Annotated in this window: 55 protein-coding genes (1 of these 55 running past the window's edge); 15 read left to right on the top strand and 40 right to left on the bottom strand. The window is 65.5% G+C overall.

What is annotated here, in order from left to right:
* Positions 1-625, top strand: the 3' portion of a protein-coding gene (locus RH857_RS06930; RefSeq protein WP_310537244.1) for an ATP-grasp domain-containing protein. The gene continues 302 nt to the left of window position 1, outside the view; the window shows 625 of its 927 coding nt (coding positions 303-927); its start codon lies beyond the left edge, outside the window; its stop codon occupies positions 623-625.
* A 41-nt stretch (positions 626-666) separates the two neighbouring features.
* On the opposite strand, the gene RH857_RS06925 is transcribed toward RH857_RS06930, so the two are convergent.
* The 5 genes from RH857_RS06925 to RH857_RS06905 all read right to left on the bottom strand — a co-directional run bounded on the left by RH857_RS06925 (position 667) and on the right by RH857_RS06905 (position 4,991).
* The gene (locus RH857_RS06925) at positions 667-1,557 is read right to left on the bottom strand and encodes a DNA-methyltransferase (protein WP_310537243.1); all 891 of its coding nucleotides are present in this window, start codon (positions 1,555-1,557) and stop codon (positions 667-669) included.
* On the bottom strand, positions 1,529-3,118 hold the full coding sequence (locus tag RH857_RS06920; RefSeq protein WP_310537242.1) for a DEAD/DEAH box helicase: 1,590 nt from the start codon (positions 3,116-3,118) through the stop codon (positions 1,529-1,531). The genes RH857_RS06925 and RH857_RS06920 overlap by 29 nt, the downstream gene beginning before the upstream one ends.
* Before the next feature lie 8 nt (positions 3,119-3,126).
* Positions 3,127-3,363, bottom strand: coding sequence for a DUF3107 domain-containing protein (locus tag RH857_RS06915; protein ID WP_310537241.1), 237 nt, complete (start codon positions 3,361-3,363; stop codon positions 3,127-3,129).
* An 82-nt stretch (positions 3,364-3,445) separates the two neighbouring features.
* Positions 3,446-4,087 (bottom strand): TetR/AcrR family transcriptional regulator, encoded by a 642-nt coding sequence (locus RH857_RS06910; protein WP_310537240.1) that lies wholly within the window; start codon positions 4,085-4,087, stop codon positions 3,446-3,448.
* 43 nt (positions 4,088-4,130) lie between these two features.
* Complete coding sequence (locus tag RH857_RS06905) at positions 4,131-4,991, bottom strand: PHP domain-containing protein (RefSeq protein WP_310537239.1); 861 nt, start codon at positions 4,989-4,991, stop codon at positions 4,131-4,133.
* A 39-nt stretch (positions 4,992-5,030) separates the two neighbouring features.
* On the opposite strand from RH857_RS06905, the gene RH857_RS06900 reads away from it, so the two are divergent.
* A complete protein-coding gene (locus RH857_RS06900) occupies positions 5,031-6,599 on the top strand; it encodes an aminopeptidase P family protein (protein ID WP_310537238.1) in 1,569 nt (522 codons plus the stop codon).
* A 127-nt stretch (positions 6,600-6,726) separates the two neighbouring features.
* Here RH857_RS06900 and RH857_RS06895 read toward each other — a convergent pair whose 3' ends face one another.
* The gene (locus RH857_RS06895; RefSeq protein WP_310537237.1) at positions 6,727-7,608 is read right to left on the bottom strand and encodes a YflT domain-containing protein; all 882 of its coding nucleotides are present in this window, start codon (positions 7,606-7,608) and stop codon (positions 6,727-6,729) included.
* Between the two features lie 42 nt (positions 7,609-7,650).
* Between RH857_RS06895 and RH857_RS06890 the strand changes: the two genes are divergently transcribed.
* Entirely contained in the window at positions 7,651-8,775 is a 1,125-nt protein-coding gene (locus RH857_RS06890) for an Mrp/NBP35 family ATP-binding protein (protein WP_310537236.1), read from the top strand.
* 25 nt (positions 8,776-8,800) lie between these two features.
* On the opposite strand, the gene RH857_RS06885 is transcribed toward RH857_RS06890, so the two are convergent.
* Positions 8,801-9,307 (bottom strand): twin-arginine translocase TatA/TatE family subunit, encoded by a 507-nt coding sequence (locus RH857_RS06885; protein WP_310537235.1) that lies wholly within the window; start codon positions 9,305-9,307, stop codon positions 8,801-8,803.
* An 84-nt stretch (positions 9,308-9,391) separates the two neighbouring features.
* Positions 9,392-10,234: a hypothetical protein gene (locus RH857_RS06880; protein ID WP_310537234.1), complete on the bottom strand. Its 843-nt coding sequence runs from the start codon at positions 10,232-10,234 to the stop codon at positions 9,392-9,394.
* Positions 10,235-10,368: 134 nt separating this feature from the next.
* On the opposite strand from RH857_RS06880, the gene RH857_RS06875 reads away from it, so the two are divergent.
* Positions 10,369-11,016, top strand: coding sequence for an O-methyltransferase (locus tag RH857_RS06875; protein WP_310537233.1), 648 nt, complete (start codon positions 10,369-10,371; stop codon positions 11,014-11,016).
* Positions 11,017-11,041: 25 nt separating this feature from the next.
* On the opposite strand, the gene RH857_RS06870 is transcribed toward RH857_RS06875, so the two are convergent.
* The 4 genes from RH857_RS06870 to RH857_RS06855 form a co-directional block, all read right to left on the bottom strand.
* A complete protein-coding gene (locus RH857_RS06870) occupies positions 11,042-11,212 on the bottom strand; it encodes a DUF3117 domain-containing protein (RefSeq protein WP_310537232.1) in 171 nt (56 codons plus the stop codon).
* A gap of 99 nt (positions 11,213-11,311) precedes the next feature.
* On the bottom strand, positions 11,312-11,623 hold the full coding sequence (locus tag RH857_RS06865; protein WP_310537231.1) for a DivIVA domain-containing protein: 312 nt from the start codon (positions 11,621-11,623) through the stop codon (positions 11,312-11,314).
* A 38-nt stretch (positions 11,624-11,661) separates the two neighbouring features.
* On the bottom strand, positions 11,662-12,576 hold the full coding sequence (locus RH857_RS06860) for an undecaprenyl-diphosphate phosphatase (protein WP_310537230.1): 915 nt from the start codon (positions 12,574-12,576) through the stop codon (positions 11,662-11,664).
* A gap of 73 nt (positions 12,577-12,649) precedes the next feature.
* Complete coding sequence (locus tag RH857_RS06855; RefSeq protein WP_310537229.1) at positions 12,650-13,435, bottom strand: SIR2 family NAD-dependent protein deacylase; 786 nt, start codon at positions 13,433-13,435, stop codon at positions 12,650-12,652.
* A gap of 95 nt (positions 13,436-13,530) precedes the next feature.
* Here RH857_RS06855 and RH857_RS06850 point away from each other — a divergent pair, with 95 nt between their 5' ends.
* Together RH857_RS06850 and RH857_RS06845 are read left to right on the top strand one after the other, a co-directional pair.
* Complete coding sequence (locus tag RH857_RS06850; protein ID WP_310537228.1) at positions 13,531-13,896, top strand: DUF4870 domain-containing protein; 366 nt, start codon at positions 13,531-13,533, stop codon at positions 13,894-13,896.
* 5 nt (positions 13,897-13,901) lie between these two features.
* Entirely contained in the window at positions 13,902-14,294 is a 393-nt protein-coding gene (locus RH857_RS06845; protein WP_310537227.1) for a hypothetical protein, read from the top strand.
* 129 nt (positions 14,295-14,423) lie between these two features.
* Here RH857_RS06845 and RH857_RS06840 read toward each other — a convergent pair whose 3' ends face one another.
* From RH857_RS06840 to RH857_RS06805, 8 genes are all read right to left on the bottom strand, one after another.
* Positions 14,424-15,296, bottom strand: a complete 873-nt coding sequence (locus tag RH857_RS06840; protein ID WP_310537226.1) for an ABC transporter permease — start codon at positions 15,294-15,296, stop codon at positions 14,424-14,426.
* Positions 15,293-16,333: an ATP-binding cassette domain-containing protein gene (locus RH857_RS06835; protein WP_310537225.1), complete on the bottom strand. Its 1,041-nt coding sequence runs from the start codon at positions 16,331-16,333 to the stop codon at positions 15,293-15,295. The genes RH857_RS06840 and RH857_RS06835 overlap by 4 nt, the downstream gene beginning before the upstream one ends.
* A 213-nt stretch (positions 16,334-16,546) precedes the next feature.
* A complete protein-coding gene (locus RH857_RS06830) occupies positions 16,547-18,754 on the bottom strand; it encodes a prolyl oligopeptidase family serine peptidase (RefSeq protein WP_310537224.1) in 2,208 nt (735 codons plus the stop codon).
* An 86-nt stretch (positions 18,755-18,840) separates the two neighbouring features.
* Positions 18,841-19,248 (bottom strand): hypothetical protein, encoded by a 408-nt coding sequence (locus RH857_RS06825; RefSeq protein WP_310537223.1) that lies wholly within the window; start codon positions 19,246-19,248, stop codon positions 18,841-18,843.
* Between the two features lie 303 nt (positions 19,249-19,551).
* Positions 19,552-22,230 carry a phosphoenolpyruvate carboxylase gene (locus RH857_RS06820; RefSeq protein ID WP_310537222.1) on the bottom strand — a complete coding sequence of 893 codons (2,679 nt, stop codon included), beginning with the start codon at positions 22,228-22,230 and terminating at the stop codon, positions 19,552-19,554.
* Between the two features lie 135 nt (positions 22,231-22,365).
* Positions 22,366-23,640 carry a hypothetical protein gene (locus RH857_RS06815; protein WP_310537221.1) on the bottom strand — a complete coding sequence of 425 codons (1,275 nt, stop codon included), beginning with the start codon at positions 23,638-23,640 and terminating at the stop codon, positions 22,366-22,368.
* Positions 23,641-23,863: 223 nt separating this feature from the next.
* Positions 23,864-25,915: a DNA primase gene (gene dnaG / locus RH857_RS06810; RefSeq protein WP_310537220.1), complete on the bottom strand. Its 2,052-nt coding sequence runs from the start codon at positions 25,913-25,915 to the stop codon at positions 23,864-23,866.
* 123 nt (positions 25,916-26,038) lie between these two features.
* Positions 26,039-27,625 (bottom strand): amidohydrolase family protein, encoded by a 1,587-nt coding sequence (locus tag RH857_RS06805; protein WP_310537219.1) that lies wholly within the window; start codon positions 27,623-27,625, stop codon positions 26,039-26,041.
* An 81-nt stretch (positions 27,626-27,706) separates the two neighbouring features.
* Between RH857_RS06805 and RH857_RS06800 the strand changes: the two genes are divergently transcribed.
* Entirely contained in the window at positions 27,707-28,222 is a 516-nt protein-coding gene (locus RH857_RS06800; protein WP_310537218.1) for a MarR family winged helix-turn-helix transcriptional regulator, read from the top strand.
* An 11-nt stretch (positions 28,223-28,233) separates the two neighbouring features.
* Positions 28,234-28,719, top strand: coding sequence for an aminoacyl-tRNA deacylase (locus RH857_RS06795; protein WP_310537217.1), 486 nt, complete (start codon positions 28,234-28,236; stop codon positions 28,717-28,719).
* Positions 28,720-28,728: 9 nt separating this feature from the next.
* Here the strand turns inward: RH857_RS06795 and RH857_RS06790 are convergent, their stop codons facing one another.
* The 9 genes from RH857_RS06790 to RH857_RS06750 form a co-directional block, all read right to left on the bottom strand.
* Positions 28,729-29,163, bottom strand: a complete 435-nt coding sequence (locus RH857_RS06790; protein WP_310537216.1) for a cupin domain-containing protein — start codon at positions 29,161-29,163, stop codon at positions 28,729-28,731.
* On the bottom strand, positions 29,160-30,482 hold the full coding sequence (locus tag RH857_RS06785; protein ID WP_374761131.1) for a deoxyguanosinetriphosphate triphosphohydrolase: 1,323 nt from the start codon (positions 30,480-30,482) through the stop codon (positions 29,160-29,162). Before RH857_RS06785 ends, RH857_RS06790 begins: the two co-directional genes overlap by 4 nt.
* A gap of 39 nt (positions 30,483-30,521) precedes the next feature.
* Positions 30,522-31,721, bottom strand: a complete 1,200-nt coding sequence (dusB, locus tag RH857_RS06780; protein WP_310537258.1) for a tRNA dihydrouridine synthase DusB — start codon at positions 31,719-31,721, stop codon at positions 30,522-30,524.
* 17 nt (positions 31,722-31,738) lie between these two features.
* Complete coding sequence (locus RH857_RS06775) at positions 31,739-32,725, bottom strand: GNAT family N-acetyltransferase (RefSeq protein WP_310537215.1); 987 nt, start codon at positions 32,723-32,725, stop codon at positions 31,739-31,741.
* A 101-nt stretch (positions 32,726-32,826) separates the two neighbouring features.
* Positions 32,827-34,860 (bottom strand): hypothetical protein, encoded by a 2,034-nt coding sequence (locus tag RH857_RS06770; RefSeq protein WP_310537214.1) that lies wholly within the window; start codon positions 34,858-34,860, stop codon positions 32,827-32,829.
* Positions 34,861-35,192: 332 nt separating this feature from the next.
* Entirely contained in the window at positions 35,193-36,569 is a 1,377-nt protein-coding gene (locus RH857_RS06765) for a glycine--tRNA ligase (RefSeq protein ID WP_310537213.1), read from the bottom strand.
* Positions 36,570-36,618: 49 nt separating this feature from the next.
* Complete coding sequence (locus RH857_RS06760) at positions 36,619-37,611, bottom strand: DMT family transporter (protein ID WP_310537212.1); 993 nt, start codon at positions 37,609-37,611, stop codon at positions 36,619-36,621.
* 46 nt (positions 37,612-37,657) lie between these two features.
* Positions 37,658-38,884, bottom strand: a complete 1,227-nt coding sequence (locus RH857_RS06755) for an MFS transporter (protein WP_310537211.1) — start codon at positions 38,882-38,884, stop codon at positions 37,658-37,660.
* A 62-nt stretch (positions 38,885-38,946) separates the two neighbouring features.
* Positions 38,947-39,423 carry an amidohydrolase family protein gene (locus tag RH857_RS06750; RefSeq protein WP_344039910.1) on the bottom strand — a complete coding sequence of 159 codons (477 nt, stop codon included), beginning with the start codon at positions 39,421-39,423 and terminating at the stop codon, positions 38,947-38,949.
* Between the two features lie 109 nt (positions 39,424-39,532).
* Between RH857_RS06750 and RH857_RS06745 the strand changes: the two genes are divergently transcribed.
* The 4 genes from RH857_RS06745 to RH857_RS06730 all read left to right on the top strand — a co-directional run bounded on the left by RH857_RS06745 (position 39,533) and on the right by RH857_RS06730 (position 44,165).
* Entirely contained in the window at positions 39,533-39,778 is a 246-nt protein-coding gene (locus RH857_RS06745) for an RNA-binding S4 domain-containing protein (RefSeq protein ID WP_310537209.1), read from the top strand.
* A gap of 75 nt (positions 39,779-39,853) precedes the next feature.
* Positions 39,854-40,960 (top strand): glycosyltransferase, encoded by a 1,107-nt coding sequence (locus tag RH857_RS06740; RefSeq protein ID WP_310537208.1) that lies wholly within the window; start codon positions 39,854-39,856, stop codon positions 40,958-40,960.
* On the top strand, positions 40,957-42,042 hold the full coding sequence (locus RH857_RS06735; RefSeq protein WP_310537207.1) for a glycosyltransferase: 1,086 nt from the start codon (positions 40,957-40,959) through the stop codon (positions 42,040-42,042). Before RH857_RS06740 ends, RH857_RS06735 begins: the two co-directional genes overlap by 4 nt.
* On the top strand, positions 42,039-44,165 hold the full coding sequence (locus tag RH857_RS06730) for a glycosyltransferase (RefSeq protein WP_310537206.1): 2,127 nt from the start codon (positions 42,039-42,041) through the stop codon (positions 44,163-44,165). The genes RH857_RS06735 and RH857_RS06730 overlap by 4 nt, the downstream gene beginning before the upstream one ends.
* 102 nt (positions 44,166-44,267) lie before the next feature.
* Here RH857_RS06730 and RH857_RS06725 read toward each other — a convergent pair whose 3' ends face one another.
* Entirely contained in the window at positions 44,268-44,927 is a 660-nt protein-coding gene (locus RH857_RS06725; protein ID WP_310537205.1) for an alpha/beta hydrolase, read from the bottom strand.
* 265 nt (positions 44,928-45,192) lie between these two features.
* On the opposite strand from RH857_RS06725, the gene RH857_RS06720 reads away from it, so the two are divergent.
* On the top strand, positions 45,193-46,020 hold the full coding sequence (locus RH857_RS06720; RefSeq protein WP_310537257.1) for an SGNH/GDSL hydrolase family protein: 828 nt from the start codon (positions 45,193-45,195) through the stop codon (positions 46,018-46,020).
* Positions 46,021-46,039: 19 nt separating this feature from the next.
* Here the strand turns inward: RH857_RS06720 and RH857_RS06715 are convergent, their stop codons facing one another.
* The 8 genes from RH857_RS06715 to RH857_RS06680 form a co-directional block, all read right to left on the bottom strand.
* Entirely contained in the window at positions 46,040-46,360 is a 321-nt protein-coding gene (locus tag RH857_RS06715; protein ID WP_310537256.1) for a TIGR00366 family protein, read from the bottom strand.
* A 44-nt stretch (positions 46,361-46,404) separates the two neighbouring features.
* Positions 46,405-46,836: a hypothetical protein gene (locus RH857_RS06710; RefSeq protein ID WP_310537204.1), complete on the bottom strand. Its 432-nt coding sequence runs from the start codon at positions 46,834-46,836 to the stop codon at positions 46,405-46,407.
* Between the two features lie 97 nt (positions 46,837-46,933).
* Complete coding sequence (locus RH857_RS06705) at positions 46,934-47,509, bottom strand: nucleoside 2-deoxyribosyltransferase (RefSeq protein ID WP_310537203.1); 576 nt, start codon at positions 47,507-47,509, stop codon at positions 46,934-46,936.
* Positions 47,510-47,541: 32 nt separating this feature from the next.
* Positions 47,542-48,504, bottom strand: a complete 963-nt coding sequence (locus RH857_RS06700; protein WP_310537202.1) for a nucleoside hydrolase — start codon at positions 48,502-48,504, stop codon at positions 47,542-47,544.
* Between the two features lie 62 nt (positions 48,505-48,566).
* Positions 48,567-49,964 carry an amidohydrolase family protein gene (locus tag RH857_RS06695; RefSeq protein WP_310537201.1) on the bottom strand — a complete coding sequence of 466 codons (1,398 nt, stop codon included), beginning with the start codon at positions 49,962-49,964 and terminating at the stop codon, positions 48,567-48,569.
* Positions 49,965-50,046: 82 nt separating this feature from the next.
* Complete coding sequence (locus tag RH857_RS06690) at positions 50,047-51,606, bottom strand: ABC transporter permease (protein ID WP_310537200.1); 1,560 nt, start codon at positions 51,604-51,606, stop codon at positions 50,047-50,049.
* The gene (locus tag RH857_RS06685) at positions 51,603-52,394 is read right to left on the bottom strand and encodes an ABC transporter ATP-binding protein (RefSeq protein WP_310537199.1); all 792 of its coding nucleotides are present in this window, start codon (positions 52,392-52,394) and stop codon (positions 51,603-51,605) included. Before RH857_RS06685 ends, RH857_RS06690 begins: the two co-directional genes overlap by 4 nt.
* Positions 52,387-53,496, bottom strand: a complete 1,110-nt coding sequence (locus tag RH857_RS06680; RefSeq protein WP_310537198.1) for an ABC transporter substrate-binding protein — start codon at positions 53,494-53,496, stop codon at positions 52,387-52,389. Before RH857_RS06680 ends, RH857_RS06685 begins: the two co-directional genes overlap by 8 nt.
* Positions 53,497-53,741: 245 nt before the next feature.
* Here RH857_RS06680 and RH857_RS06675 point away from each other — a divergent pair, with 245 nt between their 5' ends.
* A complete protein-coding gene (locus tag RH857_RS06675) occupies positions 53,742-54,779 on the top strand; it encodes a LacI family DNA-binding transcriptional regulator (protein ID WP_310537197.1) in 1,038 nt (345 codons plus the stop codon).
* Positions 54,776-55,672, top strand: a complete 897-nt coding sequence (locus tag RH857_RS06670) for a PfkB family carbohydrate kinase (protein ID WP_310537196.1) — start codon at positions 54,776-54,778, stop codon at positions 55,670-55,672. Before RH857_RS06675 ends, RH857_RS06670 begins: the two co-directional genes overlap by 4 nt.
* A 304-nt stretch (positions 55,673-55,976) precedes the next feature.
* Here the strand turns inward: RH857_RS06670 and RH857_RS06665 are convergent, their stop codons facing one another.
* The gene (locus RH857_RS06665) at positions 55,977-57,128 is read right to left on the bottom strand and encodes a LacI family DNA-binding transcriptional regulator (RefSeq protein WP_310537195.1); all 1,152 of its coding nucleotides are present in this window, start codon (positions 57,126-57,128) and stop codon (positions 55,977-55,979) included.
* Between the two features lie 149 nt (positions 57,129-57,277).
* Positions 57,278-57,671, bottom strand: a 394-nt coding sequence (locus RH857_RS06660) for an integrase core domain-containing protein (RefSeq protein ID WP_310537194.1), incomplete at its 5' end; no start/stop codon positions are given.

Below are 57,671 nucleotides of genomic sequence, written 5' to 3'. Positions count from 1 at the left end.
CATCACCAAGCACAACCAGGGCGGCAAGGGGCTGGGGGTCAGGCGCTTCGAGTCCCATGCAGAGCTGGAGTCCGTAGCTGCTAAGTTCGCTCCGGGCGGGGAGAACGAGCCCGTTGACGGCATCACCCTGATCCAGAACTACGTCCAGCCCGCTGAGCCCTTCATTACCCGCGCAGAGTTCATCGGCGGTCGCTTCCACTACGCCGTGAAGGTCGACGTCTCCGGTGGCTCCTTCGAACTCTGCCCCGCCGTGGTCTGTGAGATTCCGCAGCCCGGACTGGCAGGCTCCGCATGCTCCGTACCGGACGCCAGCGACCAGAGCAACGACGACCGCTCCGCCGCGTTGCCCGCTGCCGAGCAGTTCAGTCGCCGCACTGACATCACTGCGGAGACTCCGCTGATCCGTCAGCTGGAGGCGTTCCTGGCCGAATATCGCATCGAGATCGCCGGCGTCGAGTTCATCGAAACCGTCACCGGGGAGCAGGTCGTCTACGACATCAACACCAACACCAATTACAACCCCGCGGTAGAGACCGCCGAAGCCGCGGCCGGTCGCGTGCCGGCTGCTCGACGTCTGGCCCAGCATCTGAAGCATGTGCTGGAGAGAGACCACGCCGTGCGCTGAGCCGGCTGACCTGGACCTCCGATCAGCGTGCAGCGGGCCGCTCAGGCGGAGGCGTAGCGCACCTCGGCATGAGTTCCCAGGCGCTGGGCCATGACCTCCATCGCATGGGCTGACGAGTCTATGCAGACGAAGCGGCGCCCCGTCTCGGCCGCCGCAGCCCCAAGCGTCCCCGAACCCGCGAAGAAGTCCAGCACCCAGTCACCCTCCTGAGAGGAGGCCTGGATCATGCGGCGCACCAGCCCCACCGGCTTCTGGGTCGGGTAGCCGGTCTTTTCCTTGCCCGTGGGTGAGACGATGGTGTGCCACCAGACATCCGTCGGCAGCTTGCCGCGCGCGGCTTTCTCCGGCGTCACCAGGGAAGGCGCCATATAGGGCTCGCGATCCACAGCCTCTGAGTTGAAGTAGTAGCGGCTGGGGTGTTTGACGTAGACGAGAATGTTCTGGTGCTTAGTGGGCCAGCGCTTTTTGGTGCGCGCCCCGTAGTCGTAGGACCAGATGATCTCGTTGAGGAAGTTCTCCCGGCCAAAGACGGCGTCGCACATCACCTTCGCGTAGTGCACCTCGCGGTAGTCCAGGTGCAGGTAAAGCGTGCCGGTGGGTGTCAGCAACCGCCACGCCTCTGCCAGCCGAGGCTGCAGGAACTCCCAGTAGTCGGTGAAGTCGTCGTCGTAGTGACTCAGCAGCTGCCGGACGGTGTCATAGCTGCGTCCGGCGAAGCCGAGCCGCTCCCCCAGCCCGTCATCACGACGCGTGGAGGTGAACTTCACCGACTGCTGGGCGCGGCCGGTGTTGAACGGCGGATCCAGGTAGATGACCTGGAAAGTCCCCTCCGGAAGGGCACTGATGAGCTCCAGGTTCTCGCCCTGGAGCACCAGGTTAGGCCCTTCCGGGGAGAACGGCGTCTCAGGAGTCGGATCCGCCGGTGTTCTCACCGGTGGAGACCTTCTTGCGACGACGACGCCGGCGCTTGGCGGCACCGTTCCCTTCGCCCTGCGGGGCGTTGGTGCCGTTGGAGGACGCACGAGGGGCTTCCCCAGAGTCCTCGGAGCGTCGGCGGCTGCGTCCGCGTCCTCCGGACTCTTGACGCCCACCGCGGCCGGAGGAGCGGCGAGAGTCGCCGCGGCCGCTGCGGCCACCATTCTCCCGCTTCTTCTCTCCCGGACCGCCGAGGTCCTCGAGCACCTCGTCATCCAGCCCGGCCTTGGAACGCTTGTGACGCGGCAGGCGTCCCTTTGTTCCGGCGGGGATGTTGAGGTCTTCGAACAGGTGCGGGCTGGAGGAGTAGGTCTCCACCGGCTCCGGGATGTTCAACCCCAGGGCTTTGTTGATGAGGCTCCAACGAGGCATGTCCTCCCAGTCCACGAAGGTCACAGCAGTGCCCTTCTTGCCCGCACGGCCCGTGCGGCCGATGCGGTGCTGGTAGGTGGCTTCATCCTCGGGGCAGGTGAGGTTGATGACGTGGGTGACGTCGGTGACGTCAATGCCTCGGGCGGCCACATCGGTGGCCACCAGGACGTCGACCTTGTCATTGCGGAACGCACGCAGGGCCTGTTCGCGCGCACCCTGACCGAGGTCTCCGTGGATGGCACCGGCAGCGAAGCCTCGTGAGACCAGCTCCGCAGAGAGCTTGTCCGCCTGACGCTTGGTGCGGGTAAAGATGATGGTGCGTCCGCGCCCCTCCGCCTGGAGGATGCGGGCGATCATCTCGTCCTTATCCAGGGAGTGCGCCCGGTAGACGACCTGGCGGATGTCCTTCTTCGTCACGCCTTCGTCCAGGGGGTCCGCCGCAGAGATATGCGTGGGCTTGGTCATGTACCGACGGGCCATGGCGATGACCGGACCGGGCATGGTCGCGGAGAAGAGCATGGTCTGGCGCACTGCGGGCACGGCGGCCAGCAGAGTCTCCACGTCGGGCAGGAAGCCCAGGTCCAGCATCTCGTCGGCCTCGTCGAGGACCACAATGCGGATGTTCTTCAGATTCAGATGCTTCTGTCGGTGCAGATCGATCAGGCGGCCTGGGGTGCCCACCACGATCTCCACGCCGCGCTGCAGCTCCTCGATCTGGGGCTCGTAGGCACGGCCACCGTAGATGGTGGCGATGCGGGCGCCGAGCTTGGCGCCGGCGGTCTTCAGATCCTGCGCCACCTGCACAGCCAGTTCGCGCGTGGGAGCCACAATGAGGGCCTGGGGCGCGCCCGGGGCAGGGAGGGAGGCGTGGGCCTCGTCGTCAACAGTGATGACCCGCTGCAGAGCGGGGATGCCGAAGCCGAGGGTTTTGCCGGTGCCGGTCTTGGCCTGGCCGATGATGTCGTGACCGCTCAACGCGATCGGCAGAGTCTCAGCCTGGATGGGGAAGGGTGTAGTGATGCCCTTCTCGGCGAGCGCCTCGACGATCTCGCTGCGGACGGCGAAGTCGGCAAAGGTCAGAGACGGCGTCTCTGCGGCGGGCTGCTCGCCCTCGGAAGTCGGGACCTCGGGGGATAGTTCAGTCATACGTTCTTTCAGTCAGCGACCGCGGCGGCGAATCCCACAGTCTTTTTGGTGTCGGTGCCGATCTCCACGTAGCCGATGGAGCTCACCGGAACCACGATCTTCTTTTCGCGCTTGTCGGTGAGGGTCAGCAGGGGCTTGGAGCTCTCAACGGCTTCGGCGACGGCCTGCTCGATCTCCTCGGGCTTAGCGTCCGTGTCGATAACGATCTCGCGGGCGACGTTCTGGACTCCGATGCGTACTTCCATGCCACTCCTTGGATTCGACAGTGCCGGCCTTTGTGCGGCAGGCACCGCAAGATTCAGGTATTCCTTCTCCCGAGTGTAGCCGCTACTCCCCGGCTAGCTGCTCGGATTCCTTGGGGAAGCCGGAGATTCCTCTCCAGGCCAAACGCGCCGTCAGGTTCGAGGACACATCCAGCGCGGGCCGCTCGGAGAGCCGGCTCCAGTGCCTGGCTGCTGAGGTTGCCATGCCGATGAGTCCGTGCCCGAGCATGGTGGCTTCAGCCATCGGCTGTCCGGTGTCATCGGCGATCACCTCCGCGATTGCCCCTGCCATTGCATCATGGAAGCGATCCAGGCGGTCAGCGACCTCTTCGTCGTTGTCCATACCGGAGGTGAAGATCAGTCGGTAGGCCTCGTCCTCGCGGGCAATGAACTCGTAGAACGCGGTGATGGTGGCCTGGACGCGTTCCTTGTTCTCGGTACTGCACGCCAGGGCTGCGGTCAGCTCGGACTGCAGGTGCCGCAGGTGGCTTTCCAGCAGGTCCAGGAACAGCTCGTGCTTGCCCGGAAAGTGCTGGTAGAGGACGGGCTTGGAGACCTGCGCCACCTCGGCGATGTCGTCCATCGAGGCGGCGTGATAGCCCTTGGCCACGAAGATTTTCAGGGCGCAGTCCAACAGCTGGGTGCGCCGCTGCTCGCGCGGAAGCCTTTTGGCCCGCACACCTGCAGGGACGTCGATGTCGGTCATACGTGCTGAGTCTAATTCAGCCTTGCTCTCTTGCGCCTTCTTTTCAGGCGGCGCGGAACTCTCCATAGGCAGGGCTTCCGGTGGCCCGCTCCAGAATGTGGGCGACCGTCGCCGCGTCGGTGGTGTTCTCACCGATGGGGTTGGGCTTGCCGTCTCCGTGGTAGTCGGAGGAGCCAGTGGTGAGGAGATCGTGGCGGCGGGCCAGGTCCAGCAGAAGCTCGCGGCCCTGGTCGGGGTTGTCCCGGTGCCAGACCTCGACGCCGGCCAGCCCTGCTTCAATCATCTCCTCCAACTGGTCCACGCTGACGGTCCGTCCCCGGGATGAAGCCATTCCGTGGGCCAGCACAGGGATGCCGCCGGCCTCCAGGACGAGCCGGATAGCCGCCGTCGGACTGATGTTGTCCTGGGGAACGTAGTACCGGGAGCGGGAGTGGAGGTACTTCTGGAACGCCTCGCTCCGGGTGCCCACAACCCCTGCGGCCACCAGCGCGTCCGCCAGATGTGGCCGGCCGATGGTCGCGTCTGGTCCCACGTGCTCGACCACAGAGTCCCAGGTGATGGGGAAATCCTCAGCCAGCAGCGCGCAGATGCGCTTGGCCCGCTCCACTCGGCCCTCGCGGGCCTCGGCGATGGCCGCGACCAGACCTGCGTGCTCGGGGTCATGAAGGTAGCTGAGCATATGCACGCTGATGCCGTTGGAAGTCTTAGTGGTGATCTCCATGCCGGGCAGCAGTAGCAGGCCGTGCTGCTGGGCCGCCGCAATCGCCTCGTCCCAGCCGGCGGTGGTGTCGTGGTCGGTCAGCGCAATGCCCTCCAGTCCCGCGCGGGCTGCTGCGGCCACCACATCGGCCGGAGGCTGGGTGCCGTCAGAGACCAGGGAGTGGGTGTGAAGGTCAAAGCTCATAAACATAGCCTATGTGAGGGTCATGACAAGATATCTGGCATGAGCGACTCGCAGACTTCTCAGGACCAGTCCGGCACCCCTGCCCAGGGCGGGGAACAGGATCTCGGTGATCGGGTGAACAACCGCTCCCACCGCCCCACCTCCCAGGCCTTCAAGACCTTCATGGCCTCACACTGGGCCCCCGCGGAGGAGGTCAGGCACTCCCGCGAGGAGGTTGCGGACTACGCGGCGCGGCGTCGTCGTGCGGTCTCGGAGGCCTTCGCAGGCGAGCGCCTGGTGATCCCGGCCGGCCCGCTCAAGGTCCGCTCCAATGACACGGACTACCGATTCCGTCCGCATTCTGCCTTCGCCCACCTGTCGGGGCTGGGCGTGGACCACGAACCCGATGCCGTCCTGGTGATGGAGCCCGTGGAGGAGGGCGAGGGAGATGACGGCGGCCATCACGAGGCCACCTTGTACTTCAAGCCCATGGCCGGGCGGGACAGCGAGGAGTTTTATGCGGATGCACGTCACGGCGAGTTCTGGATCGGGCCGCGCCCTGGCCTCCAGGAGTTCCAGCAGCGCCTGGGCCTGCGCACGCAGCACCTGAATGAGCTGGAGATTGCGGTCACCAAGAACGCCGGTGCCGTGGAGCTCGGCGGCACGCGCATTCGTCTGCTGCGCGAGGTGGACCTGAACGTGGACGCGCTGGTGGACACCTCCCGCATCAACACGGGCGTGGACCTGGAGGTCTCCGACCGGTTCGATGCGGAGCTCAGTGAGGTGCTCTCCGAGCTGCGGCTGGTCAAGGATGACTGGGAGATTGAGCAGATGCGCCACTCTGTGGCCGCCACCGCGCGCGGCTTCGAGGATGTGGTGCGCGCCCTGCCCTCCGCCGTCGGCCATCAGCGCGGTGAGCGCATTGTCGAGGGTGCCTTCTTCGCCCGCGCCCGTCTGGAGGGCAATGACCTGGGTTATGACACCATCGCCGCCTCGGGCAACAACGCCACCGTGCTGCACTGGATCCGGAACACTGGAGCGATCGATCCGGACGAACTGCTTCTGCTGGACGCCGGCGTGGAGGCTGATTCGCTGTACACGGCGGACATCACCCGCACGATTCCGGTCAGCGGTGAGTTCAGCCCGGTGCAGCGCCGGGTCTACGAGGCGGTGCTCGCCGCCGCAGACGCCGCCTTCGCCGTGGTCGCACCCGGCGTCCGGTTCCGCCAGATCCATGAGGCCGCCGTGGCGGTGCTTGCCGAGCACCTGAAGGACTGGGGACTGCTGCCAGTCTCCCTGGAGGAGGCGCTCTCCGAGGAGGGCCAGCACCACCGCCGCTGGATGCCCCACGGCACCAGCCACCACCTGGGCCTGGACGTCCATGACTGCGCTCAGGCCAAGCGCGAGCTCTACCTCGACGGAGTGCTGGAGCCGGGCATGGTCTTCACCATTGAACCGGGCCTGTACTTCAAGAAGGAGGACCTCGCGGTGCCCGAGGAATACCGCGGGATCGGCGTGCGGATTGAGGACGACGTGCTGGTCACCTCAGAGGGCGCCGAGAACCTCTCTGCAAGCCTGCCGCGCACGGCAGACGACGTCGAGGCCTGGATCCGCAAGCTCCAGGGCTGAAGGACGCGGCGCACCTGCGGCTGAAGCCCCGGTGCGCTTCTCAGCGCCCGGCAGCGTTTCATAGAAGGCGCCGCACGCCGCCTACATGAAACATTGCCGGGCTCGCAACGCACGGCCCGCAGTTGTTTCACCGCGCCTCGTTGGGGCGGTCAGCGTCCTCGCCGGAGGAGTCCTCAGCAGCAGGCTGCGTCTCATCAGCCGCCTGCGCATCATCTGCGGCCTCGGACGCACCCTGACCTGGGGTGAGGCTGGCGCTCGCGGTTCCTTGCCCGGCGGTCTTGGCTTCGGCGTCCTCGCGGGGGACGGACTCGGCCTGCGGCTCTTCAGGACGAGGCTCCTCCCGGCGCACTCCGAACCGCGGCCGCCCATCGGGAAGATCGTCGTATCCGCGTGGTGCCGAGGGCGCCCCCGCGCCGCCCGCTGCTCCTTGCCCGCCGGAGGAGACGTCGTCGTGCGCACTCCGGGAGGCGCCCGCAGATGGTCCGCCGCCCAGGGAGACGGACCGCCCGGTCGGGTCGTTCCAGGCGTTGAGGCTGGTCACACCGGCTTCCGCCACCAGCTTGCGAGCACGTCCGGCCACGGAGAAGTCGCACACCACGTCATAGGTGGTGGCCACCATCTGGGTGGAGGAAGAGAAGTCGCGTTTGCCGCGGCGGATCGCGTAGGAGATGACGCCGATGATCATCCAGATCGCCATGCCCAGCAGCACCGACATCAGCAGGTTCGCCAGCGGCGCCTCGGGCGCGAAGAGGAACAGCAGCAGACCGATGAAGAAGCCGAACATCGCACCCTGCGCCGCGCCGGCCCCCGCAACGCGCGGATAGGAGAGCCGCGAGCGGATGTACTCCACGGAGCGCAGATCGTTGCCGACGATGCTGATGGTCTTGATGTTGAAACCCTCAGCCTGGGCCAGGTGGTCCACCACCTTCTGCGCCTCGTCGTAGGTGCGGTAGCGTCCCAGCAGCTCACCGCGAGGAAGACCGCCGGAGTTCATCGTCTGGACTGTCATACACCCCATTCTTGCACTGCGGCCTCGCCGTAGACTGTATGGGTGTCTGAGACCGTCATCGACCGCATCCGTACCCAGCTGAACCAGGTCATGGACCCTGAGCTTCGGCTTCCGATCACCCAGATTGGGATGGTCGGGGACATCACCGTCGACGACGCCGGGGACGCCTCGGTGCAGATCAAGCTCACTGTCGAGGCCTGTCCCATGCGCAGCCGCATCCTCGACGACGTCACTGCCGCTACCGTCCGGGCCGAGGGTGTGCGCACCGCACAGGTGAGCTTGGACGTGATGAGCCCCGAGGAGCGGGCTGTCCTGAAGGAGCAGCTCACCGGGGGCGAGTCCGGCCGGGTCAACCGGTTCGCCTCCCCCGACTCGCTGACTCGCGTCTACGCCGTAGCCTCGGGCAAGGGCGGAGTCGGCAAATCCACCGTCACCGTGAACCTCGCCTGTGCCCTGGCCGAGCTGGGACTGAAGGTCGGGGTGATCGACGCCGACGTGCACGGGTTCTCCATCCCCGGCCTGCTGGGCATCACGGCCAAACCTACGCGACTGGATGAGATGATCCTGCCCCCGGTCGCCTACCGCGTGAAGACGATTTCCATCGGTATGTTCGTCGACGGCAACCAGGCCGTGGCCTGGCGGGGCCCCATGCTTCACCGCGCAGTGGAGCAGTTCCTCACCGACGTACATTTCGGTGACCTGGACGTGCTGCTCCTGGATCTGCCGCCGGGCACCGGAGATATTGCGATCTCCGTTGCCCAGCTGCTGCCTGGCTCCGAGCTGTTGGTGGTCACTACCCCGCAGGCGGCGGCGGCGAACGTTGCTGAGCGTGCGGGGGCGTTGAGCACTCAGACGGATCAGAAGGTTGCCGGAGTCATCGAGAACATGGGGCCGCTGCGGCTGCCTGACGGTACAGTCATGGACCTCTTCGGCTCCGGGGGCGGCCAGATCGTTGCGGACCGGCTCAGCGCCTCCCTGGAGACGGACGTTCCGCTGCTGGGCTCTGTGCCGCTGGATCCGACCCTGCGCCAGGCAGGCGACGACGGCGCACCGGTGGTCCTCTCCTCCCCCGACTCCCCGGCCGGGAGCGCGCTGCGGCAGGTCGCGGCAGCGCTGGCCTCACGTGGCCGGGGACTAAGTGGAAAGTCCCTGCCCCTGTCGTTCTGAGACAGCCGGGATCCCGGGGGCCCTGCTAGGTCGCGTCGACGTCGAAGGGAGCCGGAGCGTCCTCCAACGGATCTCTGTCCTCAGGCCGTGAGTCCGCAGCAGCCGCGGGTGAGCTCTGCCCCGAGGCGGCGGAGCCGGCCATGCCCGCTGCCAGCGCCCCGCCCTTAGCCCCGGAAGCCCTCGAACGCGAGGTCGCGCTCCGTGCGCTGCCGCTTCCGAAGAGCGCACGAGGGTCCATGGTGGATTCCACCTCTTTGGCGGTGGAGCGCACGGTCTCATAGTCTTCGGCGAGGGCCTCGCGAATGATGCGCCGGGGGTCGTACTGGCGCGGGTCGTACTTCTGCCAGTCGACGGCGTCGAAGTCCGTGCCGGTCTCTTCTTTGAACCGGACCTTGGCGTCCTCGGCCATGCCGCGTGCTTTGCGGACCCACTGCCCCAGCGTGTTGGCGTACTGTGGCAGCCTCTCGGGCCCCAGGATGACCAGGGCGAGCACGATCAGGATGATCAGCTCATAGACATTGATACCGGGCACGGCACTACCTTAGCGGCAAGATCAGCAGACGAATCGCCGAACGCGGCGGAGGCTGTACGGTTATGGCCCCGGCGCGGCGGAAGATCAAGGGATCCAGCCGAAGAGTTCCTCCAGCCCGCGGCCCACACGTTCACTGGCGGAGGGCGCCAGGGGCTGGGTCTGCACGCGGGAGCGGTCGGTCAGCATGACCCAGCTCATGATCTGGGAGGCCGCCGCCGTGGGCATATCGGAGCTGATGACGTACTGAGCCCTGTCAGTCTCCATTGCCGCGGTCCAGCTGTCATCGGACTCCGAGATGTAGAGGGTGCATTCGTCTCCCGTGGAGAGCTGCAGACGCTCCGCGGAGAAGTCCGCAGGGTCCAGGACCTTCAGCACCTTCTCCTCGATCGGGTCCAGGGTCCGGCCCTCTTCCTCAGCGCGGGTCTCAGCGACCCACATGGTGTAGTTGTCATCGACCAGCTGCAGCTGAATAGTGCGCACACCTTCGATGACCCCCGTCTCGAGCTTCTCGGGCTCATAGCCGCGATCAGCCAGATGGGGCAGGGACCAGCCCCACGTCTTGAGCAGGCTCAGCTTCTCCACGGGCAACTCGTGAATGGGCACGCTGGCTCGGGATCCAGGAAGGATCCCGGAGTGGGGGTCGAGCTCGCTGAGCTCACCCTCGGAGCTGGCCGCCACGGCGTCGCCCGCTCCGCTGCCGGCAGCGGTGACCGGCTCAGAACGGGGTTCAGGAGGAAGCAGCGACTGCACCGATGCCGTCTGCGGCATCGCACGCCCTCCGACGATCCATGCTGCGGCGAGCACCACGCACACCACCAGGGTCAGACTGGAGAAAAAGATGCCAATGATCCAGCCAGCTGAAAGCCGGCTGGATACTGCGGGACTTGCTGTAGCGGAACCGCGACTGCTGCTGCGGATAGAGGGCATCGCCGAAATTCTGCCTCGTTTTACTGAAAAAAAGCTTAAATTTAGCTGTGAATCGATCGGGTCATCAATCGATCGGGTCATCACGGTCTGCTGCCACAGCATAGGATGATCGACACGCACACGAGAGGACCTACATGGCCGGGACACCGCCCTCACAGGCCGCAAAGCACAGCAGCTGGACCTACGCAGAGCAGCACGCTGAGGAGGATGCGGCAATCGCTCAGGCACGACTGCGCGCCGACGATCTCGGAGTGGAGTCCGTCAGTCCGGGGACGGGCGCTGCCCTCAGCGCCCTGGCTGCGGGCACAGGGGCCAGGGCCATCGTGGAGATCGGCACGGGCGCCGGCGTCTCTGGCGTGTTTCTGCTCCGCGGAGCCCCTGAGGCGGTGCTCACGAGCCTGGATCCGATGCCCGACCATCTGGCGGCCGCCCGCCAGAGCTTCCGGGAGTCAGGCATCCCTTCGTCCCACACGCGACTGATCAGCGGGTACGCGCAGCAGGTGCTCCCCCGACTGACCCGGGGCGGCTATGACCTGGTGTTCGTGGACGCCGAGCCGGAAGAGGCAGAGTTCTACGCCGAGGAGGGCATACGGCTGCTGCGCCGTGGCGGCACGCTGGTGATCAATGATGCGCTCGACCGCGACCGTGTGCCCAAGCCGGCCGTGCGAGAGGCCCGAACACAGGCGATGCGCGCTGTGGAACGGCGCCTGAAGAACGACGACGACCTCACGACGGCTCTGCTGCCCACGGGCACGGGCCTGCTGCTGGCAGTGAAGAGATAGCGGGCCTGGGGCCCGCCGGAAGGGTCTACTCGCCGACGGCCTTGATCAGGCATTGCTTGAGCGCCTCGGCCTCTTCGTTGTTGATCTCGAGCACCAGACGACCGCCCCCGTCGATCGGGACTCGCATAATAAGGCTGCGTCCTTCCTGGGTGACCTCCATCGGACCGTCGCCAGTACGCGGTTTCATTGCAGCCATCGAGTGATTCCCTTCGTATTCCTACTACGGATCGTCAGCAGCCGGCGGGACATCCGCCGGAACTGATCACTTTCTATTATCGCGTACCTGAGGGGAATGTCACCCCGAGATGCTTTCTTGGCTCTTTCCATCAGCCTCTGACCGGGCATGACGCAGCTGCTCGGTCAACGCGTCGAGCAGTTTGTCGACCTGGTCCATCCGGTAGCCGCGCACCGCGGAGTCGAACTGGACCGTCTCGAGGTCCTCGGCGCTTAGACCCTGGTCTGCGGCGCGCGAGAGGAGGAGGTCGACGTCGTCCCCGCCTGCCTCAGGGGATTCCTCCCGCGGAGCGGGCTCCCCCTTCCAGGGGCCGGCCAGCGCCAGAATGACCAACCCGATGATCGCCAGGGCCAGGAGGTAGAGCCACATCATGTCTCCACCCTACTGCCTGGGATCCGCGGATCGGCGGATCAGCTGGGGACGTCGGTCTGACCCTCCTCCACCGGCAGCTGGTCTACCGGAGGCGGTTCGGAGAGATCCGGCTGGGCGATGAGGATGAAGGCGCCAAAGAGCACCACGTAGACGGCAAAGATCCGGAAGCGCGCGCGGTAGAGCAGCGTCAGCACCGCCCACAGCGCGAGGGCACCCACCACGGCAGAGACGATGAACGCCGTCCAGTAGGCGTCGGCACCGATGGAGAACCCCCCTTCGTGGCTCAGCAGGCTCAGCGACTGCACACCAGTGGCCGCGACGATGGTGGGGATCGCCACGAAGAAGCTGTACTGGGCCGCGATCTTGCGGTGCATGCCCAGTGCCAGCGCGGCGGCGATGGTGATGCCGGAGCGGGAGATGCCCGGGAAGAGCGCGGCGGCCTGGGCGAGGCCGATCACCACCGCGACCATGAGCGTCATCTGTCCAGCACCGCGCCAGGTGTTGCGCACCGAGTCGGACCACCACAGGATCGCGCCGGTGATGAAGAGGAAGATCGCGACCACCCAGGGGATGGCGAAGGCGTCTGTGCCGAACTCGCGCACCACAAGCCCCAGGACCCCGGTGATGCCCACAGTGACTACGCCCAGCAGCATGAGCTTGAGATGAATGAGATGCCGCAGCGTCCTGCGCCGCCAGAACAGTCTGATCTCGACCACCGTGCCGCGGATCAGTCGCATGAGCGGCTGGAACATCACCACGACGACGGAGACCATAGTGCCCAGGTGCACCACCAGATTGAACAAGATCATCTCCGGGGAGTCCGGCGAGGGAATCATCGACCCCCGGTCGGCCAACCAGTGCTCCGCGATCACCAGATGGGAGGACGAGCTGACGGGGAGGAACATGAACAGCCCCTGGATCACTCCGAGGAGCAGGGCTTCCCACGGGGTCACAAGGAACCTTTCGACGGCGGCCGGGCCGAGGGTGCATCACGGGCTAGGATTCAGGGCTCAGCGGCCACGAACCTCACCGCTTCAGAGAATCCACCATCGGCGGCAGCAGCTGCCCGGAGGGTCCGCGCAGGCAGTAGTCCATGACCTCACTGATCTCGGTCTCCTCAGGGTTGACTTCGATCAGCGGCGTACCGCGCTCCAGCGCCAGCAGCGGCAAGGAGGCGGCCGGCTGCACAATACCGGATGTGCCGGCCACCAGCACGACGTCGGCGTGGCGGATCGCCTCAGCGGTCGCCTCAAACGCGTCCATGGGGAGCATCTCGCCGAACCAGACGACACCGGGCCGGATCAGACCTCCGCACGCGGAGCAGCTCGGGGGATCCTCGGGACTGGGAGGGGATTCGAAGCCGTCGTACTGAGGCGCCGGCAACTCGACGGCGCTACCGCACCCCAGGCAGCGGTGGGAAAAGATGCTTCCGTGCAGGTGGGCGAGCACTTCGGCACCTGCCCTCTCGTGCAGATCGTCGACGTTCTGGGTGGCGATCGTCAGCGTGCCCCCGCTCTCGGTCAGGTGCTTCTGCCAGCGCGCTAGGGCGGCGTGCCCGGGGTTGGGTTCGACCTGCTGAATGAGGGACTGACGCCAGCGGTACCAGGTCCAGACCAGCGCGGGGTCGCTCTCAAAGGCGTCCACGGTAGCCAGGTCCTGGGCGGAGAACCTCTCCCAGAGCCCCTTCTGCACTTCGCGGAACGTCGGCACCCCGGACTCAGCTGAGATGCCTGCGCCGGTGAGCACCGCCACGCGGCGGGCGACGCGCAGCAGAGAGACGACGTCGTCGGGAATCTCGTGATGGACCTGCATGGCACCTACCGTACAGATCCGGGGCTGGATAAGCTCGTGATCAGCAACCACGGATCACGCTTCAACCAAGATCTCCCCTCACCGAGAGGATTCCCATGACTCATCCCCCGCAGAACCCCGGATACCCGAATCCGCCTCTGAGCCCTGGCGAGGAGCAGGGCTGGGGTGTGGGTATCCACCTGGGCGGGCTGGTGCTCTCCTGGGTGGTTCCGCTGGTGCTGTGGCTAGTGTTCCGCGAACGCTCGCGGTTCATCGATGATCACGGCAAGGAGGCGGTGAACTGGCAGATCACGCTGTTCATCCTCTACGTCATCGGTGGATTGACCACGCTGATCCTCATCGGCTTTGTGATCCTGGCCTTCGCCGTCATCGTCAACCTCATTTTCAGCATCCTGGCCACCGTCGCCGCCTATCAGCGACGGCCTTACCGGTACCCGCTGAGCATCCGGTTCGTGAAGTAGCCGGCGTGGGCACCCTGCCCCCGATCGCACAGCTCCTGCCTCGCGCTGGGGCTCTCGCCGCTCTGACCGTGGGAGGACTGCTGCTCGCCGGCTGTGGCGGTGATTCTGCCGAGGACCCGTCCACAGCTGACCCGCATGCTGAAGAGCTGCCCGCCGGCGCGGTGGAGATCGACACCACCGTGGTGGGCGGCGAGTCCCCCACCTTGTGCGTGGGGCCCATCATGGAGTCCGCGCCCCCGCAGTGCAGCGGCCCGCGCATCACCAACTGGGACTGGGCAGAGCTGCCAGAGGGGTCCTATGTGGACCACGCTGATGCACCGTGGGGCGAGTTCTCCGTCTCCGGAACCCACGACCCCGACTCGGGCACCTTTGTTCTCGAGTCGGTCGAGCCGCGCTGAAGTCGCAGACGCCTTACTGAGCGAATGACCGCGACCATCGGATGAGCGCTCCCAGATACCAGAAAGCGCCGTCGTCGTTCTCCTCCCACCTAGGAGGGAACGACGACGGCGCCTTGGTCTCTGTGGCGATCAGCTCTTGCGGTTGTAGAGGAACATGCACAGCGGTGCGAAGACCACCACCAGCACGGCGCAGTAGATGGAAACAGCGAACAGGCTTCCGTCTTCGGTGCCCAGCATGAAGTCACGAATGCTGGCCACCACCACGGAGACGGGGTTGGCGTCTACCACCGGCTGCAGCCAACCGGGCATGGTCTCCGTGGGCACAAAGATGTTCGAAGCGAAGGTCAGCGGCATCATGATGGTCATCGAGACGCCCATGACCGCTTCCTCATTGGGCATCAGCAAAGCGATCGTGGTCCAGACCCAGGAGAGGCAGAAGCAGAAGATCAGCAGCAGCAGGAAGGCTGCCAGCACACCGGTGAGACCGCCCTCGGGGCGGAAGCCCACGGCGAAGCCCACGCCGAGAATGATCACGCCGGCTAGTGCATAGCGGACCTGGTCTCCCAGCAGCGCGCCCACCAGCTGGGAGGGACGCCATGTGGGCAGGGAGCGGAAGCGGTCGAAGATCCCCTTGGAGATGTCCTTGTTCAGGGTCATGCCCGTGTACATGGTGATCATAATGAGCGTCTGCACAAAGATGCCGGGGATGAAGAACTGGACGTACTCGCTGATCGCCACACCGCCGGTCTCTCCGGTGCCCGAGACCACAGCGCCCATGGCACCGCCGAAGATGTAGGTAAACATCACGGTCATGATTAGCGGGAAGATCGTCACATCGAAGAGCTGCATGGGGATGTGCTTGATCTTCAGCATGGCACGCCAGCCGAAGGTCACTGAAGCGCTCAGCGGGTTGGAGGGACTGGGCCGGTCTTCGTCCTTGAGCAGCACGCCCAGGACCTTGGCGGACTCTTCAGTAGTGTGGTTCATGGTCTGAGTGGTCATGCTGCGCTACTTCCTGCGCCGCCCGCGGCGGCTGCGACTGCTGCCGAGGATCCGGCATCCTCATCAACGGGTGCATCCTCTTCCTCGGATGCGGGTTTACCGGTCAGGGCCAGGAATACCTCGTCCAGGCTCGGCTGACCCAGGGAGAACGTCTCCACTCCCACGCCGGCCTCCTCCAGAGCGGCCAGACCGGCGGCGGCGGGAACATCAGCGCCCAGGCGGGCGCTCAGAGCTGCGTTGTCCTTCTCGCGGAGCACCTCCACGCCCAAAGCGCGGGTGAGCACCTCGGCGGCGGACTCCCGGTCGGCCGGGTCAATGACCCGGACCTTCAGCGCCCCGGCGCCCACTTGAGCCTTCAGCTGACCCGGGGTGCCCTCGGCGATCACCTTGCCGTGATCGATGACGGCCAGCCGATCGGCCAGCTGGTCCGCCTCCTCGAGGTACTGGGTGGTCAGCAGGATCGTGGTGCCGCCGTCCACCAGGGTGCGGATAATGTCCCACACCTGGTTCCGCGAGCGGGGATCGATACCGGTGGTGGGCTCGTCCAGGAACATCAGCTCCGGCGTCACAATCAGAGACCCCGCGATGTCCAGACGCCGGCGCATACCGCCGGAGAAGTTCTTCACCTGGCGCTTGGCGGCGTCGGTCAGGCCGAAGGCCTCCAGCAGATCCATGCCCCGGGAGCGGGCAGCACTCTTGGAGAAGCCCAGCAGCCGGCCCAGCAGGATCATATTCTCGATGCCGGTGAGGTCCTCATCCAGCGAGGCGAACTGTCCGGTCAGGGCGATCTTGCGGCGAATGGCCTGCGGCTCAGCCAGCACATCGTGGCCCAGCACGCGGGCTTCTCCGCCGTCGGGACGCAGGAGAGTGGCCAGCATCCGAATAGTTGTGGTCTTGCCGGCCCCGTTGGGACCCAGCACTCCGTAGATGCCTCCTCGGCGGACGCTGAGGTCCACGCCGTCCACGGCGTTCTTCTTGCCGAAGGTTTTCACCAGGCTGTGAGTTTCGATAGCCAGTTCACTGGCGGGGGCGCTCATCAGGGCATGCCTCTTCTTCAGATAGGGATGTGAAGGGAAATGGCGAAATCAGGCACCAGGACGCACTGGCGCTCACAATCATGACTAGGAACAGTGTACGCATAAACCGCGGAGAACACTATACCCCCTAGAGTAGCCCCTGACGCCACGGGCTGAACGAATGGTCTTCCACCTTCAGCCGGGCCCCGGCAGAGCTGACTGACTCCCGCTGCGTCAGCGCTCCAGATGCTGCCAGAGCCACCGGTAGATCAGGGCGTTCATGGTGGCCTGCTGGGCAGAGTTGGCCGCTCCTCCGTGACCGCCCTCGGTGTTCTCCCAGTAGGTGACCTCAGCTCCGATCTCCTCCAGGGCCGCGGTCATCTTTCGCGCATGGCCCGGATGGACCCGGTCGTCCCGCGTGGAGGTGGTCAGCAGCACCGGCGGATAGGCCACGTCGCGGCTGAGCTGGTGGTAGGGCGAATAGTGCTGCAGGAACTGCCAGTCATCAGTCTCCGGGTCTCCGTACTCCGCGCGCCATGAGGCACCCGCCAGCAGCTGGGCGTAGCGTTTCATGTCCAGTAGAGGAACCTGGATGACCACGGCCCCGAAGCGCCCCGGGTAGCGGGTGAGCATGTTGCCCGTCAGCAGTCCGCCGTTGGAGCCGCCGCGGCAGGCGAGCTGCTCCACGGTGGTGACTCCTGTCTCCACCAGATCACGGGCGACGGCGGCAAAGTCCTCGAACGCCTTGTGACGGTTCTCCCGCAGCGCCGCCCGGTGCCAGCGGGGACCGTACTCCCCGCCTCCTCGGATATTGGCCAGTGCAAAGACTCCCCCGCGCTCCAGCCACGCTTTACCGACCAGCGAAAGATAACCCGGGGTCTGGCTGACCTCGAAGCCGCCGTATCCGTAGAGGATGGTGGGCCGCGGCTCGGGCCCGGCGATGGAGGTGACCCCGGGGACCGCGCTGGAACCGTCGGACGCCGGTCCCGCGTCGGAGCTCGCAGCCGCCTCGTGCGCCGCACCGTCGTCATCCTGGACTTTGGCCGCGGACTGCACGGTCTCGGCGGGTCCGATGAGGAAATAGGGAATGGGCGTGCCGTCCTCGCTGGGGGCGAAGCGCTGCACGTAGGCCAGACCTTCGGCTTCAAACCGCTCCGGGGCCTGTTTGATCAGCTCGGCGGTCTCCTCATGACCCGCCAGCACGGGGGCGAGGTCTCCCAGGTACTTGCTTGTGGGAGTCAGGAAGTCATGGGCGGTGATCCAGAGCTGATCGTTCTCCCGGGAGTCCAGCGCACTCACCGACAGGGATCCGGTGATGGAGGTGAACACGCGTGCCGAGCGCCATGTCCCGACGTCGTCGCGCCAATGAGCCTCCAGATGCTCGACGACGTCTTCCATGACCGTGAGCACGAAGAGGTTTCGCGTGGCGGTGATGCCCTGCAGCGAGGTGGACTCGGTGGGTGCGAACAGGACGGTGAGCTCGGGCTTCCCGGCCAGGAACGTCTCAGCGTCGCCGACTATGAGGCTGCCGCCGGGGTAGGTGACGCCGGCGTGGGTGAAGTCGGTGCGCGGGGCCAGGAAGATCAGGTCGCGGTGGAATCCGACGCCGACATCGGTGGGAACCTCCACGCGCTGAAGCATGGGATCAGTGCTGGCCGGATCCTCCGGATAGGTGAGCACGTAGGTCTCGGAGTCGTAGAAGCCCAGCGCTTTGACCGCCGTATGGCGTTCATAGCCCGGGGTGGAGTCATAGCCGGCGCCGGCCATGAGGTCATCCTCCCCGACGGAGATGACGGTCTGTGCCTGGCTCAGATCGGTGCCGCGCGCCCATCGACGGGCAGTCTGCGGGTAACCGGAAGTGGTGGCTGGCGTATCGATGCTGGCGTAGACGGTGTTCTCATCGATCCAGCTGAGTCCACCCTTGCCCTCGGGCTTGTAGAAGCCGCCCTCCGACTCAGCAATGAAGCGGCGCTCCACGATGTCGAACTCTCGCGTGACGTCGGCATCGGAGCCGCCGCGGGAGAGCGAGATCAGCGCACGGCGCCATGGCTGCCCCTGAGCGGGGCGCAGCACGCGAGCTCCGTGCCAGACCCAAGTGGTGCCCTCGAGGGCTGAGAGCTCGTCGAGGTCCAGCAGGATCTCCCACTCGGGTTCCTCACGGCGATAGGACTCCAGGGTGGTCCGGCGCCACAGCCCTTGGGGGTGCTCGGCGTCTGTCCAGAAGTTGTAGAGGTGCTCACCGCGGGTGGTGACGCCGGGGATCCGGTCCGGCGACTCCAGGATGCTCAGGAGCTCCTCCCGCAGGGGATGATACTGATCGTCCTGGAGCTGCCCTTCGGCCCGCGCATTGCGCTCCCGCACCCACGTCAGGGCATCTTCGCCTTCGACGTCTTCGAGCCAGAGAAAAGGATCATTGCCGGGGTCGATGACGCGATTGAGCATGCTCACAGCCTACTGGGCATGCCCAACACCGGCCTGGACCACTCTGCGTCCCATTCGGGTCCAGGAAGGCCGGAGCGTAGCTCGCCTCAGTCGCGGCACTCTCGGACCAGCACGTCGAGGGCATCGTTGACGTCCTCGTCCCGGAAGGTGTTCATGCCTATCTGAAGGGACATGCCGGCCTCTTGCAGGTGATTGTAGTTCTCATCGGCGGTTCCGGCGGCGACGAACAACATTGCTGCGGCCGTCATCTCCCACAGCAGCGGATCCTCCACGCGCTCCAGCACGTCTCGGGAGAAGGGCAGGTAATCATCATCATCCATGCGCTCCACAAGCTGGCACCCGGTCTGGATGTGTGCTTCTGCGCGGCCCTCCGGCTCTGAGGGGCTGAAGAGCGCCAGCCCTAGCAGCAGACCACCTCCTAGGCCCAGGAGCAGCGCGACGACGGCGGCCGTCAGCACCTTGCCCCAGACCTTCGGGGCGCGACTCCCGGACACCGGGTGGTCCATCGGCGGCCACGGCTGCGCAGCACCTGGCGGCAGGCCAGGGCCGGAGGTCATGGAAGATCCGGACTGGCCTGGGGCATGCTGGCCTGCACCGTGGGGAACTTGTCCCTGGTGACCCTGCCCGTAATGACCTGCGCCGTGAGGACGTGGTCCGCCCTGCCCCGACGGCGGGGTAGGGACGGGGTCCTGGGGGTGGGGTCCGGGCGGGTTCTGGTCCGTCATGACTTCAGCCTACTGAAGAGGGCCACACCCGGCGGGGCGCGAGTAGTTGTGACGCGCCCCGTCCGCCAGCGCTCAGCCGGTGTTCTGCAGGCCGGCAGCCACGCCCTTGAGTGAGATGAGCAGCAGGTTCCGCGGATCCTCGATCTCATCCTCGGAGAGGGTGCCGGAGCGCAGCTTCTTCAGTGCCCGCAGTTGGATAAGCGAGAGGGCGTCCACGTAGGGGTTGCGCAGCTGGACGGCTCGGCCCAGCACGCGGTGGTTCTGCAGCAGTCGTTCCTGTCCGGTGATGACCAGGACCCACTTTTCGGTGAGCTCAAGCTCCTGCAGCACGGCCTGCGCCAGGTCCTCCCGGTCCCCCAGGGCCAGGTACCGCTCGGCGATGCGCCGGTCGGTCTTGGCCAGGGACATTTCGATGTTGTCGATGAGTGCCCGGAAGAGTGGCCAGTCGGCATAGGCGGAGCGCAGGAGGTCGACGTCGTCGATCGCTTCCAGGGCCGTGCCCAGCCCGTACCAGCCGGTGAGGTTGATGCGGGCCTGACCCCAGGCGAAGTTCCAGGGGATGGCGCGCAGATCCTCCAGAGACTCCACCGAGAGTCCGCGCTTGGCCGGGCGGGAGCCGATGGCCAGGAGCCCGATCTCATCCTGGGGAGTCACCTGAGCGAACCAGGGCGCGAAGCCCTCAGCCTTCACCAAGGCATGGAACCGCTCACGAGAGGCGTCGTCGAGCCGCTTGGCCAGATCGGCGAATGTGGCGGCGGCCTCCGCATTGCGCTTTTCGGTGGAGGGAGCGCTGGCCATCAAAATGGCCGCAGCAACCTGTTCGATGTGGCGCAGAGCAATCTCCGGGTGGCCGTAGCGGGCGGAGATGACCTCACCCTGTTCGGTGACTTTGAACCGCAGGTCCACGGAGTGGGGAGGTTGGGCCAGGATCGCACGGTTGGCGGGGCCTCCGCCGCGGCCCAGCGCGCCTCCGCGGCCATGGAATTGGGTAAGAGTGATGTCGTTCTCGATGGCCCATGCCGCGATCTTCTCCTGAGCCTCGTACAGGGCCAGGGTCGCTGCCACGGGACCCACGTCCTTGGAGGAGTCGGAATAACCGAGCATGACCTCCATCCGGCGCCCGGTCTGCTCGAGACGGCGTTGCAGGTAGGGGTTCTTCAGCGCCTCCTCAAGGATGGCTGGGGCGTTCTGCAGGTCCTCGTAGGTCTCGAAGAGCGGGATCACGTCCAGCACCGGGGCATTCTCTGCACCACCGAGCGCCTTCTCCGCCAGAACATAGACGTCGGCCAGGTTCTGGGCGCTTTGGGTGAAGGAGACGATGTAACGACGACATGCATCCACGCCGTACCGAGCCTGCACCGAGGCGATCGCGCGGAAGGTCTCGAGCACCTCGTCTCCGGGGACCGCCATCTTCTCCACGGACTCGGGGTCCTCCAGCCAGGACAGCGTCTGGGAGTGGACCTTGGAGTGCTGCCGGACCTCCAGTTCAGCGAGGTGGAAGCCGAACGTCTCCACCTGCCAGATCAGCTCCTGAAGATCCCCGTAGGCAGCTCGCTTGGCGCCGCCGTCGATGAGGGAGGACTGCACGGTGCGTAGGTCCTCCAGCAGATCTGCCGGCACGCTGTAGGCCAGGTCAGCATTGCGGGTCCGGGTTGCTTCGATCCGGCCGGCGATGGCCAGCATGACCTGACGGTGGGGCTCACGCGGGGAGTGCTCGGCGGCGAGCGCGGTCAGCTCATCGGAGAGCTGCTTCTGACGGTTCCAGAGAGCCTCCAGAGCCTCTGTGGGCGGCGTGTAGCGCTCGTCCAGCGTCATGGACAGGCCCACGGCGCGGGCGCGGTTCTCCAGGTCGGTGAGCACACGGTCGGCCATCTGGGCCACGGCTTTGCGCGTGATGGTGGCGGTGACGTTCGGGTTGCCGTCGCGGTCACCGGCGATCCAGGATCCCAGCCGGATAAACGCGGGGGCTTTGGGGGCGGTGGAGCCGGCGTCGTCTCCCTGCAGCCAATCATCCATGCGGCGGTAGGCCTCGGTGAAGACCTGGGAGAAGGAAGAATCGAACACTCCGAGCGCGGTACGCACCTCGTCCAGGGGTGAGGGGTTGGAGACTCGCAGCTGGGCGGTGCGCCACATGTTGTCGATCTCTTCGAGCAGGTCGCGCGTGTTCTTCTGCTGGGCACCGGCGCCCATGCGCGGGTCATCGCGCTCATCAAGAAGTGAACCGATTCTGCGCACGCTGGACGAGATCGCATTGCGTCGAGCCTCGGTGGGATGTGCTGTCAGCACCGGATGGAAGCGCAGCTCTTTAAGCCGCCGCTCAGCCTCGCGCTGGCCGACCTCCTCTGCCAAGTGCTTGAAGGCCGATGCTACGGAATCCGAAGGTTGCTGCTCAGTCAGGGGCACTTCACCGTCGCGGGAGCGCAGGGTGCGGATGCGGTGCTGCTCCTCGGCGAGGTTGGCCAGGAGGAAGTAGCAGGTGAAGGCGCGAGCAACTTCTTTGGCCCGCTCCGGGGAGAAGGAATCCACCAGGGCCTCGGCCTCGGCCAGTGTCTCCTCGGTGTCATCTTCCACGGCGGCGATGGTGAGGGCGCGCAGCTTCTCCACGTCCTCCAGCAGGCCGGCTGAGTCCTCCTTATTCCGGCCGTATTCGTCCAGAACTTTGCCGAGAAGCCCCCCGAGGAGGCCGACGTCGCGTCGCATGGCCTCGGGGATCTCGTGCATGGCTGCTGTGCGGCTGTGGTTCTGACTCATGTGCTTGAGATTACATGAGGGAGCCCCGGCCACGCAGTGGCGTTCACTACGTGAGCCGGGGCTCCGTTCACTCATTCTGAAAGAATTCAGATCATGCGAGGTTCCCGCGCTCCTTCAGGGGCGGGCGGACTGCTCTCAGGCCTCGTCCTCGGTGTCCTCGTCAGCCTCAGAGCTCTCGCCCTCGGCATCCTCGCCATCGGCGTCTTCCTCCGCTTCATCCACCTCATCCTCATCGCTGCCGTAGCGCTCATCGGGGAAGGAGACTTCCAAGGTATCGGAAGCGAAACTCACAGAGTCGCCCCCAGCGAGCTCATAGCTGCCACCCAACTCGGCAACCGCACTGCCGCTGAAGCTTAGCGCCACATCCACCGTGTCAAGGGGGACGGCAATGGAGGTGACGTGCTCGTCACCGCTGCTCACGTGCCCGGCGTCGTCGTAGTAGTTCTCTTCATAGGACTCATCTCCGCTCTCCGCGGTCAGGGTCACGTCCACTTCATGAACGGCTTGGAAGATAGCCGGGCCGTCGGCGCTCACTTCATAGCGCCACTCGATGATGAGCCACGCTTCGCCGTCGTTAGCCCATCCGCCCTCTTCACTCCAAGCAGCCAGGCGTACCGAGGAGACATGGAAGTCATAGTCAACGACATAATCGTCCGAGGTGCGCCCGCGGTGATCGACCGTGGCGATAATGCTGTCATCGATACGGAACGTGTGATTGACGTCCTGGTTGGTGATCTGGCGGTAGTAGCCGGCCGCCACCTCGTCGTCTTCGTCGCGCTCACCGGTGAGCACGTCCACGGTCTGATCATGCCCGTCGGAGGAGATCACCAGATCCGCACCACCGTCCTCGGGAACGGAGAACAGAATGCGGTACTCGTTGTTCATCTCCAGATCCTGCAGGTGATTCTGGGCCCCGCCGACATTCAGTGCCAGGGACGCAGCGGTGTGGTGCCCGGCATCCTCATCGACTTCGTAGCTGAGCGTCAGGATCCTGAAGACTTCGCCGTCGGCTGCGCGGAACTCCTCGGGGGCTCCTCCGGGAGCGCCCTCCTCAGGCTCCTCGACTGCTTCACCGATCTCCTCCGCCGCGACCGACTCGATGGTCTCAACCGACTCCACGGTCAGGACTCCGCCGGGCACCACGACCTCCCCGAGGTCCCCGGGACGATGGGTGTCGGTGACGGTGACGTTCTGGGAGATGTCTTCGTAGACCAGACCGGCCTCTGCCGCGGGAAGGGAGGGACCTTCGTCCTCTTCCTCTGTGGTCTCCTCGGCGCTGCTCTCCTCGGCGTCGGTGACGTTGTTGTCGTCCGGGTCCGCCTCGTCACCCTCGTCGTTGCCGCATGCCGTCAGGGTCAGGCCCAGCACGGTGAGCAGCGACAGACCGGTCAGCCATTTCTTCTCAGCCACGTTTCATCCACCTCTAGTTTGACTTTTCCGTTCCTCGGCGCCGCGCGCTGTGGGCGAAAGTCCCTTGCGTTCTTACCCCCAGGTTTCGGACGCGTTCACTCACCCTAGCAACGGCTTTTCAGCTAAATTCCAGGATTACCCCAGGTCAACGTCAGTGTTAGTGAATCGTTATGACTACTGGACAGTACTGTCTCTGCCCCGGCTGCTGAGGCGGCGGCGGGCGTTACTCCTCCTGGCGCAGGGCGCGACGACGGCGCTCTAGTTCCATAAGTTCGGCGTTGAGCTGTCGATATTCCTCCGAGGAATCGCTGGGGTCCATGCGCTGCAGGCGGCCCAGCAGGTTGGCTTTCTCATGCTGAATCTTCAGCTCCACTAAGCGATTGAGGATGTCCTGACAGTACCGGTCCAGGTGCTCCTCGGTGCGGGCGGGAAGACTCACCACCGCCAGCTCGGAGACCAGCGAACGGATGGGCTCAGGCACTTCTTCGCGGACGTTCTGGACCCACGCGCGCGGGTCACTGGCGTGCGCGGCTGCGATCCGGATCCCGTCGTGGATCGCTTGGTGGGCGGGCGCGCTGAAGCGGACGCTGAAGATCTCCTCCCACTGATCGGCCGTGAGACGGGTGGGATGCTGCAGGATCACCTCGAGCGCCTGGCGCTCCATCATGACGGCGGGGTCCCGGGTGTCGGGGCGCTGGAAGGCATACGGCGCCGGCCCAGCCGCAGGTCCGGGATCCCCATAGTCGTAGCCGTAGTAGTCCTCTTGCGGCGGCTCCTGCTCGACCCGGCCGTTGCGCTGCCCCCTGCCGCCTCGACCCGGGGCGCTTCCCCGAGATCCCTGACCGCCGGAGCGGGGGGATTCGGCGGTACGGAGGGACGCGTCGGGTCCGGAGGCGGCACCTCCTTGCTGGCTCAGGCGCGCCTGAGAAACGCCAGCTGGGGAGGACACGGGCTTTGGGGCATTCTTGACGGCAGCTTCCACCTGTCCCATGTCTGCACCCAGCCACCCGGCCAGCTCGCGGGTATAGGCACTGCGCAGGGCCGCATCCCGAATACTGGCCACAACAGGTGCCGTAGCCTTCAGCGCACCGATGCGCCCCTCCACGGTGTTGAGATCCCAGTCTCGGAGGCGCCGACGCACCACGAATTCCACCAATGGCGTCTTGGACGCAATGACCTGCTGCAGGGCTTCATCCCCGCGGTGCTGGCGCACATCGCAGGGGTCCATTCCCTCGGGGCCCACGGCGATATAAGTCTGGGCGTTGAACTGGTTGGCTTCGTTGAACGCCTTCACTGCGGCCTGCTGGCCCGCCTCGTCACCATCGAAGGTGAAGATCACCTCCGCGGGACTTCCATCGTCGGAGAGCAGGCGCCGAGCGATCTTGATGTGACCGTCTCCGAAGGCGGTGCCGCAGGTGGCCACAGCCGTTTCGACGCCGGCGATGTGGCACGCCATCACGTCGGTATACCCCTCGACCACCACGAGCTGACGCTGTTTGGCGATGTTCCGTTTGGCGTGCTCGATGCCGTAGAGGACCTGTGACTTCTTATAGATCGCAGTTTCAGGGGAATTCAGGTACTTGGGCCCCTGGTCGTCCTCGTAGAGCCGGCGCCCGCCAAAGCCGATAGTGTTTCCGGTCATATCCCGGATCGGCCACATGAGGCGACCCCGAAAGCGGTCGTAGAGCCCGCGCCCGCCCTCTGAGAACATGCCGGTGAGCTTGAGCTCATCGTCACGGAACCCTCGCCGGCGCAGGTGGTCCAGGAGATGGGACCATCCCTTGGGGGCGTAGCCGACGCCGAACTGCTCGGCGTGGTCACGAGTGAATCCACGACCGCCGAGGAACTCTCGAGCGGTCTGGGCCTCTGGGCTGTGCAGATGCTCGCGGTAGAACTCGTCAGCGATCTTATGGGCGTCCAGCAGGCGCTGGCGTCGTCCCACTTCAGCTTTGTCCGGCCCCGTGCCTCCGTCCTCATACCGCAGTTCGATGCCGTATTTTCCGGCCAGGCGCTCGACGGTCTCGGCGAAGCTGGTGTGCTCGAGGCCCATCAGGAACGCAATCACGTCTCCCGACTCCCCGCAGCCGAAGCAGTGGTAGGTGCCCACCTGGGGGCGAATGTGGAAGCTGGGCGTGCGCTCGTCGTGGAAGGGACACAGGCCCTTGTAGGAGCCGATGCCGGCCTTTTTCAGGGTGACGTACTGCTCCACGATCTCGCGCAGATCGGCGCGCTCGCGCACCGCATCAATATCCTCGCGCTTGATCAGGCCAGCCACTGCACACCCACTTCCCATGCCTCATCCACGGGCTGAAGAGACCCGGTTCGTCTGCCAGTCCAATCTACCCCTGTCTCGCGCAGACCTTCACCCGTGGGGAAAAGTGCCGTGGAGGCGGCCGGATCACTCCATAGAGTGATCGGCTTCCTCGGTCTCGAACTCCGGTGGATTCACTGCCTCTTCCCACGCCTCTTTCCCGATCTGCTCTCGCAGATGGTCCAGTGATTCCTGGGCCAGACGGCGCGCCCGGTCCAGGCTCTCTTGGTCTGCCAAACGTCCTTGGTGCTTCAGGACCCGGCCGCCGACCATCACGGTGTCAACCTCTGACCTCTGCGCCTGGAAAACCACGTGATGTTCGGGCTCGGGCATGGGAGACATAGAGGCGGAATCGGCCCGCAGCAGCACCAGATCGGCGGCTTTACCGGGAGTGATGGATCCCAGGTTGCTTCCCATCTGCAGGGCGTCGGCGCCTCCCTGGGTGGCGTATCGGAGCACATCGGCCACCCGCAGGTCGTTGTTGACCACGGTGAGGTCCTCCTCATGGGCCTGCAGGTGCCCCAGTCCTCGATCGGCGTTGAGCGTAGCGCGCATGGCGGCGAACATGTCCGCACTCCACCATACGGAGGTGTCCATGGACAGTGAGATCGGAATGCCGTGAGCACGCACTTCGCCGGTGGGCGGATAGCCCTGCCCGGCATTGAGCTCTGATTCGGCGGAGATGGAGACGTTGCCTCCGGATTCGGCGATGAGCTCGTAGGAGCTCTGCTGCAAGCTGGCGGCGTGGACGTAGGTGTTGGTCGGCAGCAGGAATCCGTTGCTGTGCAAGTTCTCGATGGCAACGTCGAGGGGGTAGCCCCAGACACCAGCGTGCAGAGTCACCGGAAGATCCCGGTCCAGCGCGTACTCCCAGGCGGGGCGCTCGGGGAACTCGGGATCCTCTCCCCCGCCGTCCCAGGCCAGCTGCAGAGTCACCAGTTCCTCGGTGCTGTGATAGGGATGGGAGAAGTGTGCGTTGATCAGCCGGTCGATGTCGCCTCCGGTCACCCAGTTCTGCGGTAGGTCGAAGATGTTTCCGTAGGCGAGCCGGGCACGTCCGCGGGAGTCCATCAGCGCTTCCACGGCGGCGTCCGCGTGGTCGGGTGTGCGCAGTCCGTGGGACCAGTCCACGCTGGTGGTGACACCAGAGTCGATGGCTTCCACCATGGAGAGATAGTTGCCGGCGTAGACGTCCTCAGGCCGCCAGAGCTCACCCCACTCCTGGTAGATCCACTGGAAGTAGTTGGTGATGGTCCAGTTGGCCCCGACGCCCCGCAGCACCGACTGCCACATGTGCCGATGGGTATCAATCATGCCGGACATGAGCACTGCCCCTGCCGCATCGATCTCGGCTGCGTCATCGGGGGCGCTGAGGTTCGGCTCCACCGCAACGATCACGCCATCCCGAACCAGAACGTCCGCCTCAGGCAGGGTGCCCCGCTCAGGGTCCTGGGTCACGACGGCGGCGCGGCGGAAGACCACCGGCTGGCCGTCCTGGAACTGGCTGGCGGGGTCCGCCTCACGCGTGCGGACCGCGGCATAACCACCGGCTCCGAGCAGACCGACCCCGGCCGCTGCGGCAGAGCCGAACAGGAAGGACCGACGATCAATCCCTCGCGTCGGCGCGTGTTTCTCCTGAGCATCCTCCGGGTGGCCTGGTGCGGACTCCGGCATAGCACTCCCTCCGTCTTAATATCTGTACCTGCAGATACTGTACCGACGAGTGAGGTGTCGGGACAGGGCTAGGATGTGCCCGTGACCGATCGCACAGAGCCAACATCGCAGCTGAGCCCCACCGCAGCGAGCTACGAGGGCACCGAACGGATCGACCCGGCACGCCTGCGGGCATGGACCGACTTCCTGGAGGCCCACAGCCGGCTGATGCGCCTGCTGGAGCGGGATTTGAAAGCCTCCCACGGGCTGACGCTCTCGGAGTACGACGTGCTCCACCGGCTGGAGGAGGCCGGAGACAAGCCGGTGCGCATGTCAGCGTTGGCCCAGGCACTGCTCTACACCACCGGGGGGCTCACTCGCCTCATCGATCGTATGCAGGACCGCGGACTGATCGACCGCAGCACCTCCCCGGCCGACCGGCGGGTCGTCCACGTCGTCCTGACCTCCCACGGACTCGAGACGCTTCGGCAGGCTGCAGGCACCCACCTACGGGGATTGCAGCGCTACTTCGGCCAGCACCTTCCGGAGGGGGAACTCCACGCCGTCGGGACGTTCATGCAGCGTCTGGTGCGCACCGGCGACGGCGGAAGTCTCTAGAGTGGTGTGCCATGACTGAAGTTTCCGGACGCGGGCGCGTACAGGCATCGGCTGACCAGCGGGGAGTCCCGATCGAGTTCATCAGCCGGGGTCCGGCGTCCTCGGTGGAGGAAGCCGCCGCCAACCTCGGCATCGAGACCTCCCAGATCGTCAAGACACTCGTCGCCAAGGCCAAGCGCACCCAGTCCACCACGGACGTGGAGTACGTGCTGGCGCTCATTCCCGGGGATAAGGCCGTGGACTGGGCCAAGCTGCGCAAACTCGCCGGCTTCAAGAAGATGTCTATGGCCTCGCCCGACGAGGGATTCGAGGCGACCGGTTACCGCCCCGGCACCATCAACCCCTTCGGCACGACGACGTCCCTGCCCGTCTTCGCCGATGACTCCATCTCCGGGCGCATCGCCATGGGAGCAGGAGAGCCCGATCTGAACCTCTTCGTGGACTCCGCCGAGCTGTTCGCCGCCTTCGGCGTCACCGCCGGAGATATCGGGAAATAGCCCGGCGTCTCAGCCCTCGGTGTGGTCGCCACCCGGGGCGTGCAGCGTAAAGTCCTCAAAGGAGAACCCGGGACTGACCATGCAGCTCACGCGCACCGGATCCTCAGTAGGCAGGGTCCGCTGCCATACCCCGGCCGGGACCAGCACCTGGGTGTGCTCGGCGTCCAGGGGATGCTGGTCTTGGGCTCGCGGCACCGCGCCGGATCCACCCAGTTCTAGGGTCAGGGCACCGGGGCCGTGCCAGAGCCAGATCTCATCGGACTCCACGACATGCCAGGCTGAGGTCTCCCCCGGCGGCAGGAAGAACTCAATCAGCGTGGCGGCAGGCCGCACAGCACCGTTCTCACGCTGGACGCTGTGCTGCGCGGTGTAGGTGCGCCGATACCAGCCGCCCTCGGGATGAGGATCCAGGCCTTCAGCACCCGGCGGTGTCTGACTGCTCATGCGAAGAGCGTATTCGTGACGGGCCGACCCCGCACCAGCGTGGCGTACCACTCCAGGCAGGCGCCGTCGGTGAGGGAGGCGATCTGATCGATGATGGCCCGGTGGCGTCCGGCGTCGTCGTCGGCAGCGTGGAAATCCGCCTGGAACTGCGGGTCCAGGAAACGGTCGCCGGTCTCCAGCAGCAGGGCGTGGAGCCCTTCGATGACCTCGCGCTGGCGCGCGTAGATGGGCATCTGCTCGCGGGAAGCCATGATGTAGTTGGCGGCAATGCCCTTCATCACCTGGATTTCCTCCAGGGTTTCCTGTGGGATGACCAGATCGGCTTCGTGCCGCACCAGGGGCCGGTCGCCGTAGGCCTCACGGGTGGCGGTCCAGAAGGCTCCGCAGAAGCGGCCGATGAACTCGCTGGTCATGTTCTTCAGCGCGGCCAAAGACCGGCGGGATCCGTCAGACTCCCGTACCCAGCTCTCGTTGGCCGAGAGCCGCGTCAAGGCGACGTCGATCCGGGCCTCATCCGTCTCCGGCAGGTACCACTCCTGGGTGGTCTGGATGACGCGGGCGCGCTGGACGTCGTCGTCTAGGAACTTCAGTTGGAAACGCCCGTTGACGATGCCGTCCTCCACGTCATGCACCGAGTAGGCGATGTCATCGGCGGCATCCATGACCTGTGCCTCCATGGATTTGCGGGTGCCCTCCACCCCCTGTCGAAGCCACTGGAAGACTTCGAGATCATCCTCATAGGCGCCGAACTTGGAGGACCGAGTGCCATCGCGCTTGATGGGGGCCTCGTGGGCCCGCCAGGGATACTTGACCGCCGCGTCCAGGGAGGCGCGGGTGAGATTCAGGCCTGCTGAGCGACCATCGGGGTGAAAGCGCTTGGTCTCCAGCCGCGTGAGGATGCGCAGGGTCTGCGCGTTGCCCTCGAATCCGCCGATGCCGGCGGCCAGTTCGTTGAGCACCTTCTCCCCGTTGTGCCCGAACGGCGGATGCCCCAGGTCGTGGGAGAGGCAGGCGGCGTCGACGACGTCGGGGTCGCATCCGAGCAGCCGACCCAGTTCCCGCCCCACCTGGGCCACTTCCAGCGAGTGAGTCAGGCGGGTGCGGGAGAAGTCGTCGCCGTGGGGCGAGACCACTTGAGTCTTTGCGCCCAGGCGGCGCAGCCCGGAGGAGTGCAGCAGCCGGGCCCGGTCGCGCTCAAAGCTGGAGCGGTAGACGGATTTTCCGTGCTCGGGGACCCAGCGGTCCTCATCGGCCTCCGTATAGCCGGGGCGCAGGGCCGCGTACTGGCCCTCGACACGTTCCACATTCCTGACGCTCACCGTTCAAGCCTACCGAGTCCGCGTGTGACGGGGCCGCGGTTATCCACCGGAGGTGTCGACCTCGGCCGCCTTGATCATCTCGCGCTGGTCCTCGTTGAGCTCCTGGGAGGCCAGCCAGTCCTCGGGCAGATGGACCTTCTTGGGCGAGCCTGCGCGGCCACGGGGACCTTCAGCAGCGTCTCCGGGATAGCCGATGGACTGGTCCAGCTGACCCAGCAGCTCCTCCAATTGGGCCATGGTCTCGACGGTGACCAGCTGGGTGCGCAGCTGCGATCCCACGGGATAGCCCTTGAAGTACCAGGCCACGTGTTTGCGGATGTCCTGCATGGCCTTGTGCTCGTCCCCGTCGAAGTACGGGATGAGCATCTGGGCATGACGCAGCAGCGTCTGGCACACGGTGCTTACGCCGGGACGGTGCCGGGCGTCGCGCCCCTCAAAGGCGGCCTGCAGGTCACCGAAGAGCCAGGGGCGGCCCTGGCAGCCACGACCCACGACGACGCCGTCAACTCCGGTCTCCTTCACCATGCGCACCGCGTCCTCTGCGGACCAGATGTCACCGTTGCCGAGCACGGGGATATCCGGCAGGGAATCGCGGAGGGTCTTGATCGCGCTCCAATCGGCCTGACCGGAGTAGTGCTGCCGAGCGGTGCGGCCGTGCAGCGCCACTGCAGCCACTCCGGCATCGCGGGCGACCTTGCCGGCTTCGATGTAGGTGAGGTGGTCCTCGTCGATGCCTTTGCGCATCTTCACCGTCACCGGGATGTTGTTCCGGGAAGCCTCGCGCACAGCGGTGGACACGATCGACTCGAAGAGCCGAATCTTCCACGGCAGTGCCGAGCCGCCGCCCTTACGGGTCACCTTGGGCACCGGGCATCCGAAGTTCAGATCGATGTGGTCGGCCCGGTCCTCCTCCACGAGCATGCGCACGGCGTGCCCGGTGGTCACCGGGTCCACCGAGTACAGCTGCACCGAACGAGGCACCTCGTCAGGCTCGTGCTTGATGATGCGCAGCGACTCCGGGCGCCGCTCCACCAGGGCACGCGCGGTGACCATCTCGTTGACGTAGAGCCCTCCACCATAGTCGCGGCAGAGCCGGCGGAAGGCGGTGTTGGTGATGCCCGCCATGGGGGCGAGCACCACGGGGGTCTCCACGGTGATGGGGCCCAGCGTCAGGGGCGGCAGCAAAGGCTGGCCCGCATCCTCGTCCGTGGCGCGGGGACTGCCTGCTGCCTCGCTCAGGCGTTCAACGGTCTCGGTCACTGGTTCGCTGTGGTCTCCGTGTCGCGGGCGTAGATCAGGGCTTCGAAGTCGATCTCCGCCTCGTCGCGCCCCAGCAGCTGATCGGTGACGCGCTTGAGGGGCACCATGGCGTCGTCGACCTCTACCGAGACGGGGTAGCGGGCGGCGACCAGGGCCAGAAGATCGTGTACGGCGGCGTTCGCGCGCTCCTCGGGAAGCTGCGGATCCCAGCCGAGCAGCACGTCGGCTGGGGCGTCCGTGCGCTCGGAGGTGTAGCTGATGGCAAACGCGAGAATGGGACTGGGTCCGCTCTCCCCGGCGCTGACATCACGGAGCACGACGACGCCGGATGCTCCGGTCTCGGGTGCCAGGAGCATCTGCTGGGCGCGGCCGAGAGTCATTTCGGCCCGGTCCCAGGAGTGCACGGCGTTGTAGAAATCTGCGACCAGCTGGGTGAGCTCCACAGATCCGGTCGCGATGTCCTGGAGGTCCAGGTCGGAGTTCTCCAGGTCCGGCAGGGGCAGAGCGCCGGGCTGGATGATGATCTGGCGGGAGGACTGGATTTTGGTGAAGCCGTTGTCCTTGAGGAAGCACTGGGCGGCTGAGCCCTTGGCGCAGCGCGCCTTCAGGGCCTGGACCTCACAGTTGGGAACTTCGGCTTCCAGGATCTGAAGCAGCTGGGCCGCCACGCCGCGGCGCCGGTGCTCCTGGGAGACTTCGGCGTAGAAGGAGAGACGGTCCGGGTGCAGGGATGAGCGGAAGATCGTGGCCGCGGCGACGGGCAGGCCGTGGTCTTCGGCAACGATGCACCGCGCCCAGGGATCGTTGGAACTGGGCCGCAGCAGTGCGCGGTCCTGGTGGTGCATGGGATTCTCGGGGTCTCCCCAGACCTCCAGCAGCTTCAGGTCATCGCCGTCCTGCCAGGGGCGGACGGTCAGGCCTGAGTCGAGGGTGAGGCAGGGAGACTCGGAGGATGCGGAGGCTTCAGGATGGCTATTCAGCACTTGCGCGAGTGTAGACCTGTTGGGGGTGGAGTTGCAACGCCGCAGGCCCCCGACTCCCCCGGATTACCGGGGAAGCGGGGGCCACGGTCAAGCGTCTCGTCTCAGCGGGCGATACGGCTGACAGCGCGGCTGGTCTTGGCGGCGTCCTTGTATCCGGACTTGGTGGCCGTGACTCGCACGCTGATGCGTTTGCCGACGTCGGAACGCGTCAATGTGTAGGAGCTCCTGGTGGCCTTCTTGATGACCTTCCCGTCACGCAGCCACTGGTAGCTGAGTTTGGCGTCCGAGGGGCGCCACGAGCCCGTCTGAGCTTTCAGCGTTGATCCGACCTTGGTCGAGCCGGTGATCTTCGGTGTCGGTGTCCGGGAGAAGCTCTGCAAAGGGACCGTGGCAGCCTTGCTGGTCTTAGCCTGCGAGGCGTATCCCGTTTTCTTGCCGGTGACGCGGACGCTGACCTTCTTGCCGGCGTCGGAGGCGGAGAGCTTGTACGTGGACTTCGTGGCGCCCATGATCGCCTTGCCCTCGCGCAGCCACTGATAACTCAGCGAGGTGTCCTTGGGCCCCCAGGTCCCCGGCGCAGCTTTCAGGCTGGCGCCGACCTTGGCCGTACCCGAGACGGTAGGCGTAGGCACAGCGGTGAGGGTCTGCATAGGCACTGAGCGGGTACCACTGGTCTTTGCGACGGACGCGTAGCCGTTCTTGGCGCCGGTGACCCGGACGCTGACCTTCTTGCCGGCGTCGAGATCCTTCAGGCGGTAGGTGGACTTGGTGGCGCCCTTGATCGCCTTGCCATCTCGCAGCCACTGGTAGCCCAGCTGCGCATCCCCCGGGGCCCAGGTGCCTGGCTTGGCAGTCAGGGTAGATCCCACCTTGGTGGTCCCCGACAGGGTGGGGGCGGGGGTGGCTGTAAACGTCTGCAGGGGCACAGAGTGAGTCTTGCTGGTGGCCTCGCCCGTCCGGTAGCCGCTGCGGGTGCCGGTGACCTTCACGCTGACTTTCTTGCCGGCATCCGCCGAGCCCAGCTTGTAGGTGGACTTAGTGGCACCCTTGATGGCTTTGCCGTCCCGCAGCCACTGATAGGTCAGCGCCGTGCCACTGGGAGACCAGGTACCGGGCTGTGCGGTGAGGGTGGACCCCACCTTGACGGTTCCCGACACGGTGGGAGTGACGGGGGTGACCAAACCGTTGACGGTCAGGGAGTAGGCCTTGCCGAAGGCTGGGCTGCGCTTCATGGTCTTCACATACACATAGAAGTTCCCTGCTGGGGCTGAGACCAGGGACTCACGGAGTGCTTTGCCGTTGCAGTCAGAACCCCGGGGCTTGTGCTCGGCCAACCGGGTGCCGTTCTGGTCCAAGAGCGTGACAGTGTACATCTGGTCCGTCCCGAGGTGGCAGGGGAACTGAAAGTCCACACTGAGTCGACTGGCTTGGGAGAGATTGACTCGGAAATAGTCACAATCCGCTTGGGTGCAGTCACCAGTGATCCCGGCACCCTGAATGGTCTGCCCCAGGCCGACCGCTGTAGCGGTTGCGGTGCTGTTGTTGGGTTCGTTCTCTACGCGCGCCGGAGCAAGAGTCGCGGTCAGCTGGTAGGCCTGGTTCCACCAGACGCTCCGCTCGCGGGCCTTGAGACTCACATAGAAGGTGCCGGCGGGTACATACACGGCCACATTGTGTAGCCGTGCACCGTTGTGGTCACTGGGACTCAGTGCTGTATCCAACAGCGCATTTCCCTGAGCCCCTAGTACACGAACCTCAAGTTCACCGGAAGTTCCCAGCCCGTCAGCGAAACGTAGGTCAAGCTGCACACGACCCGCCTGCGTAGCGGAGAACCTGTAGATGTCGCAGTCCGATTGGGTGCAATCACGAGTCGAGAAGCTGCCGTGAACGGTGTCTCCCAGGTTCACCACCTGGGCGTTTTGGGTGTTGTTGTTCGGCTCCCGCTCGAGCACGGTGCTGGAGGCTTGTACCGGGGGTGCGGCGATCATGCTGGCCAGCAGCACCAGCACGGTGAAGGCACCAAGCAGGGCACCGCGCCAGCCAGACAGGGACGACCCCCAGGGGGCGACGTCGTCCCATCCTGCTGGACGTTTCGGCGTGTGGGCAGGGGCGGGCAGGGCGGTCGGGTGAGGCATCGGTGACTCCCGAGGTACAGGGCCGGCCTATGTGGGCGCGGCGCATCATCAAAGGCAGAGGATTCTGAACAGAGTGATAGAGCTGAACCAGGTGAGCGCGCTTGCAGACATCACGAGAGCATCGAGTAACAGCGCAAGGCGGGAGTACGAGGAGTAGCGGGATTCATCACGATCGCCGCGCTCTGATCCTGATGCTGCTGACAGTACTGCACCCCGCGGGCTCGAGGAGCCGCGGGGTGCAGCACATGGCCCTGATCAGGGCTTAGAGATATTCCGGATTTCCGTCCGAGTCGCGTCCCCTATTCGGAACGCGCTCGGAAGTCGGTCCGGGATCAGATGAGGCGCGTTGCCAGGTAGGAGGTGACCTGATCCAGGCTCACGCGCTCCTGGGTCATCTCATCGCGGTCGCGGATGGTCACTGCCTGGTCCTCAAGGGTGTCGAAGTCCACGGTGATGCAGAACGGGGTGCCGATCTCGTCCTGACGGCGGTAGCGCCGACCAATGGCGCCGGCGTCGTCGTAGTCCACGTTCCAGTGCTTGCGCAGCTCGGCAGCGAGCTTCTGTGAGGGCTCGGCGAGCTCGGACTTCTTGGACAGCGGCAGGACCGCGGCCTTGATCGGGGCGAGCTTGGGGTGCAGCTTCAGCACCGTGCGGACATCCACCCCGCCCTTAGTGTTGGGTGCCTCGTCCTCGGTGTAGGAATCCACCAGGAACGCCATCATGGAGCGGGTCAGGCCGAAGCTGGGCTCGATGACGTATGGGGTGTAGCGCTCGCCGGTGCCCTGGTCGAAGTACTGCAGTTTGGCCCCGGAAGCCTTGGTGTGGGAGCCCAGGTCATAGTCGGTCCGGTTGGCGATGCCCATGAGCTCACCCCATTCGGACCCCTGGAAGCCGAAACGGTACTCCAGGTCGATGGTGCCGGCCGAGTAGTGAGCGCGCTCTTCTTCCGGCACGTCGAACTTGCGCAGATTGTCCGGGTTCAGGCCCAAATCAGTGAACCAGGAGTAGCAGGCCTCGACCCAGTGGTCGAACCACTGGCCGGCGTCCTCCGGGTGGGTGAAGAACTCAATCTCCATCTGCTCAAACTCGCGCGTGCGGAAGATGAAGTTGCCGGGGGTGATCTCGTTGCGGAACGCCTTGCCGATCTGGCCGATGCCGAACGGCGGCTTTTTGCGTGCCGTGGTGACCACATTGTTGAAGTTCACGAAGATGCCCTGAGCGGTCTCCGGACGCAGATAGTGCAGGCCGGAGGCGTCATCGAGCACACCCAGGTAGGACTTCACCAGACCGGAGAAGGCCCGGGGTTCGGTGAACTTGCCCTTGGTGCCGCAATCGGGGCAGGGCACCTCAGACATGTCTGCGGGAGTGCGACCGTGCTTGTCTTCGAAGGCCTCAATCAGGTGGTCCTCGCGGTGACGCTTATGGCACTGCAGGCACTCCACCAGCGGGTCGGTGAACGTGGCCACGTGCCCGGAGGCCTCCCACACCGCGGAAGGCAGGATGATGGCGGAGTCCAGGCCCACCATGTCGCCGCGACCGCGCACGAAGGTCTGCCACCACTCAGCCTTGATGTTCTCCTTCAGCTCCGTGCCCAGCGGCCCGTAGTCCCAGGCTGAGCGGGAACCGCCGTAGATCTCACCGGACTGGAAGACGAAGCCTCGGCGCTTCGCCAGGGAGATGACTTTGTCGAGGGCAGTCTCTGTGGCCATAGGTGGTGCGGCTCCCGAAAGTGGTGTGGCGTGGTGGACGCAGGCCAGCTTACCGCGCGGCGTTGCCTTTGCCACGATAGAAGTCGGGCAGTGAGGCGACGACGACGGCGAGCAGCGTCAGGACGGTGCCCACTACGGTCAGCGCGGTCACGACGGAACCGGGAGCTGGCACCACCAGATCCAGCAGCAGCGAGCCCAGCAGCTGCCCGGCGATCATGCCCATCGCAGCCAGCAGCACTCCGACCTGCGTGACGAGGTATGCCCCCAGGGCGATGAAGACGATGCCCAGCGGTCCACCGAGGTAGTGCCACCACACCGGAGACAGCCCGAAGTGGGCGTTGCCGAAGAGGCCCATGACTCCCCAGGCGAGGATGAGTGCCGCAGACCCGGCCAGGAAGTTGATAAGAGTGCCGGGCAGCGGCCCACCGTAGGCTGCAGACTGCCGCCCGTTAACCGCCTGCTGCGCAGCCTGGAGAAAACCCGCCGTGAGCGGAAGCAGCACCAGCAGCAACCAGTCCACCCCCCGACCGGACTGAGCCAGCTGAGGCGACACCGCCACAGAGACAGCCGCCACGGTCAGCAGGGCTCCGCCCACCCGCACGCCGTTGAGACGCTTCCGGCCGGCCGGACCGAGGCCGATCCGATCCCACAAAAGCCCTCCGATAGTCTGTCCGGTCACCACCGCGATGGTGTAGACCGCGACGCCAATCAGAGCGATGGTCAGGGTTTGGGTCAGCACGAAATAACCGCCGACGCAGCCAGCCAGGAAGTACCACCACTTAACAGTGCCGCGGCGAAGGGCGGGGCGGACGTTGCGAAGGGTGCGACGGCCCTGCGGAAGAAGCGCCACAAGCAGCACCATCACCAATGACCCCGTGGTGAAACTGATGGCCGCTGCAAGAACCGCGTCACCTATCTCTGCGCCCAGTTCTGCGTTCACTCGCCCCTGGGCGGGGATCGCCGCACCGGCCACGAGCATCACCAGCATCAGCCATCCCCAGATCAGCGGCGAGCGCCGCTCCGGCTGGGACTGCGTGTTCATAGTCACACACCTTATCCCCACCTCAGGCGGGGCTGGCACATCTTTCTCAGCCCTCGATGTGGCGATGTCGCCCAGCAGCCCACCCTGAGACCCCCTGAAGCACAGCAATGCCCACCGCCATCCACAGCACGGGTATCCAGGACTCCGCCTGTTCGAAGATCCATCCGGCCACTACGGGTCCGGTGGCCGCGAAGAGGTAGCCCACCCCCTGGGCCATCCCTGAGAGCCGGCCCGTGTCCTCTGAATGGCGCACCCGCACCGAAATCAGCGTCAGGGAGATCAGTAGCGACGCACCGGAAGAGAAGCCGCAGGCGACCGCCCAGACCGGCATCAGTCCCGGCAAGAAGATGATCCCGACTAGGCCCAGGACCATAAGGGCCGGCACCAGCACCCCTATGGCACGGTGGTCGCGACTGCGCTGCATAAGCGGCCCCAACAGGAGGCTCGCCACAATGCCGATGCCCTGGTGCACTCCCGACCACAGACCAGCCTCACCCGGCGTGTAGCCGTGATAGGTCTGAATCGCCGGGAACCACGTGAGCATCAGGAAAAACAGCAACGACTGCGTGCCGAAGAAAATGGTGACGTGCCAGGCGATGCGGTGGCGCCACATGGCCGTCCGTGGGGAGGAGGGTGACGCCGTCGTCGTGGGGGAAACAGGTTCGGCTTCGTGCCCGGCCCTCGACGCACGGCGTTCAGTCCCTGGGCGCAGAACCCACACTCCGGCTCCCATCAGGGCGAGCACCGAGCCCGCGGCCATGGTCAGTTCCCACCCGATCCTCTCGGCGGCGGGGACGGCCATCGCCGCTGACAGGGCCGCGCACAGGGAGAGCGCCCCGGTGAACAGACCGGTCACCAGGGGTACTCGGCCTGGGAAGTCCTCCCGTATGACCGCCGGAAGCAGTACGTTGAGCACCCCGATGGCCCCCGCAAGGATCAGGGTGCCTGCATAGAGCGCCATTTCGTGGGGCACCAGTGAGCGCACCACCGTGCCCAGTGCCAGCGCCAGAAGGGAGTAGAGCACCGTGCGCTCGGCGCCGAAGCGGGCTCCCATGACATGGACGAAGGGCGCGACGACGGCGAAGCTGAAGACCGGCATGGCCCCCAGCACCCCCAGCGCGGCCGGTGACAGCCCGGTGTCGGCTCCGATCTGCTCCAATAGTGGGCCCACGACGCTGATGGTGACCCGCATATTGGCTCCGACGATCAGAACAGCGGCTAGGAGTAGGAGCCAGCGGGAGGAGCCGGAAGAGGGCACAGATTCAGCACGCACAGAGTCACTGTACGTGGAGCCTGCGGAGGGACTGTCCACGGGCTCCGCTTCATGAAGACTCCTCAGATCTGCAACCTGAAGACCGCCCGCGCGATGTCCTCGAAGAAACTCTTTTTCTCCTGCTCGCTGAGGGGGAGATTGTCCTGGGCCACAACTTCCTGAAGTGCGTACTGGTAGGGATAGTCCATCGCGTACATCACACGGTCCGGCCCCACCACGTCGCGTACAAACATGATCTCGCGTTCCCATGGCATGCCCGAGGTGGTGATCCAGATGTTGGTGCGGAAGTACTCCGAGGGCTTCTGCCGCAGGGGCTTGATGGCCTCATACCGCTGCGACTTCACCTGAGTCGCATGGAAGTAGTCAATGCGGTTGAGCCAGAACGGCAGCGCCTCCCCCAGATGTCCCACCACGATCCTCAGGTTCGGAAGCCTGTCCAGCACACCGGAGGTAATGATGCGCAGTAGGTGATACCCGGTTTCAACCCCAAACCCATAGATCGCTCCGTCTAGTCCCGCTTCAGCGAACGGTGCGATCATCCTGTTCGAGGGGGTCGTGGGGTGCAGGTATAGGGGGTCGTGGGGTGCAGGTATAGCGGAACATCCAGTTCCGCCACGGCCATAACACCCGAGTGAGAGACTGGGAGGCATGAGCGAAGTGCAGGAAGTGCCGATCCGTGATGAGTCCATCCGCCTGGGACAGCTGCTGAAGCTGGCCGGCGTCGTAGAGAACGGCGTGGTAGCGCGGGAAGTCATCGCCGCCGGCGTCGTCACAGTTGACGGTGACCTGGAGACTCGACGTGGTCGACAGGTGAGTGCGGGCCAGAAGGTGATTTTTGACGGTGAAGAATTCGGACTTCCTGTTGTCACCGTCATCCCTGTAAAAGAGTCCTGACACTCCTATCCGCCCTCATCAGCGGATTGTGGAATTGTTCAGGAATCACACAGACTCCGGTCTTATCGTCCGGTTGTGCGGATTTGTCTCATTGCCTCGAGCCAGTTCCCCATCGCGGAACCATTCGCGGGGGGCCTGGAGGCACACACTCATGCCATGGCGCGGACCCTTCTGGAGCGCGGCCATGAAGTCACACTCTTCGCCGGAGCCGGCAGCGACCCGGAGCTAAACGCGGAACTCCTGCTCCCCGAGGAGTTCTGCGGCAGCGAGACCGGACGGCGCGATATCAGCGCCAAACCCGAAGAATGGATGCAGCAGCACCATGCCTATCTGGGCCTGATGCTGCGCTTGGCCCAGGAGTTCCAGCAGACCGGGCGCCCCCGCTTCGACGTCATTCACAACAACTCTCTGCACCACCTCCCGGTGGCGATGTCATCCTTGGTCCCCACCCCCATCATCACCACGCTGCACACCCCTCCGACCCCGTGGCTGGAGTCCGCCATCAGCTACGCAGGACCGGAGGCAACCTTCGCGGCAGTCAGCCGCGCCACGGCTGAGGCCTGGAGCGACGTGGTCAGCGCAGAAGTGGTCACCAATGGGGTGGACATCCAGCGTTGGAGCCCAGGCCCCGGCGGCACCGAGGCAGTGTGGACAGGCAGACTGGTTCCTGAGAAGGCACCTCATCTGGCGATTGACGCCGCTCGGCTGGCGGGATTCCGTATCCACCTCGCGGGGCCGGTGATGGACCAGGACTATTTCACCACCGAGGTGCTCCCCCGCCTGGACGACACCGCCATCTACCGCGGGCACCTGCACCAGGACGAACTGCGCGAGCTCGTAGGAGGTTCCGCGGTGGCGGTGGTCAGCTCCCAGTGGGATGAACCCTATGGACTCGTGGCCGCTGAGGCCATGGCCTGCGGCACGCCGGTGGCGGCCTTTCCCCGCGGCGGCCTCGTGGAGAACGTGAGCGCCACATCAGGCGTCCTCGCCGCGGAGAACACTGCCGAAGCCCTCGCAGACGCAATCCGTCAGGCCGCCGAACTCGACCGCAGCGGTGTGCGCGCCTGGGCCGAGAAGTCGCTCTCTCTAGAACGCATGGTGCGCGACTATGAGATGCTCTACGACCGCGCCGCCCACCCGCATGGAGCTGGGCAGGCCCAGACTGCCAGGGCGGCCGCGTGATTGGTTGGTACATCCATCACCAGGGGGCGGGGCATCTGCACCGCGCCACCACTCTGGCCGGCGCCCTAGGTGAACCCGTCACCGGCCTCTCCTCCCTGCCCCGCCCGGGAGACCAGTGGCCAGGTGCCTGGCTGCAGCTGGCCCGCGATGATGACCCCGCAGTGCACGACGACGCCGACCCCACCACCGCCGGGGCCCTCCACTGGGTGCCGGCACACCACCCGGGGCTGCGCAGGCGCATGGCGCAGATCTCCTCATGGATCGAAGAGACGAACCCCCGACTCATGGTGGTCGACGTCTCTGTTGAGGTCGCACTCCTGGCACGCCTCCACGGAGTCCCAGTCGTGACCGTGGCGCTGCCCGGGGACCGGCGCGACCCTGCCCACGAGTTGGGCTACTCCGTCTCCAGCGCGATCTGCGGGTTCTGGCCCCCGGACGCACAGGACATGGTGCGCGGGCCGGCCAAGCTTCACGCGATGGGAGCGGTCTCCCGGTTTTCGCCGGCCGATACCGCACCGAGGAGTGCGCCCGCACCAGCGGAGGATCCGCAGCGGATCGTCGTGCTCAATGGTCGCGGCGGGGGCGCGGTCCCCGTTGCGGCGCTTGAGGCGATCCGTCAGGGTTTTCCGGAGGCTGAGCTCACGATATTGGGTGGAGAGACCGGCACCGATCCCTCCGGCACGTGGGTGGAGGATCCGTGGCCGCACCTGCAGGGTGCGGACGTGGTGATCACGGCAGCCGGGCAGAACTCAGTGGCCGAAGTGGCGGCCAGCCGCACTCCCGCCGTCGTCGTGCCTCTCCCCCGTCCCCACGGCGAGCAGGAGGCAATGCACCGGGTGCTGACGCGCGGCCCCTGGCCCGCGGTTGCCGCACCGCAGCAGCACCTGCCTGAGACCTGGCGGCGCGCCCTGCATCAGGCCTGGCGCCTCAACGGCGCGGACTGGGCCCGCTGGTGCGACGGTCGCACTCCGGCACGGTTCGCCGCCCTCTTAGAGAACATTCCCGGGGCCCCGCAGGCCGCCGGCTCTGCCGGGCTGGCCGCGGCGGCCTCAGGCTTACGCGAAGGAGCGCAGATCCCATGAGCGAGAACCCCGACCCCGGCAGTCCCAGATCCACCGAGCCCCGCAACACTGGTCCGCAGAGCATCCGATCCTGGGACGTGGAAGCGCAGCCGGACCGGCGGCCCCACCACCCGCGTACCATCGTGATCACCACTCTGCACAGGCGACACGATCACCTGCAGCGGCAGCGTGAGGGACTGGCTCGCAGCACCCGCCTGCCCGATGAGCATGTCCTGGTCGCCATGGATGATGATGGCGTCGCCGCCGCGGCCGCGAACACTCAGGAGCAGCTGAGCTCGTGTGCGCTGAGCGTACTGCCGCTCCCCCGGCACAAGAACGGACTGCCACTGGCCCAGGCGCGGAACCTGGGCACCCGGGAATCCGGCCACCACCCCGATGATCTGCTGATCTTTCTCGATGTGGACTGCATTCCGGTGCCCGAGCTCGTCGCCGGCTATCAGGAGGCGGTTCAGCAGCGGCCCGACGACCTGCTGTGCGGCCCCGTGGCCTACCTGCCCCAAGGGACGATCGAGGACTACCGCACCGAGCACCTCGCGGGCCTGGCTGAACCTCACCCTGCCCGGCCCGCCCCGGAACCGGGTGCCCTGGAGACCGGGGAGGACTACAACCTCTTCTGGTCACTGTCCTTTGCGCTGCGCCGGGAGGTCTTCGAGCGCATCGCCGGCTTCGATGAGGCCTATGTGGGCTACGGTGCCGAGGACACCGACTTTGCCTGGCGGGCGCGGCAGCACGAGGTGGACCTGACGTGGGTGGGTTCCGCCCGGGCGTTCCACCAGTACCACCCGGTCTCCCGGCCCCCGGTGGAGCATCTGGATGACATCCTGCGCAACGGACGCCGCTTTGCCCGCACCTGGGGCACATGGCCCATGCACGGCTGGCTCGAGGAGTTCGAGTCCCAGGGGCTCATCTACCGCGAGGGCGAGGTCCGCCGCAGCAGTGACGGCGATCACCACACTGATTCCCGGGCCGTGGACTATCACCGGACAGTGCGGGTGGCCTCGGTGCCGGGGTCACACGTCTACATCCGTCACCTGAGTCCTCCCGAGGGCGAGACAAGCTCCGTGGTGCGGCTTCCCGATCCGCCCGCCCGGCGAGCCGACACCCCCACCGGAGCTCCGTGGTGGCCCCCGGCAATGCTGGACCCGGAGTGGATCAGCGCTGATCGTGCCCCTCAGGAGGATTTCGAGATCTTCCACGTCCACTTTGGATTCGACGCCGAGTCCCCGCAGCAGCTGCAGGCGATCGTCGACGCCCTGGATGCCAAGAATGTTCCGCTGGTCTACACCGCCCACGACCTCTGGAACCCCCATCACGAGGACACGACTCTGCACGAGGCCCAGCTGGAGGCACTCATCACGCGAGCTTCCGCGGTCATCACACTGAGCCCCCGCGCGGCAGAGATCATTGCTGAACGTTGGGGCGTCCAGGCCCAGGTCATCCCCCATCCGCACGTGGTGGACCTTGACCTGATCGAGCAGTACGGCGCCTCCCCCCGCCGCCGCACCGACGAGTTTCGGCTCGGGGTGCATCTGAAGAGCCTGCGGCAGAACATGGCCACCCTGCCGGTGCTGCAGGCTGCGCAGAAGGCGCTCGCCGAGATTCCCGGTGGAGTTCTCCAGGTAAACCTGCACCACGACGTCTACGACGACGACGGCGCCAGGCACCATCCGGAACTGGTCGCGTGGCTGCGCGACCAGGATCAGCAGGGCAGGCTCGAGCTTCATGTGCACGACTACTTCAGCGACACCGAGCTTTATGACTACCTCAGCAGTCTCCACGCCTCGCTGCTGCCGTACCGGTTCGGAACCCACTCCGGGTGGATGGAGGCCTGCCACGACTTGGGCACGCCCGTCATTGCCCCCACGGTGGGCTGCTATGCCAGTCAGGGCGCCGACTACGTCTACCGCTGGTTTGAGCGCGAGGGCCAGGCTCCTGAACTGGATGAGTACACGCTGCGCCAGGCGGTGCGGGCCGCAGCCTGCGCCTGGGGCCAGGGACTGCTGCGTGACTCAGCAGAAGCCGGGGAGCAGCGGCGCCGGTGGCGAACCCATCAGCGGCGCCAGATCGCCCATACCCATGAGCAGATCTACCGACGACTTCTAGGCCGTCGGCTCAACGACTGAGCCGGCTCCTGCCGTGGAGGGGTTCCGGAGTGACGGGGGGTGGAGTGACGAGGTTCTGAAGTGACGAGGTTCAGGAGTTGCGCGATTCAGGAGTTGCGCGATTCAGGAGTTGCGCAGCACCGTCATGGTGAGGAACTCGTTGACGTGGGAGATCTCCTGGGGCACCACCCCGTGGCCGGCCCCGGCGTAGAGCACCTTGGTCAGCTTCACGGTGGAAGTGGCCCACCGGTGCGTGTAGTCGATGTGGTCTGCGGGGATGATCGGATCCTCCTGATCACGCCCCCAGAAGAAGGGCACCTGGGCAGCCGCCAGGGCGTCGTCGTCGAAGTATCCCGCCAGCCCCTCGCCCCGGTCCGGGTCCACGGCGAATCCGGAGAGCCCGACGACGGCGGCAAACTCCTGCGGCCGGGTGCGCAGCAGCGAGGTGGCCATGGCCATCCCCATGGAGAAGCCCAGCAGAGTGATCGAGGAGTGTTGATCCTTGACGCTGGCAATCCACTCCCACAGGTCTTCGACCGCATCGCGTGCGGCCTGCGAGGAGTAGGCCAGGCGCTGAACGTCCAGCTCGAACCAGGTGTAGGCGCCGTAGCCCATGGACACTGGTGCCCGCACCGCTGCGTAGGTGAACTCCTCGGGCAGGCCGGGGACCAGCCCCAGAAGGTCGCGCTCGTTGGCGCCGTAGCCGTGCAGCAGCACCACCAGTGGCGTGCCGGCGCGCTCTGCTTCGCTGCGGGTCCAGACAACCTCATACTCGCGGGCCATGGTGCTCCTTCGGTGCGGGGCGGGAATCAGCTTCCCATCCTAGGGGCCAGGATCCGGTGAGAGGAGAATGCCGGCATCGCGGGTCTCATCCTTTGGGGTGATGGACGTTACCGGTGAGTTCCGCGAGAATGAACCTGTGAGCGGAGACAGCACGGAATCAGCACTATCAGCATCAGAGCACACCGGCGACCTGCGAACCGAGCCTGCACCCAACGCGCAGGAGGGGATCTCTGAGGTGAACCAGTCGCAGCTGACTCCGGCGGATATGGCCCACAGCGTCCGACCTGGTCAGCAAGCGCGGCATCCCTGGACCCGATACGTGGCTCTGGGCGATTCGTTCACCGAGGGCATCGGCGATCCGGACGAGTCCCGGCCCGGCTACCACCGCGGATGGGCCGACCGCGTGGCGGAGGAGCTGGCGCACCAGACGCATAACTTCGCCTACGCCAACCTCGCGATCCGCGGGCGCCTGATTGAGCAGATCCGGGACGAGCAGATTGCCCCCGCTCTGGAGCTCAAGCCCGACCTGATCACCCTGTGCGCCGGAGGCAACGACGTCATCCGCCCCGGCTCGGATCCCGACGAGACCGCGCGGATCCTGGACACCATGGTCCAGATCCTGGCGACCTCCGGCGCCACTATTGTGCTCTTCAACGGTCCCGATGTCCGCGAGACCCCCGTGGTGGGGTCCATCCGCGGGAAGGTCGCGATCTTCAACGAGAACGTCCGCACCGTAGCGCTGCGCCACGATGCCGTGGTGGCGGATATGTGGTCACTGCGGGAGCTGACCCGCCCAGAGATGTGGGACGAGGATCGGCTGCACTTCTCCCCGCTGGGGCATCACACGATTGCCCGGATGGTGCTGGATACTCTCAACGTCAAGCATGACCTGCAGCCACTGGAGCCCCGCCCGGTGCCCGAGCGCTCGTGGCGGGAGGCCAGGGTCGACGACGTCGTCTGGGCTCGTCAGCATCTCTTCCCGTGGGTCATTCGGCGCCTGCGCGGACAGTCCTCAGGTGACGGAATCACCCCGAAGCGGCCTAACATCGAGCCGCTCTTCGGGGGTTCCATGCCGCCCGGCGGCGGAGAGTAGAGCGCAGGGAGCTGACCCCTCAGCTCCAGCCGGTCAGCTGGGCGAAGATCAGGAATGAGACGGCGACGGCGGCCCACATGGCAAACAGCGGCAGATAAAAGCGCACCCCGCCGATCGCCAGGGCCGCCATGAAGTAGCCAGACGTAGGGTACAGGATGTTGGTAGGACCGTCGCCGAGCTGAAAGGCCAGGACCGCGGTCTGGCGGGAGACGTCCAACAGGTCCGCCAGAGGCGCCATGATGGGCATCGTGGCCACAGCCTGTCCCGAGCCCGAGGGCACCACGAAGTTGAAGAGGGTCTGCGCCGCGAACATGCCCACGGCGGCGAGCGCTGCCGGCAGTCCGCTGACGGCTTCTCCCAGGGAGTAGACGATGGTGTCCAGGATCAGCCGATGAGCACCACCAGCAGTACCGCGCGCAGTCCGGCTCCCGAGAAGGTCTCCACCCCGGAGATCTGCTGGGCCAGGCCGGTGTTGATGGGATTGAGCACGCCGGCGGTGAATCCGGCGGTGGTATCACCATGAAAACGCCGCCGATAATAGATAATAAAGGTGAAGAAGACGACTTCGCCGGCGTCGACCAGTCCCCTGGGGATCGCGGTCATGAAGTCGAGGAAGGACGTGGGTGAGGCCTCAACGGCGGTATAGGTGTCCAGGTCGATGACCTGGCGTCCGTCGGGACCCTCGACTCGCTCAAATTGATGCGCCGGGACCACATACGTGGCCAGGGCCTCCAGCGCCGAGAGCGCGAAGAGGATGACGTAGATGTGCGGCATCCGGAAGCCGCGGCGCGCAGTGGTGGGGGCCTTCTGGGCCACAGGTGTCTCCGACTTGCCCGCCACGCTAATGAAACAATGTTTCGCACATGTCAGAAACTGGAGAAACGACTGTTTCACCCCTCAGCGAGCTGGTGCTCTACAGAAGCTGTCGCGCCAGTCGTCGCACCGCTTGGGTGTAGATCTCCAGATCCCGGGCCGGATCCTCCACGCGAGTTGGAGCCACTACCATGACACTCTCCCGCAGAGCAAGTCCACCCTCGAGCATGAGGTTGTCCCTCAGCCCATGATCCTCCACCATCATCCCCTCTGAGTCCCAGACCTTACCTTCCACGCGCCGCAGGGGCCGACGACGTCCCTCCAGTTCGGCCACTCGGTCCAGGTATTGACGGGGATCGTTGGTGTAGGCGGCCACGTGCTTACCCCACCCCGCCGCGAGCCCGAGTTCGTAGACGGTACCCACGTCCGCGCTCAGGCCCCGGAACGGCGTGAGGTTGGCCAGACAGACGTCAGCGGCAGCAATGAGCTCTTCGTTGCGGCGGCTGATCTCCATTCCTCGCTCAGTAGGCGTTCCTCCCCCGACCGGCCCGAGATCGGAGGGAGGGTCCGCCGGAGCAAAGCCGTTCTCTTCGAGGATGCGCCGCTTGGCCTCAATCACGGCAGCCCCGTCGGGCAGGAAGACTTCGGGGCCGGCCAGGTAGACGGTGAGAGTCATGTGCTGAGAACTTTCGATCAGGAGGGAAACAGTCAGGAAAGGGACTTCAGGGCCTCAACGAGGTGGCGGCTGAAACCGGTCTGCGTCTCCAGGACCACCGATGTTGCCTGTCCTTCACGGTGGACTGGTCCTTTGTAGAAGCCCCGCAGATCTGCGACCGTCTGCCCTCGAGCCGGACCCGGGGCCAGCTGCACCTCAACGGTTGTCGTCACCTCCGAGGTGACCAGTGCCGGCTCCAGGGCGAGCGCGGCGACCAGGGGATCGTGCAAGGCACACTGGCGGCCTGGAAAGACACTGGCGTAGAAGTCGAGGTAATGCTCAGCGGCCTGGGCGACGACCTGGGCGAACCTGCTTCCCGATGCCGCCAGCTCGGCCTGCTCCTCGCCCGTCAAACGCTGCTGCATCGTGGCGTCCAGCGGTACCAGACGTACGCGGGCGCCGCAGCGAAGCACTCGCTCGGCGGCCTCTGGGTCGTGCCAGATATTCGCCTCGGCGGCCGGGGTGGCGTTGCCTGGATGGCGTACGGCGCCTCCCATGATGACAATCTCAGCCAGCAGTTCGGCGATTCCCGGGTCCATGCTGAGTGCGATGGCCAGGTTGGTCAGGGGTCCGACGGCGATGATCACCACCCGGCCGGGATTTTCCCGTGCCATTCGCACGAGGTAGGAGGGCGCGGATTCACCAGCTCCTGCCGCCCCTGCCGGCGGGGCCAGCTGGACTCCGCCGAGGCCGTTCTCGCCGTGGACACGGTGTCCGGACCCCCAGAAGGTTCCGTCCAGCGATGTGGCGGCGCCGGCGTGAACAGGGATGTCGCTGCGCCCGCCCAGTTCCAGCAGGGCTCGGGTGTTCAGGGAGGCACGTTGGACATCGACGTTACCAAAGACGGTGGTCACTCCGGTGAGGCTGTGCGGAGCTTCGGCGAGCAGGTAGCCGATGGCCATCGCATCGTCCACCCCGGTGTCGCAGTCAAGAATGTAGAGCCGATCATCGCTCATAGAGTCTCCTTCGTTGGACGGGGCGTTCGGCAGGGCGCTTCACGCCACGAGATGGGTGCTGCTCAGGCGATGGCGGCGGCCAGTTCCTGCTGGCGGACTGCCGCCCTGGCCCGAATCTGCTCGGTGTCCACGGTGGTCACTTCACCGTCGTCGACGACGACCTGGCCGTCGACCAGCACGGTCCTGACGTCTCGCCCCGAGGCGCATTCGAACAGGAACGCCTCGGCTGATGAGTAGCCGGCAGCGTCCGGCCCATCTGTGCCGACCAGTACGATGTCGGCTCGTTTGCCCGCCGCGAGAGTTCCGGTGTAGCCGTGGGTGGCCATGGCCCGCGCCCCGCCGGTCACCGCCATCTGCAGCGGCTCCTCAAGTCCTACACCGTTGCGATTGTGCACTGGCGTGGCCTCGATGTACTGCTGGCCCACGCGCGCCAGCATCGCCACGCGGAACACGTCCAGCGTTCCGGCGTTGGCCACACCGTCAGTCCCCAGCCCAATGGCCACTCCCTTGCGCCACATTTTAAGTGCCGGCGCAGCGCCGATCGCGTAGTTGCCTTTGGCGCAGTGCGCCGCCGAGACTCCGTGGGCGGCGTAGAGCTCAACATCCTCAATGCTGGCCAGCACGGAATGCGCCCCGTGGAGAGTGTGGTCAAAGACCCCCAGCTCAAGGAGGTACTCCACCGGTCGCCGGCCGAAGTTTTCCAGGGCATAGTCGATCTCATACGTCCCCTCCACCAGGTGGGTGTGGACTTTGACTCCGCGTTCCTGGGCCGCCTGATGAATCCCGGTAACAAGCTCGGGAGTGCAGGTGATGATCTGGCGCAGCGACATGCAGGCGCTCACCCGCGTTCCCCCGTCAGGATCATGCGGCCAGGCATCGACTAAGTCGATGTTGCGCTGCAGGGCCTCCTCTGTGCTCATTCTCATCGACTCCGGGATGCGCGCACCGCCGTCCATGGTGTTCAGTGACACCGCGCCGCGGATCCCCGTCTCCACCGCTGCCTGCGCCATGGACTCCGGATGCGGCCCCCCAGCTTCGAAGAATGAGGTGGTGCCGGTGGCGAGCATGGAACTGTAGGCCAGCTGGCCTGAGAGTTCGACGTCGTCGGGCGTCAGCGAGGCTTCGAAGGGCACCAGATATTCGCGCCACGTCGGCACCCGCAGGGCCTTGGTGCGCCCCAGTGTGGAGAGCAGACCGCGCATGAGGGTCTGAGCGGTGTGGATATGCGCATCCGTCAGTCCGGGGAGCGCGATCTGCCCGTTAGCGAAAATGCGACGCGTCGGCGCGTAGGCCGCGCTCAGCACATGGGAGGGCCCCACCTCCAGGATGCGGCCCTCGTGGATAGCGATGGCGCCGTCGGCAAGAATGGTGCCGGAGTCGTCGAAGGTCACCACGTGGGCGTTCTGAATGAGGGTATCGATGCTGCGCGGGGAGCGGTTCCCCGTGGTCTCAGCGGTCATAGGGTTGTGTCTCCTTGGAAGTCATTGTCAGCTGCGGGACCCGAGTCGTGGGCGAACGCGCTCGGTATGGGGAGGCAGCGGGTCATACGGCCGTGCCGAGTCGTCGGCTGATGGCCCGGTCGGTGATGCTCAACAGTCCGTGTACCGCCAGCGCGAACACCGCCAGCAGCACCCCGCCGGTCCAGAGCAGGTAGTAGTCGGCCTGCGTGGAGGCCAGAGTGAGCAGATAGCCCAGGCCCTGCCCGGTGGCCAGCCATTCGGCCAGAGTGGCGCCTGCGATCGCGCCGGGGATCGCCACACGGGCGGCGGCCAGCATGGAGGGCACTGCATACATCAACCGCACATAGCGAACCGACTGACGCATAGTCCCGCCCGAGGCACGCACCAGGTCGGTGGCTCCTTCTGGGGTCGAACGCAGCCCCTGCATGACCGTGACCAAGGTCGGGAAGAACGTCACCAGGGTCACCACAATCGTCACCCCCAGCATTCCCCTGCCGAATAACAGCACGATCAGCGGGGTCAACGCGGCCAGAGGCACCGAGCGCAACACCACCGCCATCGGCATGAAGACCTTCGAGAGGGTCGGAAAAGCATCCAGAACGACCGCGGCAGCCACCGCAATGACCGAGCCGACAACAAACCCGACGCCGGCATCGATAGCTGTCTGCCCCAGGGCCTCGCCGAACTCCGCCCAGAAGGCTCCCGCACTGGTGCCTTGAATGGGATGTCCCTGGGTGATGTAGGTGAAGACGTCTGCCGGGCCCTTGGTGAAGAACGGATCGAAATCGAAGACCGTGCGCAGGGACTGCCAGCCGCCCAGCAGGATCGCGATGGTGATCACCGACGCCGTTGCCGAAGAGATTCTGGACTGCTTCTTGGCATCGGCACCGGCCACCGAGACGCCTACCGAGGCTTCGCTGGCGGCCCAGGGGACGAGCAGCTTCGCGGCGATCGTCACAAGACCGTAGCCGCCTGCTGCCACGAGCCCGACCACCACGGCGATCGCCCAGGTACGGTCGATGAGCAGGCTCTGCTGAGCGTTGACCAGCAACGATCCCAAGCCTTCGTGCGCGCCGAAGAACTCCGCGATGAGGGCGCCCAGGATGGCCGCTGGCACCGCGATCTGCAGAGCAGAGATGAAGCTGGGAACAGCAGCGGCGAATCGGGCATAGCGCAGCGCAGCCCAGTTGCCACCGCCGGAGGCTTTGATGAGGTCCAACGCGCGCTCGTCAGCCTGACGCAGACCGAAGAGTATGCCGACGAGCGCCGGGAAGTAGACCTGCAGAGCCGTGATGACAACCCGGCCAGTCTCGTTGTCCAGGGCCACGACCAGAATGGGGGCGATCGCCACGGTGGGGACCACGTTGACGAAGACCCCGATGCGCAGGACCACAGCTTCTGCTGGCCGGACCATGAGCCCCAGTGCCGCCAGAGGCACGACGACGCCGATGCCGACCAGCAGGCCCCACAAGGCCGTGGTTAGTGTGGGGACGGAATGCCGCCAGAGCAACTGTGCATCGTTGACGATCTGTGCGCCCAGCTGCCACGGGTACGGCACCAGCCCGGTGTGCTGCAGCGTCGCGGCCGCGATGAGCCAGGCGGCGATCACGCTGATCGTCGCCGCTATCCACGGGGTTCTCATGGAGACGTGCTCGCTTTCCTACTCGCAAAGAGCTCCTGGGACAGCTCCGTGTGATAGCGGTGGAACTCTTCGCTGTGCTGAACCTCGGGTTGACGGGGACGCTCCAGCTCCACGGTGATCTTCCGCGTGATGCGGCCCGGGCGAGCGGCCATCACGATGACCTGGTCACTGAGGAACACAGCCTCATCCAGGTTGTGAGTCACCAGCAGAGTTGTAGTCGGGCGCTCCGTCCAGATTCGCTGCAGCTCGATGTTCATGTGCTGTCGGGTCATGTCGTCGAGAGCACCGAAGGGCTCGTCCAGAAGCAGAACATCGGGCTCCAGCACCAGGGAGCGCGCAATGGCCACTCGCTGACGCATGCCGCCAGAGAGCTGAGAAGGCCGGGCCTTCTCGAAACCAGTCAGACCGGTCAACTCGATGAGGTCCGCAATGGCCTTCTTGTCGATCTTCTGTCCGGCCACCTGCAGGGGCAGGGCGATATTGGTCTCTACTGTGCGCCACGGCAACAGGGCGGAGTCCTGGAAGGCCACTCCGATCTGGTGATTCTGCTGGACCTCGTGAGGGTCTTGGCCCAACACTGAGATCCGACCCGAAGTGGGGTCGTCGAGCCCTGCAAACATGCGCAGCAGAGTCGACTTTCCACACCCCGAGGGACCGATCAGTGCGGTGAATGACCCCGGAGACGCGGTGAAGCTGACGTTCTCCAGGGCCTGAACAGAGCTCCCTCGAGATTCGAAGGTCCGCTCCACGTTCTCCGCGGAGAGTCCGGTGGCGGCTGCATCAGTCACCGAAGGCCTCCTGGCTGGCGTCGAGATCGAAGATCGCACTGGCGTCGACGTCCACACCGGTGTTGTCGAAGAACTCCTGCTGGGACTCCACCCCGGCTTCGTCGATGAGCAGAAGTCCGCTCTCGCGCTCATCGGCAGTGGTCAGACTGGCCCACACTTCAGCGCCTTCCAACTGGGTGGCCTCTTCCAGACCCAGGTCCGAGGCGTAGGCGTCGAAGACGATCGCACCGGCAGCCTGGGGATCCTCAACAGCAGTTTCCAGGCCACGCTCAATGGCACGCGCCATGGCCATGATGATTTCCCGCCGCTCCGGGTCTTCCAAGGAGTCCTGCCTGACCACCAGAGCACCCGACCACCGGTTGTAGTCATAGTCGGCCAAGGGGATCTCATTGACCTCGTGACCCTGATTGCGCAGGACCACCGGCTGGTTAGCGCTGACCGCACTCATCGCATCGACCTCCCCGGAGACCAGCGCGGCCGGGTCAGCTCCGGTGTCCACCATCTCCACGGCGTCCCAGTCGACGCCCACCGAGGCGAAGAACGGCTCATAGACCCGCAGGTCCGTCTGGGAAACACCAAAGGTGCGCCCTTCCAGGTCGGCGGGCTCCTCGATCCCTGCCTCCGCCAGAGACACGATCACCGAGGGCGAGTTCTGATAGGTCACTCCAATGCCTACGAGCGGAGCCTCATTGATGACGGCATTGGCCAGAGCCTCGGAGGACAGGATGCCCATATCAGCGTTGCCCGAGACGATCTGAGCATCGGCAGTGACTTCAGGACCGCCAGGAAGAATGTCCACGTTTAGGCATTCGTCCTCAAAGTAGCCGTTCTGCTCAGCCACGATCGTGGCCATGTTCTCGACATTGGGATGCCAGCCGAACTGCACGGCCACATCGGTCAGCTCATCGCAGCCGTTGCCGCTGGCCGCTGCTTCGTCCCCCGAGCCGGAGTCTCCGTTGCCGCAGGCGGCCAGGAATGCCAGGGAAGCGGCAGATACCAGACCCAGGAGCGAGCGGCGCACCGGGTGGCGGCCCGCAACCGGAGCTGAGTACGAGGGTGCAGTGACGTGCGAGGTCCAGCGAGGGTCTGGGGTGGCGTTCATGGTGCTCCTTCAAGGGTGAGCGGTGTCTTCTTCACGGTGGAGGACAACGAAGATGATTAATCGATTTTTCATGTCGCGCCCCCAACGGGGCCCGCGGATCGTGCATGATTGGTAAATCGATTGTTCATTGTCGTTCCACCTAAGGTATGGAACAGATGTTTCATCGCCGGCACCCTGGTGTTACATCAACGTAAAGCCGGGGCGAGGGACCGCAGGTCGACTCAGAGATGTTTGAGGGAGGGATTGTGCCACCCACTGGGAAGCGTGCCACCATAGCGGACGTCGCGGCGGCCGCCGGAGTCTCCCGCGGAACCGTTTCATTGGCGCTCAACGGTAAGGGCCGTATGGCCGACACCACGAGGGAGCGAATCCAACAGGTAGCTGCCGAGCTCCGGTACCGCCCCAGCCTCCGTGGGCGCCGACTCCGAGGCGGGTCCTCCGAATCTGTGGCCCTCATGAGCGCACTGCCCGATGCCGTGGTCGGAAGAGAATCGCACCTGAACTTCCTTCTGGCGATCGCGCTTCCCCTGTCCAAAGTCCTGCTCGAACGGGGATACTCCACCCTGCTGCTGCCTCCTGTGACAGATCCCACCGATGCTCTCGCCAATCTGGACGTCGACGGGGCAGTGGTCATCGACCCTATGGACAACGACCACCTGTGTCAGGAACTGCAGGAGCGAGGAGTTCAGCTGGTCACGGTAGGCCGTGCCGACGGCGTTGACGCCCAGGGCGTGATTGACCGCGGGTACGGTGGCGCTGATCTCACCCTCACACATCTCGCGGAACAGGGAGCTCAACGTATCCTTGTCCTGCAGACTGCGGAGCGTTACACAGTGGCTCGGGCCACCGAGCGCTACCTGCAGGACCAGCCCGATCTGGTGGCCCCTGGTGGCAGGACGGTGCACATCCCGGTTACCGAGGGAGCCTCCGGCGGGTACCGCGCCACGCGCGAAGCCCTGGAATCGGCGTCCCCACCCGATGCCATCTACGCCCCCATCGACGCTTTCGCGCTGGGTGCAGTGGACGCTGTGCACGACGCAGGCCTGCAGATCCCAGACGATGTGATGATCTGCACGAACTTCGACGGACCGCGTGCTGCCACTTCACAGCCGCCTCTGACCGCACTCGATCTTCATCTGCCCGAGTTGGCCGAGTCGGCGGGGCACCTTCTGCTGGAGTGCCTCGATGCCCCGGGCGGTCCGCCCCGTGTGGTCCAGGCTCCCGCCCCCACCCTTCGCCCTCGCCAATCCACCGCCCGTCGCCTCGGAAAGGTCACTCCATGACTCCCCCTCCCTCTGCCCTGGCCGTTGTCGGGTCCATCAATCAAGATGTGACGCTGAACGTCCCGGAGTTTCCAGTCCCCGGGCAGACGCTTCTGACCCGTGGTGCGGGGCGGGCGATTGGGGGCAAAGGCGCGAACCAGGCCCTGGCCGCAGCGATGGCGGGCGCACAGGTCGGCATGCTCGGCTGCGTGGGCGAGGACGCCGGCGGGAAGGACGCACTCGCACTCTTCGCTGCGCACGGGATCAATGCCGCAGGAGTGCTGATCTCACCCGAGGCGGCCACCGGGTCTGCCTACATCTGCGTGCGTGACGACGGAGAGAACTTCATCATTGTGGAGCCCGGCGCCAACGCGCTGGTCAGCGCAGAGCGTTTTTCGGAGCAGGACTTTTCCGCCTACGACTGGGTCCTGATGAACCTGGAGATCCCGCTGAGTACCGCTCACCGCGTGGCCGACGCGGCGCAGAATGCTGGCTGCCGGGTAGCCCTTAACGCTTCTCCATTGGGCCAGGAGCTGCCCAGCCTGGAGCATGTGGACCTCGTACTGGTCAACGAGGGCGAGGCCGCGCAGCTGGCCGGTGAGCAGTGGCACGAGGCAGCGAACCTGGCCGAGACGCTTCAGGTGGAGACCGTCGTCGTGACGTGTGGTTCACGTGGGGCCCTCCTGGATTCCGTCGGAGCTCCGCGGATCACCGCCGAGACTCCGGCGGTCTCAGTACGCGACACCACCGGCTGTGGGGATGCCTTCGCCGGCGTCCTGCTGTCGGGTCTGTGCGCTGGGGCAGATCTCACAGACGGCCTGCGGCAGGCGACTCGCTGGGCCGCGCATGTGGCTGAGTTCGACGGCGCCGCGGCAAGCTACACCGCCGCTTTCCATCGAGCACGGCAGCTCTAGCGTTTCCCATCCCTCACTCCGTGAGCGGCCGCGGTCTGAGATGACCGTGGCTCTTCATGCGGTGGTGTCTGCGGCAGAGATGCCACAGGTTCGACGCCGCCGTCGTACCTTGCTCCCGGGTCTTTGCCCCAGGTGTCCATGGCGCCTGGGGGGCTCGGCAGGTGCCGTCCCGAAACACCAGTGCATCGCACAGGGGCTGGGGAGTGTGTGCCGCAGGGGTCCTTCTCCAAGTCGCTGTGCTCCAACCCTCGGGCCGGAAAGGACTTGGCATCGATATGCTGTTGCCTCAACACGTTCTCCCTGCTCATAAGGACCTTCGTCGGGCGCCGGTGTGCATATCTCGACAGCACTCAGGGTGGCTGGTATGACAGCTGTCTCCGGGGCAGTCGTTAGGAGCTGGTCTGAGGGACGAACAGCGCGCCTCGAATGCCGTGGGAAGAACTGCCTCTCTCCTCTGGCCCTTGCCGATTAGACCCACCAGAGCCTCAGCACCAGCCTCACCGAGTCGCCGACCATCAAGACTGATGGACGACAGTGGGGGATACGTAATCGCCGCATGGTCGGAGTCGCTGAATCCAATAACTGCCAATTCCTCCGGCACCTGGAAGATACCCCGCACCGACGCAAGGAGAACACCGTACGCGAGAGTATTCGCCGTGCAGATGGCAGCAGTCACTCCCTGCTCCCGCCAGTGAGGGAAGATCTCAGCAACGCACTGGGCTACGTGTTCGATGGACAGGTCTGACACGAGTAAAATCTCATCTGTCACCTGAATGCCAAATTGATCGAGATGGCGACGCATAGCATCGCTGCGCTGCTGCAGAATCAGCGAGCCTCCCCTGAACTCCACAAGTCCTACCCTGTGGTGCCCCTGTTCGTGAAGGTGCTTTGCCAGGTCAACAAGCGCCGGTCCAAGGTCGAAAGAGATCGTAGTGATGCCCTCGGCTCCGGACGGAGCATCCAGCGCAACTACGGGCACCGGAAGCCTGCTCAGCTGTTCCAACTCAGACTTGGTGGGCGCCGCAATGAGAACCCCCGCGGGCCCGAACGGCATAGCCGCAGTGTAGATATCTTTCCTTGAGACACCGTCAGTGCCACGCTGCATATCGACAAGGTGTACATCCCAGCGCTCACCGAGCACCCTGGCGACACCGTACAAGACATCACCGAACAGTTGATACTGCACATTGGGGAAAAGGAAGGCGACGGTGCTGTTCTGCCCGCCGGAGAGCCGCTGAGCCGCCTTATTCGGCACGTATCCCAGTTCATTCGCCGCCGCTGCGATGCGCTGAACCCACTCTTTGCTGAGCCGCCCTTCGACTTTTCCGTTGAGCCAGAGCGAAACCGCAGCCTGCGAGCAGCCAGCAAGATTCGCCACATCTGTTGCCGTGGCCCGTCGTGGTGCGCTCTCCATACCGTGAACCGTATCAATGCTTCTCATCCTGACGTGAAGCACATCTCCTTTTGCGTACTTTGCGGAGGTACTCGTGATGCACAAGAAATCATTGGCCGTCTGAGCATTATGCGCATAACCTACGATCACGCTTTATCAAACCAATTGCTTAATAACTCTGCATCCCAAAACATCGAGGTAGTTGTCCCGCGTCAAGTAGTTGGCAGGATTTCCTTGGTTTTGAATGTCGGGGTGGTGGGGTCGGCCAGGCCCAGGTGCACCTCCTTGGGCCGGTTCCATGAGATGGCCTCGTGGGGCCGGAGCTCGTTGTACTCGATCCGGTAGTCCTCGGCCCGCTCGGCGAGCACGATCGCGTCGTCAATCTCGTCCAGGTAGAGCCGTTCGTACTTCAGCGTGCCGAAGCCGCGTTCACGGGACCCGTTCTGCCCCGGGGTCTTCACTCGGGTGCGCACGTGGTGTAGCTCGGGGTGGGCGGCGATGAAGGACTCGAAGCGGAAGGACCGGAACGGCCCGCCGTTGTCCGTCACGATGGTCACCACGGGCAACAGCTCACCGGTCTCGGGATCGACCGGGCAGGCCTCGACC

The sequence above is a fragment of the Nesterenkonia flava genome (assembly GCF_031432335.1).
GTDB classification, from domain to species: Bacteria; Actinomycetota; Actinomycetes; order Actinomycetales; family Micrococcaceae; genus Nesterenkonia; species Nesterenkonia flava.
The sequence above is the reverse complement of the archived record's forward strand: the minus strand, read 5'-3'. Positions and strand labels throughout refer to the sequence as shown.

Bases quoted from the DNA above. Each gene is read 5' to 3' on its own strand.
- RH857_RS06920 (WP_310537242.1), bottom strand. From the start codon at position 3,118: ATGACTGAACTATCCCCCGAGGTCCCGACTTCCGAGGGCGAGCAGCCC.
- RH857_RS06915 (WP_310537241.1), bottom strand. From the start codon at position 3,363: ATGGAAGTACGCATCGGAGTCCAGAACGTCGCCCGCGAGATCGTTATC.
- RH857_RS06910 (WP_310537240.1), bottom strand. From the start codon at position 4,087: ATGACCGACATCGACGTCCCTGCAGGTGTGCGGGCCAAAAGGCTTCCG.
- RH857_RS06905 (WP_310537239.1), bottom strand. From the start codon at position 4,991: ATGAGCTTTGACCTTCACACCCACTCCCTGGTCTCTGACGGCACCCAG.
- RH857_RS06900 (WP_310537238.1), top strand. From the start codon at position 5,031: ATGAGCGACTCGCAGACTTCTCAGGACCAGTCCGGCACCCCTGCCCAG.
- RH857_RS06895 (WP_310537237.1), bottom strand. From the start codon at position 7,608: ATGACAGTCCAGACGATGAACTCCGGCGGTCTTCCTCGCGGTGAGCTG.
- RH857_RS06880 (WP_310537234.1), bottom strand. From the start codon at position 10,234: ATGCCCTCTATCCGCAGCAGCAGTCGCGGTTCCGCTACAGCAAGTCCC.
- RH857_RS06875 (WP_310537233.1), top strand. From the start codon at position 10,369: ATGGCCGGGACACCGCCCTCACAGGCCGCAAAGCACAGCAGCTGGACC.
- RH857_RS06870 (WP_310537232.1), bottom strand. From the start codon at position 11,212: ATGGCTGCAATGAAACCGCGTACTGGCGACGGTCCGATGGAGGTCACC.
- RH857_RS06865 (WP_310537231.1), bottom strand. From the start codon at position 11,623: ATGATGTGGCTCTACCTCCTGGCCCTGGCGATCATCGGGTTGGTCATT.
- RH857_RS06855 (WP_310537229.1), bottom strand. From the start codon at position 13,435: ATGCAGGTCCATCACGAGATTCCCGACGACGTCGTCTCTCTGCTGCGC.
- RH857_RS06850 (WP_310537228.1), top strand. From the start codon at position 13,531: ATGACTCATCCCCCGCAGAACCCCGGATACCCGAATCCGCCTCTGAGC.
- RH857_RS06840 (WP_310537226.1), bottom strand. From the start codon at position 15,296: ATGACCACTCAGACCATGAACCACACTACTGAAGAGTCCGCCAAGGTC.
- RH857_RS06835 (WP_310537225.1), bottom strand. From the start codon at position 16,333: ATGAGCGCCCCCGCCAGTGAACTGGCTATCGAAACTCACAGCCTGGTG.
- RH857_RS06830 (WP_310537224.1), bottom strand. From the start codon at position 18,754: ATGCTCAATCGCGTCATCGACCCCGGCAATGATCCTTTTCTCTGGCTC.
- RH857_RS06820 (WP_310537222.1), bottom strand. From the start codon at position 22,230: ATGAGTCAGAACCACAGCCGCACAGCAGCCATGCACGAGATCCCCGAG.
- RH857_RS06805 (WP_310537219.1), bottom strand. From the start codon at position 27,625: ATGCCGGAGTCCGCACCAGGCCACCCGGAGGATGCTCAGGAGAAACAC.
- RH857_RS06795 (WP_310537217.1), top strand. From the start codon at position 28,234: ATGACTGAAGTTTCCGGACGCGGGCGCGTACAGGCATCGGCTGACCAG.
- RH857_RS06790 (WP_310537216.1), bottom strand. From the start codon at position 29,163: ATGAGCAGTCAGACACCGCCGGGTGCTGAAGGCCTGGATCCTCATCCC.
- RH857_RS06770 (WP_310537214.1), bottom strand. From the start codon at position 34,860: ATGCCTCACCCGACCGCCCTGCCCGCCCCTGCCCACACGCCGAAACGT.
- RH857_RS06765 (WP_310537213.1), bottom strand. From the start codon at position 36,569: ATGGCCACAGAGACTGCCCTCGACAAAGTCATCTCCCTGGCGAAGCGC.
- RH857_RS06760 (WP_310537212.1), bottom strand. From the start codon at position 37,611: ATGAACACGCAGTCCCAGCCGGAGCGGCGCTCGCCGCTGATCTGGGGA.
- RH857_RS06750 (WP_344039910.1), bottom strand. From the start codon at position 39,423: ATGATCGCACCGTTCGCTGAAGCGGGACTAGACGGAGCGATCTATGGG.
- RH857_RS06745 (WP_310537209.1), top strand. From the start codon at position 39,533: ATGAGCGAAGTGCAGGAAGTGCCGATCCGTGATGAGTCCATCCGCCTG.
- RH857_RS06730 (WP_310537206.1), top strand. From the start codon at position 42,039: ATGAGCGAGAACCCCGACCCCGGCAGTCCCAGATCCACCGAGCCCCGC.
- RH857_RS06725 (WP_310537205.1), bottom strand. From the start codon at position 44,927: ATGGCCCGCGAGTATGAGGTTGTCTGGACCCGCAGCGAAGCAGAGCGC.
- RH857_RS06720 (WP_310537257.1), top strand. From the start codon at position 45,193: ATGGCCCACAGCGTCCGACCTGGTCAGCAAGCGCGGCATCCCTGGACC.
- RH857_RS06705 (WP_310537203.1), bottom strand. From the start codon at position 47,509: ATGACTCTCACCGTCTACCTGGCCGGCCCCGAAGTCTTCCTGCCCGAC.
- RH857_RS06700 (WP_310537202.1), bottom strand. From the start codon at position 48,504: ATGAGCGATGATCGGCTCTACATTCTTGACTGCGACACCGGGGTGGAC.
- RH857_RS06695 (WP_310537201.1), bottom strand. From the start codon at position 49,964: ATGACCGCTGAGACCACGGGGAACCGCTCCCCGCGCAGCATCGATACC.
- RH857_RS06690 (WP_310537200.1), bottom strand. From the start codon at position 51,606: ATGAGAACCCCGTGGATAGCGGCGACGATCAGCGTGATCGCCGCCTGG.
- RH857_RS06680 (WP_310537198.1), bottom strand. From the start codon at position 53,496: ATGAACGCCACCCCAGACCCTCGCTGGACCTCGCACGTCACTGCACCC.
- RH857_RS06670 (WP_310537196.1), top strand. From the start codon at position 54,776: ATGACTCCCCCTCCCTCTGCCCTGGCCGTTGTCGGGTCCATCAATCAA.